The following is a 54,976-nucleotide window of genomic DNA, read 5'->3' as shown; positions in this document are numbered from 1 at the left end:
TGAGCGTCGCCGCGCACAGGAGGATCGGCAGCAGCCGGACGACCGTCGAGCCCTGCAGCGGCGGCAGCATCAGCGGCACGAACGCCACGCCCATGAGGATCAGGCCGCGGACCATCGCCTGACCCGCCGTCCAGCGCTTCTCGCACCAGGTGATCAGGCGGACCTGAAGGGCGAGGCCGAGGATCGCGGACATCACGAACAGCACGGTCATCCCCGCGTGCCCGGCGGAGACGTGCCGGATCTCGAGTGGCAGCCCGAACGTGATCTGGAACGTCAGCGCGTAGGAGGCGAACATCGTCCCCGCGAAGGCCAGGAACGGCCGGTTGCTCAGCGCCTCCCGCCAGTCGGCCCAGATCGGCCGGGACGAGCCGGTCTCCGGCCCGGAGACGGCGGGCAGGAAACGCCACTGCGCCGCCGCGAGCGCGAGCAGGATGACGACCGAGGCCAGGCTCACCGTGCGGAAGCCGAAGGCGATGAGCGGGATGCCGACGAGTGGGCCGACCAGCACACCCAGGCGACGGCAGACGCTGAAGACCGCGAACGCGTCGACGATCCGCTCGCTCTCCTCGTGCGCGAGGTAGGCGCGGTTGGCCGGGATGAACAGCGCGCTGGAGACTCCCGTCAGCACCGACGCGGCGATCACCCACGGGAGGCTGCCGAACGCCGCGTACATTCCGCAGCCGACGGCCTTCAGCAGGCAGCCCGCGATGATCATCGGCTTGTACCCGATGCGGTCGGCGAGCGTGCCGCCGATGACGAAGAGGCCCTCGCTGAAATGGCGCAGGCTCATCACGATGCCGACGATCCAGACCGCCACCCCGACCCCGTGCACCAGGTGGTCGGCGAGGTAGGGCACGAGCATGAGAAGGGCGATGCTCACGCCGATCTCGTTGATGAACAGGATCTGGGCGGGCCGGCCGAAGGACCGGAACTGCCGCAGGGTCGCGATCATGCGCCACCTCCACGGCGTGCCGGCGGGCCGTCCGGCGGCCGACCGGGGGCGCCCCCCGTCCGGTCGCCCGGACACGCCCCCGGCGGTAACCCCGGCGTCGCCGGCCGGACGGCCGGCGGTGGGGCCGGCACGCGCACGCGTGGACGACGACATCGCGTCGCCGCGGGCGCGTCCGGCCCCTCCCGGACTCCGTGGTCGAGTGTGATCCCCGACATCTCCGCTCCTATCGAATGGCACGACGGACCGGAGGCCAGCGATGTTCTGACCCCCGTGACCTGCGCTGATTACTTTCAGTAGCCCACTACTCTTAGTAGTGGGCTCTTTGCCATGCGTGAGGAGTAGCCGCGCGGGTGTACCGCACTACCCTTCAGGAGACATCAGCGTCCACAGCGGCCCCACCGGCATCAGCGGCGGCGGACCAGCAGCATCGCTGCGTCGTCGGTGATCCGCCCGCCGACGTGACGCAGCACGTCGGAGCGCATCTCCTCCAGCGCCTTCTCCGGGTCGGCGGCCTTCAGCAGCCCGCTGCGGTCGGCCAGGGGGTAGAAGCGGCCCTCGCTGTCGCGTGCCTCGATCACGCCGTCGGTGTAGAAGAGCAGCCGGTCGCCGGGCGCGAATCCGATGGTGTACGGCCGCGGCCGGATGTCGGCGAGCCCGGTCAGGCCCAGCGGCGGCGCGACGTCGTCCGGTTCGGCGAACGCGCCGACGCCGCCCTGGCGCAGGATGAGCGGCGACGGGTGACCGCAGTTGACGAGCGTCGCGGTGTCGCCCTCGTCGAACTCGGCCAGCACGGCGGTGACGAACTTCTCCCCCGACAGCTGCCGGCCCAGCGACGCCTCGATGCGCGCCACCACCCCGGTGAGCTCGGGCTCGTCGTAGGCGGCCTCGCGGAAGGCGCCGAGGACGGCCGCCGCGGTCTCCACCGCCTCCAGGCCCTTGCCCTGGACGTCGCCCACGATCACCCGGACCCCCGAGCGGGTCGAGGCGACCTCGTACAGGTCACCGCCGATGCGTGCCTCGGCGGTCGCGGAGGTGTAGCTGACCGCGACGTGCACCGGGCCGACCCGGCGCGGCACCGGGCGCAGCAGCACCTGCTGGGCCACCTCGGCGACCGAGCGGACCTCCGCGAGCAGCCGCTCGCGCTTCTGCCGTCCGGAGCTGGCGAACACGCTCGCGACCGTGATGCCGGCCACCATGGCGAGCATGAGGGTGTTCTGCCGCCGGCCGAGCGCGTGGCTGTGGGAGCTGAGCAGCACGTCGAGGACGAGCGCGGCCATGCCCACGAGCGCGGTGCGCCGCATGCCGCACCACAGCGCCGCGAACGCCGGCCCGAGCGCGAGCAGCGGCCGGAACCGTACGTCCGGGCCCGCGAGCAGGTCGCTCAGCCCGACGACGCCCATCGCCAGGAACGGCAACCAGCGAAGCCACGGCCCGGGTCCCCCGGATCCCCCCAGATCAGTGATGGCGCCACCCCCGTCATCCCCCTGCGGCAGGATAACGTCCGGCCGGCGCCGGACCGGGTTCTTTCCGCCACCCGGCGTGCGTGGCGGCGGACTCTCAGGGCGTCAGCGTGAGCGTCCGCCGGGCCTCGCGCCGGATCGTCTCCGGCGTGGCGCGCATCGGGACCGTCTCGCCCCGCGCCCAGAGTTTCGCCTGGTCCCAGTAGTGCGTGTCGAAGGCGTGCCCGGACTCGCCGGTCAGGTTGATCCATCGCGACCGGTCGAGGTCCGCGAGGTCGACGATCATCCGCATGGAGGGCACCCAGTCGACCCCGTAGCCGGTCTGGGCGTTCGAGCCGGTGGCGTCGACGAGCGAGTCGCCGCCGGCCAGGCGCAGCGGGCCGCGGTTGAACAGCCACTCGATCGGCCCGATCCCCGAGTCGCCGAACGTCTCGTTGGTCAGCTCCAGCCGGTGCAGGTCGCCCCACTTCCACTTGGCGGGGTCGCCGCCGAGGCGGTGGCGCAGCTCGGCGTCGGCGTCCTTCATGGCCGCGCGCAGGACGTCGTCGCGGGTCTCCCTCACCCCGGCCGTCCGCACGTCGTCCCACCAGGGGTCGTCGGGCCGGCCGAGCAGGTTCCGCAGCACCTCGAACCAGCGGTCGCCGCCGTCGGGACGGGCGCCCTCCGGCAGCTCGTCGTTGAAGGTGCGGATGAGCAGGTGCCGGTAGACCGCGTTGTAGTACGCCGCGGGCGCGGAATCGGCGCCCTGGGTGAAGTCCCAGCCGCGCAGCAGGTTCACCGCCGCGCCCGAGCCGACGCGGAGCAGGTGCGGCACGAGCGTCGGCGCGAACCCGTTGCGGTCGTCCATCTGGATCCGCGCCATCCCCGCGGCGTCCATCACCGGCGTCTGCCGGACGAGCTCCTGGATCCGCGCGGCGCGGTAGCCGTACGTCCAGTCCTTGGTCAGCAGGTCCGGGTAGCCGGGCCCGGTGGCGGCGTTGTTCGCGGTGACGATGTAGCCCTGTTCGGGGTCGTAGACCGCGGGCAGCCGGTCGAAGGGGAGGTAGCCCTTCCACTCCTGCTCCCCCGTCCAGCCCTCGGCGGGCCAGGTGCCGTCCCCCTTCGTACGGATCGGGATGCGCCCCGGCGCCTGGTAGCCGATGTTCCCGTCGACGTCGGCGTACACGAGGTTCTGCGCGGGCACGTCGAAGGACGCCGCGGCGGTGCGGAACTCGGACCAGTTCCGCGCGGTGTCGATCAGCCCGATGGCGTCGGCCGTACGGCCCGGGTCCAGCGCCGTCCAGCGGAGCGCGACGGCGAGCCCGTTCCCGGCCTGGCGCGCGTCGTCCATCGCGTCCGACAGCAGCGGGCCGTGCCGGGTCGCCCGTACGGTGATGGTGACCGGCCTGCCGCCCGCGACCTTGATCTGCTCGGTCCGCGTCTGGAGCGGCTCCCGGCGGCCCTTGTACTCGTACGTCCCGCCGCTCACGCGCTCCAGGTACAGATCGGTGACGTCCGGGCCGAGGTTCGTGAAGCCCCAGGCGACGCGCTGGTTGTGCCCGATGACGACGCCGGGGACGCCGGAGAAGGTGAAGCCGCTGACGTCGAACGGGCAGGCCTGGCCCACCTGCCGGCAGTGCAGGCCGGCCTGGTACCAGAGCGAGGGCATGGCGGGCGCGAGGTGCGGGTCGTTGGCGAGGAGCGGCTTTCCGGTGGCGGTCCGGCTGCCCGCGACCACCCAGGAGTTCGAGCCGAGACCGGGCGCGCCGTTGCCCATCAGCGTCGGCATGGCGTTGACGGCGGCGGAGACCTTCGCCAGCGCGGGCGGCAGCGTACGCGCGCGGGGCTCGTTCACCGGGCCGCCCCTTGCCTCCTTGCCGCCGGAGACGATGACCGGGTTCCGGTCGTACGGGTAGGCCGGGTAGAGCTGGTCGACGCGGTCCCTGGGCACCTTCGTGGCGGCCAGCGCGCGGCCGAGCTCGTCGTCCATGTTGCTGCGCAGGTCCCAGGCCATGGCCTTGAGCCAGGCGAGCGAGTCGACCGGCGTCCACGGCTCAGGGTGGTAGCCGGTGCGCTGGAGACCCAGCACGGAGTACTCCAGGCTCTGCGTCGCGGTGTTCGGATGCTGCCGCAGCCACGCGTTGACGCCCTGGGCGTACGCCTGGAGGTAGCGCCGCGTTTCGGGACGGAGGAGGGGCAGCTCCCGCTCGGCCACGCGGCGCCAGCCCATCGTCCGCACGACCTTGTCGGTGTCGAGCGTCGTCCGGCCGAACAGCTCCGAGAGCCGGCCGGCGGTGACGTGGCGGCGGAAGTCCATCTCCCAGAACCGGTCCTGCGCGTGCACGTAACCCTCGGCGCGCATCAGGTCGTCGGCGTCGTCGGCGTAAATCTGCGGGATGCCGTACCGGTCGCGGTAGACGGTGACGTCCTTGCTCAGCCCCGGGACGGCGATCCGGCCGCTCGTCCGCGGATAGGACCGCCGGACCGTCCACCGCGCGTACAGGGTGAGCACCAGGGCGAGGATCAGGAGCACGATCAGGACGCGGACCAGCCAGCGGGCCGGGCGGGGCAGCCGCCCGAGCGGCGCGAACCTCGTCATGGACGCCTCTTTCCGTACCAGGATGGATGGCAGGCTAGACCACCGCGCCTCCTTTTCGTCCGGGCCTGGTGGCATGTGGCCTGTGCGGGGCGGCGTCGCCCGGATCGTTGTCCCTGATCCCCGGCCTGCACACGGGGAACGTCGGCTGCACGGTCGAGCCGCACCCGCTGTCCGCCGTCACGTCGTTCGGCCGCGAAGGCTACGCCACCCTCTTCGCGGAATTGGGCGCGGTTTTCGAACTGCCGATTACCCGAATATGACCGGCGACGAAAATCGAGGAGAATTGGAGCTCACGTGGGAGCGGATCCACGGAATGCCCCGTTCACCGGCGCCCTCGGAGGTCCGGTTCAGGACGGAGCCCTCCACGCCCGGCGAAGGGCCGCACGGCGGTGCCGTGACGAGGCCTCGGCGACCTCGCCGGCGGAGTGACGTGGACGAGCACCCCCGCCCCGCCTGAATGTACGATTTCTGCAGTCCTAAATAGGGATTTACCAGGGGGATATTCTGGACCTTTCGGGAAGCCGCCAGAGAAGCGTCCGATCGCCTTTAGACTTTGTCGCGGGAGCTCCGGAAGCATGTGTGCCTTCGGGGAGATTCCATCGAAAGGGCGACCCCTTGTTCGTGGCGAGGGGCCGCCGAACCGCGACCGCGCGGATCCCACTGCGAGGGGCGTCCTGTCCCCCGAGGCCGTGACGCCCCTCGCACCCGGGTCGCACCGCCCACGGCCGCGGAACCGACCGCCGCGGCCGTACGTTGAGTGGCACATGACCGCCGTCCTCGCGCTCATGGCCGTGATCTCGATCCCCGGGCTGGTGCTGCTGCTCGTCGCCCTCGCCTCGATCGACCGGATGGGCCGGGCCGCGCACCGTCGGCTGCGGCTGCCCTGGCGCTCGCCGGAGTCCGGGCAGGCGCTCGCGGCGCCCGGGCTCGACGAGATGCAAGCGATCTTCTATGCCACCAAACGGCACGAGCTCGACGAACGGCGGACCTCACTCATGCTCCGTGACGAGGAAGGCGACGGCGCGCCGCCCCGCAGCGAGGTCGACCTCGACTCCGGCAAGGCGGTCATCCGAAACTCGCGGCAGGGGCCCGCCGAACCGCGACCGCGCTGATCCCACCGCTCGGGCGCCCCGCTCTCGACGCCGTGCACATTTTGAGAATCATTGCACCATGCCCGCAGAAGTTCCCGGCCTCAGTACCGTGCAGAGGACACGCATCCAGAGGGCGCAATGCGGCACGGGGAAGCCATTTGAGCAGCGTTGGACACATCGCGGGTGACTCGATATTCCGAGCCGCGTTCCGTTTTCTGCGTTCGCCGAAGGTCGGCGGCAAGGTGGCCGCTGACGGAGTCCACTACCTGAAAGTCGGCAAGGGATCGACCCGGCCGTTGAAGGTCACCCTCTCGGACGGCGCCAGGAAGATCTACAAAGTGAACCCCAGGTCGAGCGCCCGCGCTTCCGTTCCGGCCGACGGAATCACGAATCGCGAGGTCGCCGCTTATCGGTTGGACAGGCTCCTCGGATTCGACCTGGTCCCGAAGACCGAGTTCTGGGCGGGAAAAAACGGGCGCGGCTCACTACAGGACTGGGCAAAGGACGTTAAAGGTGGCCTTTCGGTCAATTCCTATGCAATGGCCGATCGAGAACGGATGGCGATCTTTGACTATGTGGCCGGTAACACCGACCGGCATTCCGGAAATTATCTGACCCGGAGGGACAACGGTCGGCCGTTGGCCATCGATCACGGATATTGCTTCCCCAGCTCCGACAAGAGCCCGATCATTTCCGACTTCGTGGCCGACCGGTTCGACCGGCCGATCAGTGATGAGGTCATCGCGCAGGTGAGATCCGTGAGCCCGCAACGGCTCGCGGATGAGCTACGCTCCTGCGGGCTCGACGAAGACGCGGTCGCCGGGGCGGCGGCGCGTCTGCGCGAGGTGCAGCAACGGGAACCGGGCAGGATCCAAGGGACGGCATGGCCCGGCATGATCCAGGATTCCTTCCGCGTCCCGGTCCGAAGGGTGAACCTTCCGCCGGAATGGCTGTGAAGCGACTGGAGGCTGTCTGATGTCGGATAACGCGCCGACTCGCGTCGCCCTGTACGTATCCGCGTCAGGCACCGACGAGCGCGTCGCGGAGTTCCGCTGGAGTCCCGGTTCAGCGGTGGAGCTCACCGTTTTCGACCCGGATTGGGGCACCCTCGCCGAGCAGTACTACCGCCGCGGCGTTCCGCTCGTCACCGAGATGCGCACGGTTCCCCGCAGCGAGGCGGAGGCGTTCATGCGCGCCCTGCTGGAGCCCAGATCGATGAGCTACTACGAGTTCGTTGACGAAAGCCGGCCGAACTCGAGCGGTCCCTGACGGCGATCCGCCGCCGGAGCCGCTCGGCGAGGGCCGCCTATACCGGGCTCTCGGCGAACAGTTCCAGGTGACGGCACCGTGGGCAGCGGTACACGTCGATCGCCCACTGCGGGCGGCCCATCACCTTCGCGCCGCCGAAGACGCCCCGTTGCAGCGCCCCCTCGACCCACCGCGCGAAGCCCTGGGAGCCTTCTCCCGCGTCCCGGATGAAACCCGGCTCCAGACCGCTCGTACCGCAGTGCGTGCATTTCCTGTCGCTCATGGCCGGAGCCTAGAGGACGGCCCGCCGATCAGGCGGTGACATTCCTCGGTCGCGCCCTCAGCTGGTCGGCGGAGAAGGCGGCCGGCGATTCTCGGCTGCGGGCGTCCATCCCCTGGTAGAACGAGGCGATCCGTTCGAGTCCTGGAGCCGAGGGCTCGACGAGTGCGCGGCGGCGGTCCCGCGGGTCCGGTCAGCGCCGGACGTATCCCGCCTTCTCCAGGCGGTCGATCATGTGCGTGACCACGCCGGTGGTGCGGCCGAGCCGGGAACCGAGCTCGCCACGGTGGAGGTTCCGGCGCGGCCGAGCACGTGCAGGCAGAACAGGCCGGTCGGCGCGATGGCGAGACGCTGGGCGATCAGGTCGTTCAGGCGCGCCAGGGCTCCGGCGAGGTCTGTCATGGCCGCGATGATCCGGTCGGCCGGTGCGTCGGTCTGGTCGTTCCCGGCAGCTCGCGCCCGGCCTGATCGGCGAGGCGGACGGCCGGGCACGGATCCTGCGCCCGCCGGACGATGAGGCGGAGACCCGGCGGCTCCACGCGGCCGCCTTCGCCTGTCCCACCCGCTCCATCCGCCCGGCGTCAGGGCGGCCGGACCCGGCCCTCGACCCCTTTCCGATGGCCTTGGACGAGCCAGGACGGCCGGCCGCGGTTCGAGTGGATCCTGCCGGGCCACGGTGACCGCCGCCGCCTCGCCGCCGATGAGATGTCCCGGCGGCTGCGAGCGCCGGCCGACCACAGCCGAGGGCTACGGCCGAGGCCGATCGACTTCACCGCCGTCCGCCGGTGAGGCCGGCGCCGCACCGTCAGCGGGCCGCTCCGGCGGTGCGTACGCCGGTGTTCGCACCGCTGAGGCGCAGGGCGAGCGCCGGGCACATCTCGACCGCCTGGCGAGTGTCGGCCAGCAACCGGCGGGGCACGTTCGCGCCGTCGATGACCGGGAAGCCGTGTTCGTCCAGGCGCACCAGGTCCGGCAGCAGGTGCCCGCACAGGCCGTGGGCCGCGCAGCGCGTCCAGTCGACGGTGAGCCGCAGGCCCGTGTCCTCGGCATGCGCGACCGCCGGCTCCTCCTCGATCGGCAGCAGCCCGCGTACGGGACGGCCGCAGGTGCCGTCCGCCAGGTGCTTCTCGACGTCGGCGGCGAACGCGGTCAGCGCCGAGGTGACGAACCGGGCGGAACCGTCCGGATGGTGGCAGGCTCCCCGGCCCTTCACGGTCTGCGTCCCCTGCCGTACGGCCGCCAGCGCCTCGCGGCCGCGCCGGCCGGACGCCAGGGCGTTCAGCGACCGGGCGATGGCCGGCACCCCGAGCCGGCAGGGCCCGCACTGGCGCGCCGACTCCTCCCCGAGGTACGCCGCGACGCGGGCGACCTCGCCGAGCGGGCAGACGCCCTTGGGAAGCGGCAGGATGATGCCGGCCCCGAGCGCGCCGCCCGCCTTGGCGATGCCCTCGCGCGACACGAGCGCGCGGTTCGCGGCGGGCGGGGTGATCCAGGTGCCGTGGTACCCGCCGACGAGGACGCCCTGACCGACCTTGGCGCCGCCGAGGTCGAGGATCTGCGCCAGCGGTACGCCGGCCGGTGTCTCGATGACGCGCGGCCGCCCGTCGGCGCCCCAGACGGTCAGCAGCACGGTGCCCGGTTCCGCGGCCGTGCCGACCGCGGAGTACAGGTCCGGGCCGAGCTGCGAGACCAGCGCCAGCTGGGCGAAGGTCTCGGCGTTGGACAGCAGGGTCGGCAGCCCGTCCACGCCGGAGTCGGCGGCCCGCACCTTGCGGCCGGGCGGCACGGCGGGATTGCCGTTGACCCCATTGACGAGCGCTCCGCCCTCGCCGGTGACGAACCGTTCGGGCAGGCGGACCATGCGCACGAAGCCGCCGAGGCCGCTCTCGGCGATCGCGGTGCGCATCGAGCGTGCGGGCCGGCCCTGGTCGGTGACGGCGACGACGACCTCACGGGCGCCGAGCGCCTTGGCGGCCAGGAGCGCGCCGTCCAGGATCAGGTGCGGCGTGCGGTCGAGCAGGAACTTGTCCTTGTGGCTCGCGGGCTCGCCCTCGGTGGCGTTGACCAGGACCACCGGCCGGCAGTCCCGGCGGCGCACGGACGAGACGACCGCGGCCACCTTGCGGGCGAACGGGAACGCCGCCCCGCCGCGTCCCCGCAGGTCGACCTTCTCGGCCAGATCGATCATCTCGCGCAGGCGACGGCGGCGGAACGCGCCGTGGACGGCCCGGTGCGTGGCCTGGTCGATGCGCTGGAGGCGGTCGAGCCCGGCGCCGAGCCGTACGGGGCTGAGGTGTCGGAACTCGGTCATCGCCGATCACCGGACCGGGCGCCGGTCTCCGCCCGCAGTGACGCCCAGAACTTCTCGTCGGGCACGTCGGCCTCCGAGCGGGTACGGGGCGTCGCCGCCTGGGGCCGCGCGTGCGCTCGCGCGCCGAGCATGCGGCGGTCACGTGCCATGCGCGGCAGCCGGCTCGCCGCCGCGGCCATCACGACCGCGAAGCAGATGACGTAGCTCCACGTCACCCAGGACTTGGGCGCGCGGCCGGCCGACAGTCCGTGGATCATCGCCAGCGGCCACATGACGTACGCGGTAGCGTGCACGGCCCGCCACAGCCAGGGCCGGGAGCGGGCCACGAAGCGGCCGCGGAGGACGCCGGTCACCAGCGCCAGGACCAGCAGGTCACCGGCGATGGTGCCCAGGCCGACGTACAGGCGGCCCGCTCCGCCGGCGAACGGGACGACGGCCTCCAGGACGCCGGCGTGCGCCTCCATGATCTTCAGCAGGATGTGCGTCACCAGGAATCCGACGGCCAGCACCGCCATCGCGCGGTGCGCCGCCTGGAAGAGGATCCGGAACCGGATCGGCACGCGGTGCTGCGCCGCACCCACGCCGGCGGTGACCGCGGCCGTCAGCGCGACCAGCGTGAAGACGCCGGAGAAGAACTCCAGGAAGTCCTGTGCCCACAGGACCGCCGAGGCGCCGGGCCTCGTGCGCGCCACGGCGAGGACGGCGACGAGGAGCAGCAGGGTCACGACCGCGGGCCGGACGCGCCGGCGTTCACCGGCGAGCGCGGCGTCAGGTCTGGGCATCGACACCCCCGGGTCCGGCGGCCGGGTCCGGCGAGCGGTCCGGGTCGGTCTTGGGCTTGGCCGGGGTGGGGCTGGGCGAGACGTCGATGCCGAAGTTGAGCAGCGGGTTGCCCGCGTCGACGCGTACGCCGTCGCGTTCGGCGAACGCCTCACCGGGAGCGTCGTGCACCGTCCATCCTCCGATCCGCCTTCCGTCCAGCGAGACCGGACCGCCGGCGTCCCGCAGCCCGAAGCGGACGAGCGGGCGGGACGCTCCACCGCCGCCGCAGGGCTGGTCGGTGCCGGTGTGCCCGAGGTAGTCGCCCTGCCGTACCGGCTCGCCGTCGGGTACCTCGGTGAGCCGGTCCAGCTGGTAGTACTCGGTGGTGGTGCCGTCGTCACCGATCACCAGCACCAGGCCGCGGTCCGGCGAGGAGGAGCACAGCCGGTAGATCCGTCCCGACGAGGCGGCGAGGACCCGGCCGTCGCCGCCGCCGAAGGACAGGCCGTGGTCCGTGGGCACCAGCGCCCACGACTGGCCGATGGTCCAGGGCAGCATCAGCCGCGTTCCCGCCGGAGCGCTCCGGGCCTTGCCGAATTTCTGCAGGGTGGTGCGCTCACCGGCGGACAGGATCGAGGTGGGCGCCTTGGCCACCATGGCGGCGAAGTCCGGGGTGCCGGCCAGGGCCGCCTGCCACGTCGTGCCGGTGGCGTGGGCGAGGAAGAGCGAAGCCTCGGGCATCGCGGTGCTGTCGTCCGGCGGCGGTATCGCCTCCGTACCGAGCACCCACATCCGCTTCTTGTCGAACCGGCTCTGGTGGACGACGGGTGAGGCGACCGTCCGCACGCCGTACTCGCTGCGCGCGGCGGCACCACGGCGGTCCAGCACCAGCTTCTTGACCTGGCGGTCGAGCAGTGTGGCCGGGCTGACCGGCTTGCGGCGCTGCTTCGAACGCGACGGTGGCGTGTGCCGCGCGCCACCGCGCGTGGGGCCGGGAGCGGCGACCGGGCGGTGGCGGGGGCCGACCGGAAGCACCTTCTCCTCGACGATGGCGGCCAGCACGAGGCCGACGGCGACGACAAGCGCCGTGCTGACCGCGCCGGCCCGGTTGACCAGCGAGAGCAATAAACGCGCGCTACGCGGTGAACCGGGCGACGCCACTTTTCGGTGACGGCTGGGCATCGAACCACCTCCTGGGGGACCTGAAGTGATCCAAAACCGATGCGAGGAGTGTAAGAGCTCGTCCGAATCAACGCACTCATCTCGGGAGAAAACCCGAAAATCCCTACATGTCGGGCAGAGGCGAGGCCGACCGGAGCCGTCTCGCTCAGGTGAGGATCGAGCGGCCGCCGAAACGGAGACGCGGCCGATCCTGAACCGCGTGGCGCCGCTCCCGGCGAGGCGTACGGTCAGGGCGTCTCGTCGGCGAACACCGACTCCGCCGATCCCTGGTGGCTCAGGACCGGGTCAGGGCGAGGTGAGCGCGTCGAGGGCGGCGTCGACGTCCGCCTCCGTGGTGTAGAGGTGGAAGGACACGCGCAGGCGGCCGTCTCTCACCGCCGCGCGGACGCCCGCGGCCTCCAGGCGCTCCTCCGCTCCGGGGACGTCCACGCTCAGGATCGCGCTGTCCGACGGGGGCAGGCCGAGGCCCGCGCGGAAACGGTTCGCGAGCGCCACGTTGTGCGCCCTGATCGGCTCGACGCCGATGTCGTTCAGCAGGTCCAACGACGGTGCGGCGCCGACGTAGGAGAACCACGCGGGCGAGATGTCGAAGCGCCGGGCCGAGGCGGCCAGCCGGAGCGGCGGGCCGTAGTAGGCGTGCTCCTCCCCCGCGTACCAGCCGGCGGCGACCGGGCGGAACCGGTCGCGTACCGCCTCGCCGACGTAGCAGAACGCGGCGCCGCGCGGGGCCATCAGCCACTTGTACGCCGCGCAGACGAGCACGTCGTAGCGCGTCGCGTCCACCGGCAGCCAGCCGACCGCCTGAGTGGCGTCCGCGACGACCAGCGCGCCCGCGGATCGAGCGGCGGCCAGGACGTCCTCCACCGGCGCGAGCTCACCCGTCGCCGACTGCACGACGCTGAAGGCCACCGCCGCCGTACGCCGGTCGATCGCGTCGGCCAGCCGGTCCGGCGGCACGGTCCGTACGTTGAGGTCCTGGACGAGCCAGGGGAACAGGTTGGAGGTGAACTCGATGTCGGGCACGACCACGTCCGCTCCGGGCGGCAGGGACGCGGCGACGGGCGCCAGCAGCTGCGAGACCGTGGCGCCGACCGCGACATCGTCGGCGGAGGCCCCGACCAGCCGCGCGAACGCCGCCCGAGAACGCCCCGTCGAGACGTCCCACTCGGCCCACGGCCGGGCGCCCCGCTGCCACTCGTCCAGCGCCCGGCGTACCGCCTCGACCGTCGGTCTCGGGGGCAGGCCGTAGCTCGCCGTGTTCAGCCAGCCCGGCTCGGGCTCCCACAGAAGCACCGCATCGTTGAGATCCACGGTTCCAGTGTGCCCGCGGGCTGCCCGCGCCGGTTCCGGCCGTTATCGTCGAGACATGGCGGAGGATGAGGGATCCGTTCGGGTCGACGTCTGGATCTGGTCGGTACGGCTCGTGAAGACGCGGTCGATGGCGACGGCGGCGTGCCGGGCCGGACATGTCCGCGTCAACGACCAGCGCGTCAAGCCGGCGTCCGCCGTACGGCCGGGCGACGAGGTACGGCTGCGCCACGACGGACGCGAGCGGATCGTGGTCGTGCGCCGCATCGTGAGCAAGCGCGTGGGCGCGGCCGTCGCGCAGGAGTGCCTCACCGACAACAGCCCGCCCCCGCCGCCGCGCGAGCTGCTGATGCCGGTCGCGCGCCGAGAGCGCGGCGCCGGCCGCCCCACCAAGCGCGAGCGCCGGGAGATGGACCGCCTCCGCGGCCACTGACCCACCACGCGAAGGCGGCACCCCGCTACCGCGAACCGCTGCGCCCCGGGGACACCGCCGCGCGGTGCTGATGCCCGTCGCACGGCGCGGGGTCCCCAAGGCGGGGCGCCAGAAAATCGGCCACGGCCACGGGCCCGCCGCGCGGGGCGGCACCCCGGTGACGCGGACCGGGGTCGCTCAGGTGCGCGCCTCGACCGGGGCGACGCGGGCCGCGAGGTTCTCGCGGAGGCGGGTCAGGCGGGCGATCTCCTCGTCCAGCGCGGCGATCCGCCGCTGGACGACTCCCGAGCCCCACTTGCACGCGGCCGGGTCCCCGTACGGCGGCAGGGTGTCGCCCTCGAAGATGTCGAGGCGGTCGGCGCAGCTGCGGACGTCGGCGACCGTCAGGCCGAGCGAGAGCAGCTGGCGGATGATCCGCACGCGGGCGACGTCGCGCGGTCCGTACTCCCGCTGTCCGGTCGCGGTGCGCCGCAGCGGCGGCAACAGCCCGTTCTGCTCGTAGAACCGCAGAGCTCGGGGCGTGGTGCCCGCCGCTGCCGCCGCGTCGCCGATGCGCATCAGTCCTCCAGTGTCACCACGACCGTGCCCAGGTGCCGTCCGCTCATCATGTCGTGCAACGCACGGGGAGCGTTCTCGATGCCCGGAACGCGGACGTACGGGAAGGCGATCTCACCGGAGCGCAGCCAGCCGGCGAACCGGTCCAGCCACTCGGCGTCCACGCCGGCCCGGCCCGGGTTGCTGTAGCCGATCATCGTGATCTGCTTGACGATGAGCTGGAAGGAGTCGAGCTCGACCGGGGACGTCGTGCCGCCGCCGCGGTCGGACATCTGTCCCGACAAGGCTCCGACCAGCACGAACCTGGCGTCCTGGCGGGCCGCCGCCACGGCGGCGCGCAGGTCCTCGCCGCCGACGTTGTCGAACAGGACGTCGACGCCGTCCGGCGCGGCCTTGGCGAGCTGTTCCTCCAGCGGCCCGGCGCCGCGGACCACGGCCGCGTCGTAGCCGAACTCGGCCACCATCCGCTCCGCCTTGGCCGGGGAGCCCGTGCTTCCGACGACCCGGCCCGCGCCGAGCAGGCGGGCGATCTGGCCGGCCATCGACCCCACCGATCCGGCGCCGCCGGAGACGAACACCACGTCGCCGGGCCGCATCTGCGCGCGGGTGAGGGCCTCGTAGGCGGTGCGGGCCTGGGAGAGGTGCGCGACCGGGTCCGGCAGGGCGGCGCCGAGGGGCTCGCACCCCTCAGCGTCCAGGACGGCGTACTCACGCCATCCGCGCCAGTGCGCGACCAGCTCGCCAGGGCGCGGGTCACCGCCGGCCGGGGCCGTGACGACCTCGCCGATCGCCGGGCCGAACAGCGGGTCACCGGGGCGCAGCCCGGCGAACGGCGCCCCTTCGACGCTGCCGCCGATCAGCGTGCGCAGCGCGGCGAACACGTGGAAGAAGCGGTTCTTCACCAGCACCTCGCCGGGTCCGGGCTCGGGCACCGGCGCCTCGGCGACGGTGAAGTCCTCCGGCCTCGGGATCCCGGACGGCACCGCGGCGAGGCGTACCTCACGTGACGTACGGGGGTGTTCGGGCATCGTTGACTCCTCAGGAGAACGCGTGACGACAAACAGCGCCGCGACGCTAACTCCTGACCCGCACGTCAGGGGCAAGCCGGCCGTCTCACCATGTGGACGACCGTCCGTCACGCTCCCCGGAACGGCACCACGGCCTCGCTCGTGTAGGCGAGGAAGGTGAACGACTCCTGGAAGTACAGCTCGACGCTCGTCGCGTCGTGCGACAGGTAGCCGATCGAGACGTCCTGGCCGATGCGGAGCTCGAAGTCGCCACCCCGCGAGGACAGCAGGAACGCGCCGTCGATGGCCGGAGCCCAGACGATCTCCCCGTCCAGCAGGCGGGCGATGTGCTGGTGGATCGGGTAACCGTGGTCGGAGGTCTCACTCACCGCGGTGTAGGCGTCGGCGCTGAGCGCGAGGGTGTACGGGCCGCCGACGCCCGCCAGGCGGAGGGTGCTCACGGCCTGGCTGACGGCGTCCGGATAGTCGCGGACGTCGTCCGGCAGGGCGATCGCCGGGTTGGACGAGCCGGCGCGCAGGCCGGTGATGCCGGCCTGCGCGTAGCCCTCGAAGACCGCGCGGTCCTCGGCGAAGGCGATCTGGCGGGCGGCGTCCTTCACCGGCTGCCAGTCGGCGTCCTTGGCCCCGCGCTCGACGTCGTCGACCTGGCGGCGGTCGACGGTGAACGGCACCCGCAGCTCGACGATGGGCTGCACCCGGCGCGTGCGGGCGATGACGCCCTCGGCGGGCGCGGCGACGTCGTCCAGGTGCCCGGTCGGCACCGCCGACAGCTCGACGCCTCCGGGCTCGGGCACGTCGACGATCCGGCGGGCGGCCACGTGGCGCTCGAACGTCCGCCGGGCCTCCTCCTCAAGGTCGGCCCAGGCGGCGGAGGAGATCGGGGCGAGTTCGCGGTGCAGGTTGTTCATCGCGTCGTTCTTCCTTTCAGGTCGCCGATCCCCAGCGAGCCGTCGGCCGGGGCGTCGGTGATCGTCGCGGGCCGGGTCTCGACCGGTCCGGCCGGCGCCGCGGGCGGGCCGGGCGGATCCTCGAGCAGGTCGGCGCTCGGGACGAAGAACAGGGTGCCGGTCACGGCTGTGGAGAAGTCGAGGATCCGGTCGTGGCTCGCCGTACCGTCGCCGAGGAACATGCGTTCGAGCATCCGCTCGGTGACCTCGGGCGTACGGGAGTAACCGATGAAGTACGTGCCGAACTCGCCGCGTCCCACAGAGCCGAAGGGCATGTTGTCGCGCAGGATCTGGCGTTCGGTGCCGTCGGGGTCGACGATCGTGGTGAGCGCCACGTGGGAGTCGGCCGGCTTGACGTCGTCGTCCAGTTCGATGTCGTCGAGCTTCGTACGGCCGATGGCCCGCTCCTGCGCCTCGACCGTCATGTCGTTCCACGCCTGGAGGTCGTGCAGGTACTTCTGCACGATGACGTAGCCGCCGCCGGCGAAGTCCGCGTCCTCGTCGCCGATGAGCACCGCGTCCGCCGCGGCCGGCCCGACCGGGTTCTCGGTGCCGTCGACGAAGCCGAGCAGGTCGCGAACGTCCAGGTACTTGAAGCCGTGCACCTCGTCGCGTACGGTCACCACACCGCGCAGCCGCTTCATGATCTGCGCCGCCAGGGCGAAGCACAGGTCGTGCCGCTGGGCCCGGATGTGGAACAGCAGGTCGCCGGGGGTGGAGACGGCGTGGTGCACCGGGCCGGTCAGCTCCTGGAACGGGTGCAGTTCGGCGGGGCGCGGCCCGCCGAACAGGCGGTCCCACGCCTCCGAGCCGATGCCCGTGACACAGCTCAGCCGGTCCTCGGGCGCGGGGAACCCGATCGAGCGCTGGAGACCGGCCAGGTCGGGCAGCAGCTCGCGTACGACGGGCTCCCCGCCCGGGTCGATCGTCACGACCAGGAATATCGCGGCCCTGGTCAGCGGGCTGAGCACCGCCTGCGGCTCGGCGCGGCCGTTCGGCTCCCCCATTGGCGTCTCTTCCCTGCTCTCGTCCGGTTCGCGCCACGATACCGAGCCGCAGGGGTCCGGCCGGCAACCACCCGCCACGGACCGTGACAGGCCCTACTTCTCGGCGGCCTTCAGGGCGGTCTCCAGGACCCGGACCGTGTTCTCCCACTCGAAGTCGTCGTGACGGTCCGCCATGGCGCGCAGGCCCCCGGCGACGTTGTGGTAGAAGTCCGCGAACGCGACGACGCCGTCGAGGGCGCGACCGGTCCCGGTCTCGTAGCCGGAATGTCCCTCGGCGCCCTTGTAGAACTTCGTGCCGAGGTCGTCGCCGCCCCAGAAGTTGCCGATGGCGTCCAGCCTGCGCATCGCGTCCGCGAGCTTCGTGCCGATGGCGCCGCCTTCCTGGTCCAGGACGCCGGCGACGGAGCGGACATGAGCGGGGTAGAACTCCATGGGCGGCAGGGCGAGTTGCATGCCGATCCGCAGTCCGCCCGGGTCGTCGCCGATGAGGTCGCGGTTGGCCGCGTAGATGTCGCGCCACTTGGCGCTGTCCTCGTACAGGTCTTCGGCGATGCCCGACAGCGTGCTGTGGGGCGTGTCCCACGGCGTGACGGTGACGTGGGTCGGCGGGTCCGGGGGCAGGGTGGGAGGAGTCACGGTAGGGCTTCCTTCGAGGTCCGGGGGCCGGTCAGCCGGCCGGCTTGTGCGCCATGGTCGTGTAGAGCAGGGTCCGCAGCGTCGTGTCCTTGACGGTGGGCTCCAGGTCGTCGCCGCGCTTGCCGTTGAGGAAGCCGTAGGTGGGCCCGTAGCCGATGGTCCCGCCCGCCAGGCGGGACACGAAGTACTGCACGTCCTTGTTCTTGGTGATCATGCTCGCGGGCTTGACCGCGACGTCGAACACGCCGTAGAAGGCGACGGAGGCGGCGAACTCCTTCATGACCTCATCGATGTTGTCGCCCCACGAGCCGACGTCGTCGCCCCGCAGCGCCTTGACGCCGTCCATCACGGCGACGTCGCCGACGGCGAAGAACGCGCTGCCGATGGAGTACTCCGTCAGCTTGGCGAGCAGTGTGCGGGCGATCGCGCTCTCCAGGAGCCGGGCCAGGATCCCGGCCTGCGCCCGCCGCATGAGGAACTGCGTGATCTCGTACGCGGCGCCCGCCTGCCAGGGGAACGTGGTGATGAACAGCGCGCTCGCGAAGTTGGCCCACGCCAGAGTGACGAAGGTGTGCTGGGCCTTCTCGACGAGCGAAGCGTAACCCTCGCAGGCCTCGCTCATGCGCCGGCACAGGTCGGCGAGCCGCGTCGCCTCGCCCTTGGCCGGAGGGTCGGGCGCGGCGTACTTGTGCCAGAACTTGCCGAAGGCGTCGACGCCCGCGCCGGCGTTGTTCTTCGTGACCGCGTTCGCGGCGTCGTCGCCGTCGCGTCCCCACTCCTCGATGTCACCGGCGAGCTCGGCCCAGATCTGGCCCGCCTGGCGCGCCCGGGCGGGGTCGCCCTCGGGGTACGGGGTGGCCAGCATGGAGAAGACCAGGAGCGCGATGTTGCCGCCGATGAAGAGGTTTCCGCGCACTCCGCTCAGACCCGCCATGGGCTCTCCTCGCCGCCGAACGGCAGGTCGTCGGTGAACTCGGGGAACGCCTCGCGCATCTTGGCCGCCGTCTCGTGGTGCAGCAGGTCGAGGGCGTCGTTCGTCATCCCGACGATGCGTTCGGCGAGCTCCTCCACGTCGAGGCGCTTCACCCGGGGATCGAGGGTGAGCGCGTGCAGCCGCCCCTGGCCGACGACCGTCACCTCGATCAGTCCGTCGTTGCTCTTGGCCTCGATCGCGAGGGCCGATAGCTCCTCGCGTATCTTGCCGGCCCGCTCCTCGATCTGCCGGAGTTCGGCTTGCAGCTTTTCTCTGTCGGCATCCACAGGCCCCCCGTGATGTCAATCAAACCTATCGACATAGTAGGGCCAATGCTTTTCGCCGCGATCACCTGGTGTTCAACTTTGACGCAGCGCGCGCAGCGACTCACGCAAGGAACCGAGCGTAGCGAAAACCGCGGTCGGCTCATACCCACAGTGAGCCATGCAGTTGGCGCACCGCGGGTCGTTGCCCCGGCCGTAACGGCTCCAGTCGGTGTCCTCGACCAGCTCCCGGTACGTTTGCGCGTACCCGTCCGCCATCAGGTAACACGGACGCTGCCAGCCGTACAGCGAGTAGGACGGGATCGCCCACGCCGTGCAGGGAAAGTCGACCTTGCCCTCGAGGAAGTCCAGGAACAGGGGCGTGTGGTTGAACCGCCACCGGCGGCGGTTCCCCCGGGCGAACACCTCCTGGAACAGCCGGCGCGTCTGTCGGACACCGAGGAAGTGGTCCTGGTCCGGCGCCTTCTCGTACGCGTAGCCCGGGGAGACCATGATCTCGTCCACCCGCAGGTCGTCGTTGAGGTAGTCGAGCACCTCGATCACCGACTCCGGGCTGTCAGTGTTGAAGAAGGTCGTGTTCGTGGTGACCCGGAAACCGCGCCGCTGGCACTCGCGGATCGCCTCGACCGCGTCGTCGAAGACGCCCTCCTTGCACACGGACGCGTCGTGGCGCTCGCGCAGACCGTCGATGTGCACCGTCCAGGCGAAGTACGGCGACGGCTCGAACTCATCGATCTTCTTCGGGATGAGCAGCGCGTTCGTGCAGAGGAAGACGTACTTCTTGCGGGCGACGAGCTCGCGGACCAGCTCGCCGATCTGCGGGTGCATGAGCGGTTCGCCGCCGGCGATGGAGACCATCGGCGCGCCGCACTCCTCGATCGCGGCCACGGCCTGCTCGACCGGCATGCGCCGGCGCAGCACGTCGGCGGGATGCTGGATCTTCCCGCAGCCGGCGCACTTGAGGTTGCAGGCGAACAGCGGCTCCAGCTCCACGAGCAACGGGTATCTGGCCCGCCGCCGGAGCTTCTGGCCGAGGATGTACCCGGCGACGCGGACCGCCTGGCGCAGCGGCATGGCCATCACCGGCCGCCCTTCTCCGAGGAGGCCGCCGACGCGAACTCCGCGGCCTTCGCCCAGTTGACCAGCGCCGGCCCGATGCGGCGCAACGTACGGCGGGCGGCGAGGCCGCCCGGGACGGCGGCCGGGCTGAGCAGCGGACGGCCCGGCGTGTCGACGATCGCCCGCACGACCGTCACCGGCCGGCCGTCCGCTGCGGCCACGAGCGGCCCCGCCTCCATGTCGACCGCCCGCGCCCCGGTACGAGCCAGCCTCCGCCGTTCGCGCTCGCGCACCAGGTGGCCGGTGGTGATCAGCGGCCCGGTCTGCGCGCGGACCCCCAGCCGCGCCAGCTCGTACGCGAGCGTCTCGGCGGCGGCGCACGGCAGCCGGCGGTCCTCGAACCAGACCTCGGTCGCCACGAGCACGTCACCCGGGCGCAGCGTCGCGTCCAGCGCACCGCCGAAGCCCGTGACCGCCATGGCGTCACAGCCGTGCAGGTATGGGGCGCGGCGGGTCCCGAGACCGGTGCGGATCACCAGGGCCTCCGGCGGCCGGACGGGCAGGCCGTGACGTACCGCGCGGGCCTCGATGGCCAGCGGCGCACAGACCAGGAGGCGCATCAGGACTCGACCGCCCGCAGGTAGCGGCCGAGCGCGCTGATCGGGAAGACCAGCCGGTACAGGTGGTAGTTGATGTAGAAGTCGCCGGGGAAACCGGTGCCGGTGAAGTACGGCTCGTCCCAGGTGCCGTCGTCGTTCTGGTGGTCGACGAGCCAGGCCACACCCCGTTCGAGGGCCGGGCTCCGCTCCCCCGCGGCGATCAGGGCGAGCAGCGCCCAGGCGGTCTGTGAGGCGGTGGAGGCACCGCGGCCGACCCACGCGGGGTCGTCGTAGGAGCGCAGGTCCTCGCCCCAGCCGCCGTCCTCGTTCTGGTGGGCCTCCAGCCACGCGACGGCACGCCGCACGCACGCCGCGCCCGGCCGGATGCCGGCCGCGACGAGGGCGGGAACCACCGATCCGGTGCCGTAGACGTGGTTCGCGCCCCAGCGGCCGTACCAGGATCCGTCCGGTTCCTGTGCCTTCAGCAGCCACGTGACCGCGCGGCGCGTGACCGCCTCCCCGCCGCGGCCCTCGGCCACCAGGGCCTCGACGACGTGGGCGGTCACGTCGGCCGACGGCGGGTCGATGACGGCGCCGAAGTCGCAGAACGGCAGCTTGGTGCAGAGCGTGCGGGTGTTGTCGGCGTCGAACGCGCCGAAGCCTCCGTCGCGGGTCGCCATGCCCGACATCCACCGCACGCCGCGCTCGATCGCCGGACGCGCGTCCGGGTGCGCGACGCGCCGCAGCGCGAGGATCACCTCGGCGGTGTCGTCGGTGTCGGGGTAGCCGTCGTTGTCGAACTCGAACGCCCAGCCGCCCGGTGGCAGCGACGGCCGGCGTACGGACCAGTCTCCGGGTCCGCGGACCTCCTCGCCGAGCAGCCACCCGGCGGCCTGGACGAGGGCCGGGTGATCGCCGGGCGTACCGGCGTCCAGCAGGGCGCTCATGGCCAGCGCGGTGTCCCAGACCGGTGACTGGCAGGCCTCCAGACGACGGCCCTGCTCGTCCTCGATGGCGAACCGGGCCAGCCCCCGCAGCCCGTCGCGCATCACCGGGTGGTCCACGTCATAGCCCGCCAGGTTCAGGGCGATCAGGGAGTACACCCACGGCGGCTGGATCCCGCCCCAGGAGCCGTCGGCCTCCTGGCGTGTCACGATCCACTCGACCGCGCGCCGGAGCGCGGCACGGCGCAGTCCCGGCAGCGGCCGCCGTTCGTAGCGGTGCAGGGCGCGGTCCAACGCGGTGAAGAACGTCTCCCACCCCGGCGCGGGGCGCCGGGCGGCGGGACGGCCGGTACGCAGTTCGGCCAGGTCGAACGGCAGCGGCCGCACCGGCCGGTGCGCGCTGACGACCGTGAGCGGCACGATGGTCTGCCGGGCCCAGCACGCCCAGTCGTAGACGTTGAGCGGGAACCACGGCGGCAGGAACATCAGCTCCGGCGGCAGGACGGGCAGGTCGTCCCAGGACCACTGGCCGAACATCGCCAGCCAGATCCGGGTGAACACCCGGCTCGCCTCGATCCCGCCCTCCCGGCGGACGAACTCACGCGCGGCCCGCATGTGCGGGCCGTCGGGCGCGTCGCCGGCCAGCCGCAGCGCGGCGTACGCCTCGACGGTGGTGGAAAGGTCGCCGGGGCCGCCGTGGAAGTTGGCCCATGTGCCGTCCTCGCGCTGCTGTGAGCGGATCCACCGGGCCGCCTCCGCGGTCTCGCGCGGTGTGCGGACGCCGAGGAACTCCCGCAGGAGCAGGTCCTCGGCGTCCATCGTGACGTTCGTCTGCAGTTCGCCCTTCCACCAGCCCCGCGGGGACCGCAGGTCGAGGAGGTGGCCGGTCGCCGCGTCGAGGGCGGCCCGCGTACGGGCGGCGGGGTGCGAGGTCTGGAGAGTGGTCATCTAGTGGTCCCGAGAGGTGATGAAGCGGGCGATGTCGGAGAACTCGGCGCGTACGTCGGCGGGCATCGGCGTGCCCCCGAGGATGCGTTCGGAGGCGTCGAGGTGGTGCTGGGCCTGTTTCTCGGCCCATGCGCGGCCGCCGGCCTGGTCGATGAGCTGCGCGGCCTCGTGCAGGTCCGCCTCGGACAGCGGCCCGGAACAGGCGAGGAGTTCGGCCAGCCGGCGGCCGGCGACGGTGTCGCTGGTCAGCGCGGCCACGGCCGGAAGGGTCTTCTTGCGGGCCCGCAGGTCCGACAGGGCGGGCTTGCCGGTGGTCCGCGGGTCGCCCCAGATGCCGAGCAGGTCATCGGACAGCTGGAAGGCCATGCCGAGCTCGGCTCCGTACGCCGCCAGCGCCGTCACCAGCGGCTGGGGCGCCTCGACGGACAGGGCGCCGATCGCGCAGGCGCAGGACAGCAGCGCCCCGGTCTTGTCGGCCGCCATCTGGCGGCACTCCTCCACCCCGACGTCCTGCCGGTGCTCGAAGTCCAGGTCCGCGGCCTGACCGGCGATGAGCCGCTGCGTGGCGGCGCTCAGGCAGCGGGCCGCGCCGACGGCGCCGCGGGTGCCCTGTCCGAGCAGGAGGTCCATGGCCAGGACGAGCAGGGCGTCACCGGCGAGGATCGCGGCCGACCGGCCGAAGACGACCCAGGCCGTCGGCCGGTGCCGCCGCGTGCGGTCGTCGTCCATGATGTCGTCGTGGAGCAGGGAGAAGGCGTGCACCAGCTCCACGGCGGCCGCGGCCGTCGCGCCGCGCCGCGCGTCCGCCCCGGCGGCCCGCGCGGACAGCACGGCCAGGGTGAGCCGCAGGCTCTTGCCGCCCGTGCGCACCGGGCGGCCCTCCGCGTCGTTCCAGCCGAGGTGGTAGCCGGCCACCCGCGCGGTGAGCCGGTCGAGCCGGTCGACGGCCTCGCGCAGCACCGGCTCGGCCACCTGCCGCGCGGTCTGCACGGAATCCGACATGTCGCCCGTCATGACGGGCCGTTCCGGTCAAGGTGCCGCCGGACGAGGGCGGCGGCGGTCAGGCCGCTGCGCACGGCACCCTCCATCGTGTCGGGCCAGCCGGTGTCGGTCCACGCGCCGGCGAGGTAGAGCCCCGGCCACCGGGTGGCGGGGGGCGGGCGGAGCGCGCCGCTTCCCGGCCCCTGCCGGAAGGTGGCGTGGCGCTCGCGGGTGACGAAGAAGTCGGTGACGCGCGCGGCGCGGGCGGCCGGGAAGACCCGTTCGAGCGCCGGCAGGAAGGCCGCGCGGACCTCCGCCGCGGGCCGGTCGATCCAGTCGCGTGCCGCCGACACCGAGACGGTGAGGTACTGGCCGCGGTCCGGGCCGCCGGCGGCGGTCCGGTCGAAGACCCACTGCACCGGCGAGTCGACGACGGCGGCGAACGGCAGATCGGTGACCCGCCGGTCGTAGACCACGTGGACGTTGACGATCGGACTGGCGCCCAGGCCGCTCCACCGGTCGCGGTCCGGCGCCGCCTCGCGCGGGACGAGTTCGGCGGCCTGCCGGTGCGGCGTGGCGACCACCACGGCCGAGGCCTCCTCCCGTACGCCGTCCAGCAGCACCGTCGGGCCCGGCTCGATGGCCTTGACCTTCGCGGACAGGCGCACCTCGCCGCCGCGGGCCTCGATGGCGGCGCGGGCCGGCACGCCGTGCAGCTCGCCCAGCGGGACGGCGGGCACGCCGATGTCGGCGGCGTCCGCGCGCCCGAACAGGGCCGTCCGGAACACCATCGCCGCCGGACCCACGGCCGCCTGGTCCATGCCGATGTTGAGCGCGGCGACCGCGAACAGCTCCCACAGCAGGCGCCGCGCGGGCCCGTCCTGCCCGTGGGCGGCCAGCCAGGTGTCCAGGTCGATCGCGTCGAGCGCGGGGTCGGCCGGGTCGGCCCGGCCGAGCGCCACGGCGGCCCGTACGGCACGCAGCCGGGCGGCCGGCGGCAGCATCGGGTAGCGGGCCAGAGCCGGCAGCAGGTGGAACGGGCCGGGGAGCCGTCCGCGCCGCAGCCGGGCGGAGCGCCCGTGCGGGCCGAGCACCGGCACCTCGAACCGATCCTGGATCCGCACGTACCCGGCCGAGCCGATCCGCTCCAGCAGGGTCCGGTACGCGGTGCAGCAGCGCAGGAAGACGTGCTGGCCGTTGTCGACGGTGAGCCCGTCCCGCTCGAACGAGTACGTCGCGCCGCCCAGCCGCGGGCGCGCCTCGTACAGCGTCACGGGCCGGCCCGTCTCGGCCACGGCGAGGGCGGCGGCGATGCCCGCCAGCCCGCCGCCGACGACGGCGACGCGCCCCGTCATGAAACCCCCTTCGTCGGCAAGAGTGACCGGGCGGTCATGAGTCTTCCTCCGTCGGAGGGAGCGACCACAGGCCCGCGCCTTCGATTCCCTCGCTTCGCTCGGTCACGGGCCCTCCTCCGTCGGAGGACGTGACCACAGGGCCGCGCCTTCGATTCCCTCGCTTCGCTCGGTCACGGGCCCTCCTCCGTCGGAGGACGTGACCACAGGGCCGCGCCTTTCGACTCCCTCGCTCCGCTCGGTCACGGGCCCTCCTCCGTCGGAGGACGTGACCACAGGGCCGCGCCTTTTGACTCCCTCGCTTCGCTCGGTCATAGTTGCGCCCCGGTGAGCGAGCGGGCGGCGACCATGGTCTTGTCCCAGCGCGACAGCGACAGGCGGGTGCTGAGCGCCCCGGCGGGGTCGGTGGCGATGCGCGCCAGCAGGCGCCGGTAGATCCCGGCCATCGCCGCCGTACAGGCGGCGCTGCGGCGATCGAGCATCGGCACCAGCCGGTCTCCGTGCTCGTACCAGGTGCGCGCGCGTTCGGCCTGGAAGCGGATGAGCGCGGCGAGCCGGTCCGGCGGGTCGGTGAACTCGCCGGCCGCGTCCATGTCGAGCGTGCACCCGAACCGCTCCAGGTCCTCCGCGGGCAGGTAGATCCGGCCCGCGAGCCGGTCTTCACGGATGTCGCGCAGGATGTTGGTGATCTGCAGCGCTACGCCGAGCGCGTCCGCCAGCGGCTCGGCCGTGTCGGGGTCGGAGGTGCCGAAGACGCCGAGCGACAGCCGCCCGACGGACCCGGCGACGCACCGGCAGTAGGCCAGCAGGCTGCCGAACCGCTCGTACGACACGCCCTCGACGTCCGCCGCGCAGCCGTCGATCAGCTCGTCGAAGACGCGCACCGGGATCGGGAACCGCCGCGCGGCGTCGCGCAGGGCGACCAGCACGGGGTCGCCCGGGTCCGGCTCGGCCCGGTGCAGCGCGGTGCGGGCCTCGGACAGACGCGTCAGCCGCTGGGCGGCGGGCCCGCTGCCGTCCCCGATGTCGTCGATGCGGCGGGCGAAGGCGTACACCGCGCTGAGCGCGCGGCGCTTGGCGGGCGGCAGCAGGCGGATGCCGTAGGCGAAGTTGCGCGCCCGTTCACGGACGACCTGCTCGCAGTGCCGGTAGGCCTCGGCCGTGCTCACCGTGCCGCCTCTCGTCCCAGTGCCGTGCGGCCCACGGCCGCCACCGGCCATTCGGCCAGCAGCCTGCGGGTGGCGGGGCGTACGGCCCGGCCCACCACGTCGTGGTCGGCCCGTTCGAGCGCCGCGACGGCGGCGCGCCCGCCGGCGACGTACCCCGCCACCGCGAACCGCGCGAACCCGGTCAGCGAGGCCGCGAGCGGTCCGCCGGAGTCCAGCAGGGCCTTCGCCCGGCCGGTCTGCAGCGCCAGGACCCGGCGCAGCGGCACGGACGTCGGCGCCCGGACCAGGTCCTCCTCGGTGGCGCCGAAGCGGCGCAGGTCCTCGGCCGGCAGGTAGACCCGGCCCCGCGCGTGATCCTCGGCGACGTCCTGGCAGTGCTCGATGATCTGCAGCGCCGTGCAGACGTGGTCCGACAGGGCGAACCGCGACGGGTCGGCCCGGCCGAAGACGTGCAGGACAATGTGCCCGACCGGGTTGGCGGACAGCTCGCAGTAGCCGAGCAGCTCGTCGTAGGTGGTGTACCGCGACACCGACTGGTCCCGGCGGTTGGCCTCCACGAGCCGGCGGAACGGTTCCGGCGGGATCGCGCAGGCCTCGACCGTGCCGGCGAGCGCGCGGACGAAGGGCAGACGCGGCGCCGACCCCGCGTAGAGGCGCGTGAGGTCGGCGTCGATCGCGTCGAGGTACGAAAGCCGCCACGCGGGTGCGGACTCATCCCCGGCGTCGTCCACCGAACGAGCGAACAAATAAACGTTCATAAGGTGGCCGCGATAACGGCGTGGCAGCAGGCGTGAGGCGACGGGAAAGTTCTCGTGCCGGGCCTTGCGCACGACATCTCGCCTGGTGGGCACGCTGGACAGCATGAAGGAATGATCTCCGGCATGCCGTCGAATAAACTCAGACGCAGACCAGCACCCTGCACATTACCCAATTTAGACAACGCATTATCGGATGCGAATGGCACGCTTATGGTAAATGCGAAACCAAGTCCGGGCCAACGATTCGCGCGCCGGTCTCGCGGTGGCGTCCGGCGACCGCCCGGCGGCCGGTCAGACCACTTCGTGGTCCCGCAGCGCCCCCACGCGAAGACCGGCCGCGCGGCAGCGGCCCACGAGCTCCGGCAGGGCGCCGAGCGCCGACCGCCACGCTCCGGGAGCGGCGGTGTGGTCGGAGTCGTGCAGCAGGACGGTGGCCCCGCCTCGCAGGTCCGGCTCCAGCGTCGCCAGCACCGACCGGGGGGAGGCGTCGGCCGTCCAGTCCCGGCCCCACGCGCTCCACAGCACCGGCCGCAGGCCGCACCGGCCGGCCTGTGCGAGGGCCTCGGCGCTGAGCACGCCGTAGGGCGGGCGGTACCACGACGGGCGTGCCCCGGTGACCTCGGTGACCAGCGCGGCGGTCGCGCGGATCTCGGCCGCGGTCCGGCCGGGCCGGGTGGTGAGGGCGTACCGGTGCCGCCAGCCGTGGACGGCGACCTCATGGCCCTCCGCGACGAGGCGGCGGCCGAGGCCGGGATGGCGTTCGAGCAGTTCGCCCAGCACGAAGAAGGTCGCCGAGCAGCCGAGCCGTCGCAGCTCGTCCAGGAAACACGGCGTCGAGCGCGGATCGGGCCCGTCGTCGAAGGTCAGGGCGACGTGGTCGGCGGCGCCGGTCCCGGCCAGCCCGGGAAAGGCGCGGCGGACGGCCGGCAGCCAGGTCGCGGCCGGCGCGACGTGGACCGCGGCGACCGCGGCCGCCGCGATCGCGATCGGCGCGTGCCCCACGGTCTCCAGTCTGCGGAAAGGGCCCGCCGGTGTCGACCCGACCCGTGCTGATCCTGAGTGCGGGGATGGGCGCGGGGCACGACCGGGTCGCGGGCGAGCTCGCGCGCCGCCTGACCACGATGGGGATCGACGCCGAGGTGACCGACGTCCTCGACCTGCTGCCGCTGCGGTCAGGACACGGGATGCGCCGCGGGTACGGCTGGACCGTGCGTCACGCGCCGTGGCTGTACGCCGGGATCTACCGGGTCTTCTTCGCCTCGCCGCGCGCACCCGCGATCTCGCCGCTCACCGCCCTGGTCGCGGCGCGGCTGGAGGACCTGGTCCGCCGGCGGGCGCCGTCCGCGCTGATCTCGACGTTCCACGTGGCCGCGCAGGCCGCCGGGCACCTGCGCGCGCACGGCCGGCTCCCGGTGCCGAGCCTGGTGATGGTGACCGACTTCGCGGTCCACGGGCTCTGGCTGCATCCGGGCAACGACGGCCACCTGTGCCTGACGCCCGCCGCCGTCCGCGAGGTACGGGCGGCGACCGGACGCCCGGCGTGGTGTCACGCGCCCGTCGTACGGCCGGAGTTCCGGCGCCTCCGCGCCGCGCCGGCGCTCGCGCCCGGTGGCCGGCCGCGCGTGCTCGTCACCGCCGGGTCGTGGGGCGTGGGCCGGGTCGAGGAGACGACGCGGGTGCTGTCGGACTCGGGCCGCTATCTGCCGGTCGTCCTGTGCGGGGCGAACCGGCGGCTGCGCCGGAGCCTGGACCGTACCGGCGGCTGTGTCGCGCTCGGCTGGCGTGAGGACGTGCCCGAGCTGATGGCCGCCTCGTACGCGGTCATCGACAACGCGTCCGGGCTGACCTGCGAGGAGGCGGTCGCCGCCGGGGTCCCGGTGATCTGCTACCGGCCGATCCCCGGGCACGGTCTGGCGGGCGCGCGGGCGATGGCGCGCGCCGGGGTGGGCGTCCACGCGCGGGACGGCGCGGAGCTGCTCGCCTCGCTGGACCGGCTGCGGTCGCCCCTCGAACGCGGCCGGCGGCTCAAGCGGGCGGGCGCCCTGTTCGAGCGGCGGCCGGTGGAGGACCTGCTCAGGTGCCTGCTGCCATGACCTTCTGCCGGCGGAGCGGCGGCGACTGGGACAGCAGCGTGCTGCCGTACACGATCAGCCCGACGGCGAACAGCTCCAGCACCGACCAGGCGCCCAGTCGGATGGTCTCGCCGAACAGGCCCACGCCGTACCCGATGCTCGCGACCGGGTCGGCGACGGTCAGCGCCGGTTGCACGGCGACGAGCGGCCCGCTCTGGAAGGCGTTCTGCAGCAGGAAGAGGCTGACCAGCCCGGCCAGGACCATGGCGTACACCGTCCAGGTCGTGAACAGAGTGGACGGCCGTTCCACCTCGCGCACGGCCTGCTTCATCAGCGCGGCGGTGAAGGAGAAGCCCAGGCCGGCCGCGACCCCGAGGATCGCGGCGCGGCCCGCGCCGGTCGCCAGCCGCGCCACCGTCAGCAGAAGGGCGACCAGCCCGAGCGTGACGAGGGTGGCGACCGCCCACAGCATCCGGCTGGGGACCTGGTGGCCCTCCGACGGCATGGCCCCCAGCAGGAGCATCACCAGCCCCCCGGTGAGCACGCCGACGGCCAGCCACGACCGCCGGTCCAGCCGGACGCGGAACACGCAGCCGATGAACATCATCGTGATCGGAAGCTCCACCACGAGGATCGGCTGGACCAGGGCGAGCCCGCCGAACAGGAGAGCGCCGGCCTGGAACGCGAACCCGCCGATGAGCGCGGCGATGCCGCCGAGCCACGCGGGCCGGTGGATGAGGTAGGCGATGAGGCCGAGCCGGAACGCCTGGCCCGCCGGGGCCGTACGCGCCGCACGCCGCTGGAGCACGGACGCGAGTGCGTTGCTCGCGGCGGCCAGCACGGCCAGCGCGACCGCGATCATCGCTGCCTCTCCGTCTCGACCGTCTCCCGCTTGCCCAGGTACGGCGACCGGCCGAGGACGACGATGCCGCCGACCATCATCAGCAGACCGGCGACCATCGCGGCAAGGGCCTCCGGGGTGGTCCGGACGCGCTCGTAGAAGATCAAGATGCCCAGGATGATGCCGATCAGCGGTTCGGCCGCGGTCGCGGCGGGCAGCGAGATCCGCAGCGGGGCGGCGTCGAAGGCGCTCTGGGCGAGCAGCAGCCCGGCGACCGCGACGAGGATCATCCCGTAGGGCAGCCAGCTCCGCACCAGTCCGCCCACGCCGTGCCCGAGCACGAGCAGGGAGCCGCGGGTCAGCACGTCCTGGATGCCCCACAGCATTCCGGCGGACGCGGCGAGCAGCATGGCCTTCGTACGCAGCGACCGTGGCCGCGCCGTCAGCACGAGCAACACCACGAGGACGACGACGACTGCGGCGACGAGCCAGCGCGTCGACTCCGGGCCCGGGGGCTGCCCGGCATGGGGGCGGCCGAAGGCGAGGAACAGCCCGGACCCGGCCGTCACGAGGAGACCGCCCTGCCAGACCCTGCGGTTCAACGGCTCGCGGTACAGAACGTGGGCGAAGACCAGCGCGAACAGCAGGTTGGTGGCCAGGATCGGCTCGACCGAGGACACGTCGGACTCGTCCAGGGCGGTCGCGCCCAGCACCTGGCCGCAGACCATCGCCGCGATGCCCAGCAGCCACAGGCGGTTGCGCGCCAGATGGCTGAGCAGCTTCAGGTGCAGCATCTCGCCGAGCGGCTCCCGGTAGGCGGCGTGCTGCTGGGCGACGAAGCCGATTCCGATGAGGACGGCCGCCGCCAGCGCGAAAAAGATCTTCATTGGGCCGGGCCGCCGGTCAGCCGGTCCGTGAGCATCGCCGCACGGGTGGGCAGGATCGGCTCATGAGGCTCGACGACCGCCTGGTACTGATCACGGGCGCCTCCTCCGGCATCGGCGCGGCGACCGCACGGGCGATGGCGGACGCCCAGGCGCGGCTGCTGCTGACCGGGCGGAACCGCGCGGCCCTGGACGCGGTGGCGGCCGAGACCGGCGGGCGGGCGATCGCCGCCGACCTGCCGGCCGGCGCCACGGCGCTCGCGTCCGAGGCGGGGCCGGTCGACGTGCTCGTGGCCAACGCCGGGGCGGGCTGGGCCGGAGCGTTCGCCACCATGCCGGAACGGACCATCGACGACCTGCTGGCCGTCGACCTCGCCGCACCGATGCGGCTGACGCGGCTCCTGCTGCCGGGAATGGTCGCCCGGGGCCGCGGCCACCTCGTGTTCGTGGCCTCCATCGCGGGCGTCGTCGGTGTGCCGGGCGAGGCGGTGTACTCCGCCGCGAAGGCCGGCCTGATCGCCTTCGCCGAGGCGCTGCGCGCCGAGACGGCCGTCGGCGTGTCCGTGGTGCTTCCCGGCGTCGTGGACACGCCCTTCTTCGACCGGCGCGGCGCGCCGTACGAGCGGTCCCGGCCCGTCCCGGTGCCGGCCGCGCGGGTGGCACGGGCCATCGTCGGCGCGGTCGAGCGCGAGCGGGCCGAGGTGTACGTGCCGGGCTGGCTGGAGGCGCCCGCCCGGCTCAGGGGCGCGGCGCCCGGCGTCTTCCGGCGGCTCGCCGCCCTCCTCGGTGGCGTCTGACGGGTCCCGTCCGCGGATCCGGGCAGCGGACGCGCCTCAGTGTGAGATCGGGCCGGCGGGCGGCTCATCTGGTCTCCCGTTCCCCCGCTCCCTCGTGTGGGCCGCGCCGTCGGCGCGCGGAGCGGGGACCACGCCGGCGGCCGAACCGGAGGCCGCCGACGATGTCGATCAGGAGGATCAGCGCCCCGATGGCGAGGAGTTGGGAGAGCCCCCTGACCGTGACGCCGACGGTCCCCAGGACGATCGCCGGGAATCAGAGGACACCCATCGCGAACGCTCCCTCGTTGGGCGGACTCGCAAGCCATCCCACATGGTATCCCCCCTGGTCAGGCCGCCTTTGCGCCACCACCGACGGCGTGCAGGTGGCGGAGCGCCGTGACGTAGGACTCGATGGGCCCCTCCTCGGTGTACGGGAGGCCGACGAGGCGGCAGTGCTCGCGGACGAGCGGCTGCGCGCGCCTCAGGTGAGGGCGCGGCATGCTCGGGAACAGGTGGTGCTCGATCTGGTAGTTCAGGCCGCCGAGGAACCAGTCGGTCACCGCGCCCCCGCGGACGTTCCGCGAGGTGAGGACCTGCTTGCGCAGGTGGTCCCAGCGCTCCCCCGGTCCCGGCATCGGCATGCCCTTGTGGTTCGGGGCGAACGCGCAGCCGAGGTGGAGGCCGAGCAGCGCCTGGTGCGCGAGGACGAACGCGATCGCCGCGCCCGGCGACAGCACGGTGAACAGCAGCCCGAGGTAACCACCGAAGTGCGCGCACAGCAGCAGCGCCTCGACCCACGCCTGCCCGCGCCGGTCGCCGCGACGGCAGCGGCCCACGATGTACCGGACGCTGCTCACCTTGAGGTTGATGCCCTCCAGAAGCAGCAGGGGAACGAACAGCCGGCCCTGGTTGCGGGTGAACCAGCGGGTGAACGCGCCTCGGCGGCCGGCCGCCTGGTCCGTGGACCAGACGAGGACGCCCGGGCTGACGTCCGGGTCCTTGTCCTGGTGGTTGGGGTTGGCGTGGTGCCGGTTGTGCTTGTCGGTCCACCAGCCGTAGCTCAGCCCGAGCCCCAGGTTCCCGACGAGGAGGCCCAGCAGCCGGTTGGCCCGCCGCGTGGCCGCGATCTGCCCGTGCCCGGCGTCGTGCCCGATGAAGTACAGGCGTGTCGTGAACAAGGCCGCCGGCAGCACCAGCACGGCCTGCCACCACGAGACGCCGGTCAGCGCGACCGCGACCCAGACCGCGCCATAGGCGAGCAGGTCCAGCCCGATCAGCCACGCGTAGCGGCCTCGGCGGCGGTCCAGCAGCCCGTGGGCGCGGATCTGCTGGACCAGTGGCGCGAACCCGCTCCGGGCCACGGTGACGTCGGATGTCAGGGTCATCGATATCTCCTCGGTACGGCGCCGGGGCGCACCCGCCCCTCCGGGGTTCGGAGGCCGTGATCGGTTGACTGAAACCGTAGGAACGGCGGGCTCGGCGTCCCAGCCGGTCAGCACCCGTACCGGGGTGCGTGTACCACCGCTCCCATGGTGGTGCTGGCCCCACCCTCCTTCGAGGCGCCGAGAGGTTAGGGCCGCCGCGCAGGGGGGTAGGGGTTCGAACCTCAGTTCGAAGGAGTGATGACGATGAGCCACGGACCCGTGGAGAAGGATCCCGGCGACTGGGCCACCGGCGACGAGCCGATGACCGGTCCACAGGAGTCGTACCTGCGAACTCTCGCCCGCGAGGCGGGAGAGGAGGTGCCCGGAGGGCTGTCCAAGGCCGAGGCGTCGGAGCTGATCGACCGCCTCCAGGACCGCAGCGAACGTTTGCGCCAGGCCTGAGCGACCGCCGAGAGGAGACCTCCCCGGTCAGCGTCCCCAGGCGCGCAGGAGCGACGCGACGTGGGCTTCGAGCAGCGGCTCCGGCAGCGGCGCGGGCGTCGTGAGGATCCGCGTGACGACCGGGCCGGCGAGCTGAGCGGCGCTCAGGGCGGTCTCCGGCATGTCCGGCGCGCTCCGGCGGACGCGGTCGAGGACGCCGCGGGCGCTCTCGGTCAGCAGGTCGGCGCCGTGGACCAGCTCGCGTACGGCGGGATCGTGCTGCGCCTCGCCGACCAGCGCCCGGTAGGCGAGCCCCGGAGGCGAGGTGGTGAGGAACTCGGTCAGGGCGGTCAGGTAGGCGAGCAGGTCGCCGGCCGGGTCCGCGTGCGGCGGGACGACGAGTTCCTCACGGGCGTCGGTGAGGCACGCCTCCAGGAGGATCTCGGCCTTGGTGGACCACCACCGGTACACCGTCTGCCGCCCCACGCCGGCCCGCTCGGCGATGCCCTTCATCGTCATCGCCGCGTAGCCGACGTCGACCAGGAGGTCGTCGACGGCGTGGAGCACCGCCCGGCGGGCGCGCTCGCTCCGGGGCCGCCCCATCCGGGCGCCGGGCGCGGCCGGGTCGGTGTTGAGGACCACACCGCGAGTGTAGCGAGACACCATGTCTCGCTATGATACGTTGACTTACGAGTCACCGTGAGCCGTAAGTGGGAAACGCCGACCCGGCGCCGCGGCAACCCATCCCCCCGACCATCGGCGTGAGGTATCCCCATGTGCGCCGCCTGCGGCATCCCCACCCACATGCCCGAAGCCGGGACCGGCCGACCGGCCGTCATCCCACCCGAGCCGGACCTCGCGACCGGCTCCCCGGCGGGCGGCCGCGCCGTGCCGAGATTCGCGGCCCTGCGAAACCGCGACTGCCGCCCGTACCTGTTCGGCGCCGGCCTGGCGATGATGGCCGACAACATCGAGCACGTCATCACGTACTGGGTGCTGTGGCAGAAGTTCCACTCCCCCGCGCTGACCGGCTTCGAGGTCATCAGCCACTGGGTGCCCTTCCTGCTGCTGTCGGTCCTGTTCGGCTCCTGGGCCGACCGGTACGACTGCCGCCGTCTCATCCAGGGCGCGCAGGCGCTGTTCATGTTCGTCTCCATCGCCTGGGGCGTGCTCTTCCTCACCGGATCGCTGCGCGTGTGGGAGGCCTGCCTGCTGCTCGTGCTGCACGGGTGCGCGGGCTCGCTGTGGGCGCCCGCCGAACAGCTGATGCTGCACGACTTCGCCGGCCGCGACGAACTGCCCAGCGCGGTACGGCTCAACGCGACCTTCCGCAGCCTCGGCGTCCTGTTCGGCCCGGTCGTCGGCTCGGCGCTGCTGCTCGGGCTCGGCCCCACCGCCGGCATCTTCGCCAACGTGGCGTTCTACCTGCCGCTGGCCCTGTTCCTGTTCCGCACCCGGTTCACCGGTCACACCCGAGACCAGGGTGCGGCCCGGCCGCGGGTCGGCGTCCTCGGCTCGCTGCGCGTCCTGCGCGACGTTCGCTCCGACCACACCATGGTCAGCATGATCATCCTGGCCGGGCTCGGGTCGTTCTTCGTCGGCGCCTCGCTGCAGTCGGTGATGCCGATCTTCGCCCACGACCTCGGGGCCGGCAGCGCGGGGGCGGCGTACGGGATCCTGCTGTTCGCCAACGGCGCGGGCGGCGTCATCGGCGGCATCCTGCTCGAGGTCACCGGCCGCATCCGGCCGACCGCCAAGGCCGCCGTCATCAGCACCACGATCTACGGCGTGACCAGCCTGTTCTTCGCCACCACCACCAGCTATCCGCTCGCCGTGCTGCTGCTGGTGGCCGGCGGGGTGGCCAACCTGGCGTCGATGTCGATCGGGCAGACCGTCGTACAGCTGCGCGCGTCCGCCGCCGACCGCGGCCGGGTCATCGGCCTGTACGGCATGTCCGCGAACGGGCTGCGGGCCGGAAGCGGCTTCACCGTCGGCCTCGCCGCCGCCGCCATCGGCGTGCACTGGTCGCTCGGCCTCAGTTCCGCCGCGCTGTGCGCGGGCACCCTGGCCGCCGGCGCGTACGCGCTGCGCGCGCGTACGAGCGGCTGAGCGGCCTCAGCAGGCGTTCTTCAGCGAGACCGACGCGCCGGACGACGTCTTCCCGGCGGCCGGTGTCCGGCGCGCTCCGGGCGTCGTGCTCGCCGGCGGGGCGGGTGGCTGAGCGCTCTTGGCGATGGCCTGGGCCGCCGCGCGGCGCATCACCGAGACGATCGCCGCGTCCGCCGGCCGGTCGGTGTGGAACCCCGGGATCTTCGACGGGTCGTAGGAGAGGCTGCTGATGTCGGCGCCGCGCTTGACCGTGCCGGCCAGTTTGACCAGGGCGGGCAGGAGCGCGGCCGGGATGTTGGTGGAGATGGTGCTCTTGGCCGCGTTCGCCAGCTTCTCGAAGTGGGTGACCACCTTCTGCGGGTCGGCCTGGTTCGCGATGTCCCGCATCAGGCACTTCTGCCGGTCCATGCGGTGGAAGTCGTCGTCCGCGTGGCGGGTACGGCCGTACCAGAGGGCGTGCTCGCCGTCCAGGTGGTGCCAGCCGGGCGTCAGGTAGCCCGACGGCGGGATCCCACGGTCCGGGTCGCCGCCGATCGGGAGCGGTTTCCCGTCGGCCGACGCCTGCACGTGCACCTTGACTCCGCCCATCGCGTCCACGATGTCCCTGAAGCCCTCGAGGTTGACCAGCACGTAGTAGTCGAGTTTCAGGCCGGTGAGATAGCCGATGACCTCCTCGAGCAGGTGCGGGCCACGCTGGCCCTTCTTGTAGCCGGGCTCGAGTTCGGGATGCCTCTTCTCGCCCTGGATGTACAGCTCGTTGAGCAGGCAGGCGCCGGCCGGGCAGGTGCCGTTCGGCGGGTAGTCGCCCGTGTAGCCGTTCGGCCAGACCGAGCGCAGCCGCGGCGGCACCTGGAACCGGTAGAGCGCGCGCGGAAGGCTGAGGAGCACCGTGTTGCCGGTCTTGGTGTCGACGCTCGCGACCGTCATGCTGTCCGTGCGGATGCCGGTGCGGTCCTTACCCCCGTCCCCGCCCAGCAGCAGGATGTTGACGCGCGGCCGGTTCTTCCACGGGTCGGCGGCGTTGACGGCCCCGCCGGACTTGTCGTCGCCGGGGAAGATGCTCGACAGCGTGTCGCGCAGCACGTACGTCGCGTTCGCCGCGTACACCAGTGGGGTGCAGACCACCAGCGCCAGGGTCACGACGAGGGCGCCGGCGGTGACCCGCATCGCGCCCGGCAGCCCCCGCGGGCACACGACCTGGAAGGACCGGATCACGATCAACGCCCAGACGACGGCCAGCAGCAGGATGCCGGCGGCGATCGCGTTCAGCCAGGCGCCCTGGACCACCATCTGCTTGAGCCGCTCCTGAAAGGCCAGCGCCGCCGTTGCCGCGCCGAACACCAGCAACCCGAGCAGGGCCATGAGCGAGAACCCCGCGGCGCGGCGTCCCGCCGCGACGTGGGCGACGCCCCAGACCACCGCCGAGGCGAGGGTCAGTCCGAGGGCGCGCCAGAGCCCGGCGATGGGAACGGGCGGGCGGCCGCCACGTCGTGCCATGACATCTCCTCTGCTCGTCGCGTCTCATGCGAGATCAGCGCACGGGGCTCGCTGAGGCGGGCAGCGAGGCTTGGCACCGGGCGTCATTGTGCAGCAGAGTCGGTCACGCTGGCGGAAATTTACCTAAATCTGGTACAAGCCGACGAAAGCCTCACGGTGGTCGCCCGACACCGCCGGGTCACCGCATCAGCCCGCGGATCACCGCCGCGCGGTCGGTGAGGCCGCGCCGGCGGGCGATGGCGAGCCGCAGGTCGAGCGGTGGCACACGCACCCGGCGGCCCCGCCACGCGACCGTCTCCAGGGAGGCCGCGGCCCACCGCCCGAACTCGTTCGGCACCGCCTTCGCCGCGGGCGACGTCGCCGGTCGCGGAGAGCCGCCGGACGTAGGAACCGTCACCGGCCGGCCGCCGGCCCATCGGCACGAGCCGCTCACCGCAGACCGGGTCGCGTGTCGTGACGACGAACTCCGCGACGCCCTCCAGCACGCGCAGGGGCGTGGCCAGATCGTCCCCCACGCTCACGTCTCCCCCTCGCCCCCGTCACGGCACGACCCGTTGTCGGCGGCGACGAGCTCGGCGAACTCGGTGGCGAGAGGGCTGAGGACGTTCCACTGGCGGACGGCCCAGCCGACGGTGAGCGGGGTCAGGGCGGGGATGGGAACGGCGCGGATCGGGCTGTCGGGCGGGGTGACGAGCCTCGGCAGGGCGGGCAGGATCGCATGGCCGATGCCGAGCTCGGCGAGCAGCACCGCGGTGTCCCAGTCGGCCACCCCGGCCGGTGTGGGCGGGCCCGCCCCCAGCCGGATGAAGTCCTCCTCCAGGCGGCGCCGGGAGGCCGAGTTCTCCGGGTGGGCGATGTAGCGGATGGCCGCCAGGTCGGCGGGCTCGAGCGAGTCCCGCGCGGCCAGCGGATCGTCGGCGTGGACCACCAGCACCCAGGGCAGGTCGACGACCGGCCGCTGCCGGATCTGGGGCAACGGCCGATCGAGGGTGACCCACGCCAGGTCGGCGCCCCCGCCGTGCAGCAGCTCGACGCATCGCCGCGTCGACTGGGCCGAACGGAACTCCAGGCCGACGTGCGGATACCGGTGGCGGAAGGCGGAGATCGCGCCGGCCATGAAGTGGCGTACGGTGACGCCGCCGGTGGTGACGCTGACCGTGCCGCCGTGCCCGTCGCGGAGCTCGCCGAGCCGCCGGAGCGCGACGTCGAGGGCGCCGATACCGCCGAGCGCCGCCTCGTACAGGATCCGTCCCGCCGGAGTCGCCGCCACGCCGCGGGGCCGTCGTTCGATCAGCGCCACGCCGGTCTCCCGTTCGAGGCGTTTGACGTGCTGGCTCACCGCCGACTGGGTGCAGGAATGGGCGCGGGCGACGGCGCTGAGATTTCCGGCCTCGTACACGGCGATGAACACCCGCAGGTCGTCGAGAGTCACCGACCCAAGCTATCGCTGGGGTGATCCCCAGGAAAGCCAGGAATTGACTCGGGCCACACCCGGCTTCGAGGATGGCGGCAACGGCCGGGCCCCAGGGCCCGCGGCCGTGGCGGCAACCCGCTCGTGGCGCCGGTCCGGCGCCGTCCGGCGACCCCGGGGCGTACGGTCACCGGCACCGGTGGCGTCGCGGGCGGGCGCCGACCGACTTGTCAGTGAGGACACGCGACATGACCCTGCACGAGCTGGAGAGGCTGAGCCGGGAGCTCGGCGGCGCGAGCAGCCCGCTGGACGGCCGGCTGGGCATCGAGTACCTGGAGGCCACGACCGGCCGGGTGGTCGCCCGGATGCCGGTGGAGGGCAACACGCAGGTGTACGGCGTGCTGCACGGCGGCGCGTCGTGCGCCCTCGCCGAGGCCGTCGGTTCCTGCGCCGCCGCGATCCACGCGGGTCCGGGCCGGACGGCCGTCGGCATCGAGATCAACGCGACCCACCACCGGCCCGCCGGCTCCGGCCACGTCACGGCCGTGGCCACGGTGTCGCACGCCGGGCGGACGCTGGTCACCTGCGACGTCGTCATCACCGACGAGCAGGACCGCAGGGTCTGCACGGCGCGGGTCACCTCGATGCTGTGCGACCGCCCGCGCGATCCGGAGCCGGACATCGCCGACGAGGAGCCGCGGATCGCCCCCGTGGTCGAGAGGCTGGCCTCGCGCGGCGCGGCCGAGATCGCGCATCCGGGCGGCACTCTGCTGGCCCATCTGGAGCGGGTGCACGCGCTGCTCGCGGAGTGGGGCGCACGGCCGGCGCTACGCCTCGCCGGGCTCTGTCACGCCTACTACGGCACCGACGGCTTCGCCACCGCGCTCGGCGACCCGGACCACCGGGACGAGCTGACCGCCCTCATCGGCGAGGAGGCGGAAGGCCTCGTCCACTTCTACGCCGGCTGCGACCGCCGTTTCTCCCACCCCGGCCTCGCCGATCCCGCGGGGCCGTTCCGTGACCGCTTCACCGGAGCCGTGCTGCAACCGCCGCTCGCCCTGCGGCGGGACTTCGCCGAGCTCACCGCCGCGAACGAGCTGGACGTCATGCGGGCGAACCCCGACCTTCACGCCCGGTACGGGCCGGAGCTTCTCGACCTGTTCACCTCGTGGCGTGCCCTCCTGAGCGTCCCCGCCTGGCAGGCCGTCCGGGCGACGCTGCGCTGACCCGGCGGCGCCGGTCAGCCCGCCGTCGCTCGGGAACCCGTCACCGGGAAGCCGTCGTGAAGGGTCGCCGGAGTACGCGCGGCCGGGCGGACCTGGGCCGGAACCGGCGTGGCGGCGACCGCGTGGAGAACGTGCGGCGCGAGCGCCGCCGCCTGCGCCCGGATCTCCGGGATCGCCGTGGTCTCGTACCGCAGGCCGCGCAGCGGCGGACCGAGAGCGAAGATCTTCTCCTGCGGCCGGCCCGCGCCGTCGAGGAGCGCGCCGGTCTCGTCGGCGTCCAGGCCGAGTCGCAGCGGGTCGGGTCGCGCCAGCCCCGCGGTGATGAGGCCGCACAGGAGCGGGTCGCCGCTGACGTCGGCGGCCGGGCCGGTGCCGTTCACGAACCAGCCGACGCGCAGTTCGCGTTCGCCGCCGCCCTCATCGAGCCGGACCGTCACCTCGTCCGGGCCGGGCGTGGCGGACAGCAGCCGTCCGCGCAGCAGCCGGAGACGGCCGGCGGCGCGGAACGCGTCGATCCGGTCGGCCGTGGCGGGAGGAATGCGGTGCCGGTGGACCTCCCAGTAGCGGGCCACCAGCGTCAGGAAACGGCGCCGGTCCTCGACGCTGAGGCGTGCCCACAGCGACGGGACCTGGGGCCGCAGGGCGTCGACCACGCCGTGCCAGTCGCCGCCTGCCGCCGTGACGGCGGCGCGGACCGCGGCGAGGAGACCGGACAGCCGTAGCTCGCCCTCGGGTACGGGCGCCTCCACCGGAGGCGCCGGCGTACATCGGTGCCGCCGGGGCAGCAGACCGTGCCGCGAGACCGCGTACACCACGGCGTCCGGATGCGCGCCCAGCACGCTGATCGCCACGTCGACCATGGTCAGTCCGGTGCCGAGGATGAGGACCGGGGCGCCGTCGTGGATCGGGGCGAGCGCGCCGGGCGCCCACGGATCGGCGATGTGACGGCGGCCGTACGCGGTGACCCGTCCCGCGGCGGGCGGGCGGTTGCCCGTGGCGAGCACGACGGCGTCGGCGTCGATCCGGCCGCCGTTCGCCAGGTGCGCGCGCACCGGCCCGTACGGCTCCGGCCGGTTCAGCGCGGTGACCGTGCCCGTGAGCCGCGCCAGCCGTCCGCCCGGGAGGGTGCGGCCGGCCACGTCGTCGAGCAGTTCCCGCAGGTAGCGTCCGTACTCGCCCCGTGGGATGAAGGTCGATCCGGCCGCCTCCAGCCCGGCCCGCCCGGTCCAGCGCCGCAGGTGGTCGGGGTCGTCGGCCAGGGCGCTCATCGCGGCCGCGCCGGCGTTCAGGAGGTGCCGGGGATCGGTCGTCGCGTACGCCTGTCCCATGCCGTGCCGCCCGTCGCGGTCGATCAGCGCGACCCGGAGCGGCACCCCGGAGCCGGTCGCGCGGCGCAGCAGGTGCACGGCGGTCAGGGTGCCGCTCGCACCTCCGCCGACGATGGCGACCACGGGCACGCGGTGCCGCACGGCACCCGCCCTGGCTGGAGAAAGAGTCACCGTAGCAGCTTAGTTGGTATTTCCGACAAGGAATATAGGTAAACGGCTCTCACCCGGAAACATGCCGTTGACTTTGGACGGCATGCCTCTGTATACAAAGGGATACAACGGTGTGCGAGGAGACGAGATGATCGACGGAAAGCTCTGGCGGGAGACCTGCGCGACGGACGAGCGCCTGGCCCTCGCGTCCGGCGCGGAGGTGTCCTTCACGGCCTGCGGTGTCGACTTCGTCTTCGGAGCGGGGTCCGGCGCGCCGGCCTTCGAGCTGCGGGCGCCCGACGCCGCCTGGCAACGCTTCTTCCAGCGCGTCCCGCCGCCCTGGTACCAGAGCTTCTTCGGCATGCTCATGCGGGTTCCCGGCACGGAGATCCACGGCGACGAACTCGCCTTCGCCCAGCACGCGCACCTCGTACGCCGGGTGCTCGAGATCGGCCGGACCCTCGCGTCCGGTGAGCCGGAGCCGGTGGCCGGCCCGCTGCCCGAGGCGCACGCCACGACCGGCGGCTACACGACCGTGCGGCTGGACGGCGTGCCGCACCGCGTCTTCTACGAGGAGTCGGGGACGGGGCCGGACATGATCTTCCTGCACACCGCCGGCGCCGACTCCCGCCAGTTCACGTACCTGATGAACGACGACCGGCTGCGCGCGAACCGCCACATGGTCGCCTTCGACCTGCCGTGGCACGGCCGTTCGGCGCCGCCGCCCGGCGCGGCGCCGGGGACGTACGCGCTGACCACGGACCGCTACGCCGAGACGGTGGTGGCGCTGGCGGACGCGCTGGGCCTGCACCGCCCGGTGGTGGTCGGCGCCTCGATGGCCGGGGAGATCTGCCTGGAGCTGGCGCTCCGTCACCCGGACCGGTTCGGCGGGGTCGTCGCCTGCGAGGCCAGCGACAAGGTGCCCGGCCGCCAGGTCTCCTGGGCCCGCGACCCGCGCGTCGACCAGACGCTGTTCGTGCCGGAGTGGGTCGACGGGCTGATGGCCCCGCAGAGCCCGGCCGAGTACCGCGCCGAGGTCTGGTGGGGCTACAGCCAGGGCGGACACGGCACATTCGCCGGTGACATCCTCTTCTACAGTGGGGACTGGGACGCCACCGACCGCGTGGCCGGCATCGACACCGGCCGCTGCCCCGTGGTGATGCTGACCGGGGAGTACGACTACTCGTGCACCGCGGAGATGTCCCGTCGCACCGCGGAGAAGATCCCCGGCGCCGCGTTCGCGGTGATGCCCCGGCTCGGCCACTTCCCGCACGCCGAGAACCCTCCGCTGTTCGTCCCGCACCTGCTGGACGCCCTTTCCCTGATCGACGACCGTACGGAGCGGCTCGCATGAACCAGTTGATGCTCATCGGCGGGCAACGGGTGCCCGCGTCGGCCGGGCGGACCCTGCCCGCCACCGACCCGTTCCGGGGCACGGAGATCGCCCGCATCCCCGACGCCTCACCGGCGGACGTCGCCGACGCCGTGGCCGCCGCGCGGGCGGCCTTCGACGGCGGATGGTCCACCACACCCGGCGTGCGCCGCGCGGAGCTGCTGCACCGCCTGGCCGACCTGCTGGTCGAGCGTGCCGGTGACTTCGCCCGGCTGGAGACCAGCGACAACGGCAAGCTGCTGCGCGAGACGAGCAACCAGGCGCGGTTCGCCGCCCGCAACTACCGGTTCTTCGCCGGCTACGCCGACAAGCTGTACGGCCGCACGATCCCGCTCGACTCTCCGGACACGCTGGACTACACGACGGCCGAGCCGATCGGCGTCGCCGCGCTGATCACCGCGTGGAACTCCCCGATGCAGCTGCTGGCCAACAAGCTCGCCCCGGCGCTGGCGGCGGGCAACTGCGTGGTGATCAAGCCGTCCGAGCACGCGTCGCTGACCACCCTGGCGATGGCGGACCTGGTCGAGGAGGCCGGCTTCCCGCCGGGCGTGGTGAACATCGTGACGGGCGGGGCCGACGCCGGGCAGGCCCTGTCCGGGCACCCCGGCCTCGACCGGATCAGCTTCACCGGCAGCGTGCCGACCGGGCAGGCCATCGCCACGGCGGCCGCGAAGAACCTCGTGCCGGTGACGCTGGAGCTCGGCGGAAAGTCGCCCAACATCGTCTTCGCCGACGCCGATCTCGACCGCGCAGTGATCGGCGCGGTGGCCGGGATCTTCGCGGCGGGCGGGCAGACCTGCATCGCGGGCAGCCGGCTGCTCGTGCAGGACTCCGTCTACGACAAGGTGGTCGCGGCGGTGGCCGAGCGGGCCCGCGCGATCCGCCTCGGCGACCCGATGCTCGAGCCCACCCAGCTCGGCCCGGTCGCGAACCGCCCGCAGTTCGACCGGATCCGGCGGGCGATCACGAACGGCGCCGACGGCGGCGCCGTGGCCCTGACCGGGCTGGAACCCCTGGCCGACCCGGAGCTGGGCGCCGGGCTGTTCGTCCGGCCGACCGTGTTCGCCGAGGTGGACAACGCCTCGCCGCTGGCACGTGAGGAGATCTTCGGTCCCGTGCTGAGCGCGATCCGCTTCAGCGACGAGGACGAGGCCGTCGCCATCGCCAACGACAGCGAGTTCGGCCTCGCCTCCGGCGTGTGGACCAATGACCTGACCCGCGCCCACCGGGTCGCCAGGCGGATCGTCGCCGGCACCGTCTGGGTCAACACCTACCGGTCCAGCGCCGCGCAGGCTCCGTTCGGCGGCACGAAGAAGTCCGGCTACGGCCGGGAACGCGGCGCCGAGGCGCTGAGCGAGTACCTGACCACCAAGAACGTGATGATCGACCTTTCCGGGACCAGCGGAGACCCCTTCTCCATTCGCACCTGAGGCACCACGCCGGAGACGACCATGACCGAAGCCGTCATCCCCACCGCGCCCCCACGCGAACGCCTGTCCGCCGAGAGCAGGCGGAGCACCGTGGGCGCCTTCCTCGGCTACTTCGTCGACTTCTACGACATCTACCTGCCCACGATCGCGCTCGCGCCCGCGCTGGCCTACTTCCAGCCCAAGGACCTCGGCACGGTCGCGAGCACGACGATCTACTACGTCACCTTCGTCGTGACCCTGATCGGCCGGCCCGTCGGCGCGGCGTTCTTCGGTCACCTGGCCGACTCGATCGGCCGGAAGCGCACCACCGTCGTCGCCATCGGCGGCTTCGGCGTCGTCACGCTGCTGATCGGCCTTCTGCCCGGGTACGGGTCGTGGGGCTGGTTCGCGATCGTCGCGCTGATCCTGCTGCGGTTCGTCGACGGGGTGTTCCTCGGCGGTGAGTACACCGCCGCGGTGCCCCTGGCGATGGAGCGCGCGCCCCAGAGCCGCCGCGCCGAGGTGTCGGCGCGGATCATGCTGGGCTACCCGTTCGCGTTCATCGCGATCAGCGCGCTGACCACGCTCATGCTGTTCGTCGCGCCGACCGCGTCCGGGGCGTACCTGAGCTGGGGCTGGCGGGTGCCGTTCTTCGTCGGCGCGCTGCTGTCGGTGGCGGTGCTGCTGTACTTCCGCCGCGTCGAGGACGACGAGCCCGCCGCGGCCGGATCACCGGAGTCGCCGCTGCGCGCGCTGTTCGCGCGAGGGCCGAACCGCCGCAGCCTCGGGCAGATCTTCCTGCTGATGACGGGCATGTGGCTGTCGCTGCAGACGGCGGTGTCGATGATGCCCGGCCTGCTGACGAAGGTGCTGAAGCTGCCGAGCACCGCGGTCACCGTCGGCACGATGACGATGTTCGCCGTACTGGCGGTCGTCTACCTCGGCGTGGGCCGGCTCGCCGAGCGGATCGGGCGGCGGGCGGTGCTGGTCCTGTTCGCCGCCCTCACCGCGACCGTGGTGCCCGTCGTGTACTGGGTGATGATCGCGAACTCCGACCCGGGCGGGGGCAGCGTCGGCACGCTCGTGCTCGCCGGAGTGGTGGTCGTGATCGCGAACGCGCCGTGGTGCATCCTCAGCGCCTACCTGCCGGAACGCTTCCCGCCCGGGGTCCGCGCGTCGGGCTTCGGCGTGGGTTACACCTTCGCCGTGCTGATCCCCTCCTGCTACAGCTTCTTCCTCCTCTGGCTGGACGCCCTGCTGCCCTACAAGTACACGCAGATCCCTCTCGTGGTGCTCGGCGGGCTGCTCGCGCTGGCCGGGGCGCTGATGGGCCCGGAGACCAAGCACGCCGACCTGACGAGAGGAGCCCGATGACCATCTCGCTGTGCGGGCTGGGCAACATGGGCGGTGCGATCGCCGGCCGCCTCGCCGCCCACGACACGCTGCTGGCCTACGACGTCGACGCCGAGCGCGTCGCGCGGGCGGCGGAGACACCGAACGTCACGCCCGCCGAACTCGCCGGACTGTCCTCCTCGGACATCGTCGTGCTGTCGTTGCCGACACCGAAGATCTCACTGGAGGTCATCGGCACGCTCGCGCCGAAGATGCGCCCCGGCAGCGTGATCGTCGAGACCAGCACGGTCAACCCCGCCGATGTCCACGAGCAGGTACGCCGGTGCGACGAGCACGGTGTCGGCCTGGTCGACGCGGCGATCCTGTCCGGAGTCGCCCAGATGGCGAACGGCAGGGCCACGCTGCTGGTCGGCGGGCGCGAGCCGGACGTGCGCAAGGCGGAGCCGGTCCTGCGGGCGATGTCGGAGCGGATCATGCGCTTCGGCGAACCCGGCAGCGGCATGGCCGCCAAGGTGATCAACAACGCGGTGGCGCACGCGGTCATGGTCGTGCTGGTCGAGGCCGGGGCGCTGGCGGCGGCGACCGGGGTGTCCGGCGGCGAGCTGGTCGAGCTGCTCACCGGACCGGACGCCGGGCTGACCCGCCCGCTGACCCACCGGTTCGCCGAGCGGATCCTGCGCGGGGACTACGAGGGCGGGATGCCCACCGAGGCCGCCCGCAAGGACTCGACCCTCGCGCTGGCGATGGCGCAGCAGACCGGCGTGCCGCTGTTCGCCGTGCAGAGCGCGCACACGGTCTACGAGCTGGGCGTCGCCCAGGGACTCGGCCGGCTGGACTACGCCGCGATCGCGACGCTGTGGGAGCAGTGGACCGGCCGCCCGATGAACGAGACGACACAGGAAACAGGGGATGACTCGTGAGTGAGCGAAGCGAGCGAACCAAAGAAACACGCGTGCCTGGTCACTCCTCCGGCGAAGGAGGACTCCCAACCGATTACGACGTGATCGTGGTCGGGGGCGGCAACGCCGGATTCAGCGCGGCGCACGCGGCCTCCGAACGGGGGGCGCGGGTCCTGCTGCTGGAGAAGGCGCCGGCCGAGGAGGCCGGCGGGAACTCCTTCTACACGGCGGGGGCCTTCCGCGTCGCGTTCGACGACATCGCGGACCTGGCCGACCTGCTCGACCCGGCGACGACCGGCCGGATGGCCGAGACGGTCGTCCCGGCCTATCCCGCCGGCGCCTTCGAGCACGACATGGAGCGGGTCACCGAGGGCCGCTGCGATCCCGTGCTGACCAAGCTGCTCGTGACCCGGTCCGCGGAGACGCTGCGGTGGCTCGCGGGCAAGGGGCTGCGGTGGCGGCTGATGTACGAACGCCAGTCCTATGTCTCCCACGGCAAGTGGGTCTTCTTCGGCGGCCTCTACATCGGCTCCGTGGACGGTGGCAAGGGCCTGATCGCCCAGCACACGGAGGCCGCGCTCCGGGAGGGCGTGCAGATCAGGTACGGCGCGCGCGTGGACCGGCTCGACCTGGGCGCCGGCCGCGGTGTGGCCTACCGCGACGCCGACGGCGCCGAGCACACGGTGACCGCGGACGCGATCGTGCTGGCCGCCGGCGGGTTCGAGGCGGACCCGGAGATGCGGGCGCGGCACATGGGCGAGGAGTGGCGGCACGCCTACGTCCGCGGCTGCCCGACGAACACCGGTGACCTCCTGCGGCTGGCGCTGGAGGCCGGCGCCGCGCCGTACGGCGACTGGGCCTCCTGCCACAGCACGGCCTGGGACGCCGGCGCGGACCCGGCCGGCGGCGACCGGGTGCTGACCAACCAGCTGACGCGGCAGAGCTACCCGATCGGCATCGTCGTCAACCGGGACGGCCGCCGGTTCCTGGACGAGGGCGCCGACTACCGCAACTACACCTACGCCAAGTACGGCCGGGAGATCCTCAAGCAGCCGGGCGGCCGCGCGTTCCAGCTCTTCGACGCCAAGACCCGGCCGCTGCTGCGCAGTGAGGAGTACGACTCGACGCCGATCACCGGAGCGCAGGCCGGCAGCCTGGACGAACTGGCCGCCGAGCTCGGCATCGACCCGGCGGGCCTGGCGCGGACCGTCCGCGAGTTCAACGCGTCCATCGTCGACGTCCCGTTCGACCCGGCGGTGAAGGACGGCCGCGCCGCGCGCGTCGAGCCGCCCAAGTCGAACTGGGCGCAGGCGCTGGACACCCCGCCGTACCACGGTTACTCCGTGGGCTGCGGCATCACCTTCACGTTCGGCGGGCTGCACATCGACGAGTCGGCGAACGTGCTCGACGGCGCCGGCCGCCCGATCGAGGGCCTGTACGCCGCGGGAGAGATGGTCGGCGGGCTGTTCTCCGGCAACTACCCCGGCGGCAGCGGCCTCACCTCGGGCGCGGTGTTCGGCCGGCTGGCCGGCCTCCACGCGGCGGGGGCCCGATGACCTGGCAGGTGTACGCCGTCCGGTTCGCCCACCGGGACGCGTCGGTCCGCGGCGAGCACTTCTACGGGCACGATCCGTGCGCCCTGGACAGGTTCCCGATCTCGTACTACGTGTGGCTGGCGGTGTCCGGCGACGAGGCGGTGCTGTTCGACGCCGGGTTCACGCCGGAGACCGCGGCCCGCCGGGGGAACCGCGAGTACCTGCGGTCCCCGATGGACACCATCCGGTCGCTGGGCGTCGACCCGGACACGATCCCCCACGTCGTGCTCAGCCACCTGCACTACGACCACACCGGGCACCTCCGCGACTTCCCGGGGGCACGGATCGTGCTGCAGGAACGCGAGCTGGCGTTCTGGACGTCCCGGCACGCGTCCCGGGGCGAGCACGCTCACCTGGCCGAACCCGGGGACGTCGCCTACCTCGTGGAGCAGAATCTCACCGGCCGCGTGCGGCTGGTCGACGGCGTGCACGAGGTGGCGCCGGGGGTGACCGCGCACCGTCTCGGCGGGCACACCCCCGGCCTGCAGGTCCTGCGCGTGGCCACCGAGGCGGGGCACGTCGTGCTGGCCGCGGACGGCTCGCACTTCTACGAGAACATCGGGCGCGACCGGCCGTACGCCGTGGTCAACCACCTGCCGTCGATGTACGAGGCGTTCGACGCGATGCGGGCGCTGGCCGGCGCGGAGGAGCTCATCGTCCCGGGCCACGACCCGCGGGTGCTCGACCGGTTCCCCGCCGTGACGGGCCTCGAGGGGATCGCCGCCCGGATAGCCTGACTGCATACGGGTGTATGCGAGAGGTGAGGGTCAGTGCAGGCGGATGTCTACGAACGGTTGCGGGCGGAGATCGTGGCCGGGGTGTTCGACGCGGGCGCTCCGCTGCCCGAGGTCGCGCTCGCCGATCGCTACGGCACCTCCCGCACTCCCGTGCGGGAGGCGCTGCGGCGTCTCGAACAGGACGGCCTGGTGGAGCGGGGCGACCGCGGCATGCGCGTGCGCGGACGCAGCCCGGAGGAGATCCTGGAGATCTATGAGGCCCGGATCGCGCTGGAGGCCACGGCGGCCGGCGCCGCGGCCGAGCGCCGCACCGAACTGGACCTGATCCGCGTCCGCGCCGCACAGGACGCCATGGCCGCGACCTCGACCGACGACCCGGTGGCGATGGCGATGGCGAACCGCGCCGTGCACGAGGCCATCTGGGCGGCCGGACACAACGGGACGATCGTCGACCTGCTGACCCGGCTCAACAACCACCTCACCCGCTACCCCGCCACGACCCTCTCCAGCACCGGCCGGTGGGAGGAGGCCCTGCGGGAGCACGAGGAGATCATCACCGCCGTCGGCGCGGGCGACCGGGAGAAGGCCGCGGAACTGGCCGGCCGGCACATGACCAAGGCCCGCGACATCCGCCTCCGGATCTACCGCGAGGAGATCATCGGCTGAGAGCCGGTCGCGGGACGGCGAGCCGTCGGGCCGTCGGTCGCCGAAGGGCGGACACACTCGGCGTTGCGGTGGGAAGGGGATAATCACGGCCGGGTGCGGCTGTCGGGTTCAGCGCCGTCGCCTCGGCGATGTTGCTGGAGTCCGCATCACGGTCGTCGGACCAACGGCGCCATTCCGGGGGGCCCGGAAGGCGCGACTTGCCAGTCGGCCGGCCATACGTGATTGCTGTTGGGGTGGCTGGCCCAGTATGTCTCTGGTGCAGTCATTTTCTGCTCGGTGGCAATGCCGTCGTGCGGCAGAGCGAGGTGGCGGGCCAGGAGACGTTGAGCAGCGATTCGCACCTGGAGTTCTTGTTTGACGTCGCTGTCATCGTGGCCGTTTCCCTCCATCATGTCACCAGGCTCTTCGCCGAAGAAGACTGTCGGCCACCGATAGGTGCCAACGGAGCTGGATCGAAGGGCATTCGAAGATAGGCACAGACGACATCAATGACAGTTTGCCGGTGTTCCTGGTGGTCTTGAGCGAGACGTTCGAGGGAGTACAGGCCACCGAGACGAACCGGGGCGTTGACGTGTCCGAGCTGCTCAACGGCTCTGGCGTACGGCTCGGTGACGCGACGCTGGGTCGCGTCATAGGCGGTATCCCGAGCGACTTCCTCGGCATGGGCCTGGGTGACATGGGCGAGGTCTTCGGCGTGCGCCTGAGTCCGTTCGCTCAGCCACTGACGGCGCATCGCGAGCAGTAACGCGGCGGCACCGCCCGTCCCGGCCCCGACGGTCAGGCCATCCTTGATCGCTTCAAGCCGTAACGAAGCATCACGCCTGGCGATCGACAATAGCCAAAGCGTCGTGACCGTTGCGGAAAGGGCAACGGCTGCGGCACTGATGACCGCGACCCACCAGGGCATCGTCCGCAGAGGAGCCCGCTCGCTCCGATCGGCCTGACCGCTCACAAATACGTTCCTTTCCCCCATCGGTTGACCATCACCGTAACTCGCCTTGTCTCAGCGCCAGCCGAGATCTTCCGAACTTCGACCACGGCTCCGAAGCGGTAGCCGCGTTCACACCGCCGGCGGCTCGCCGATCCTCGTCCGGGGCGCCGCCGCACGTGATCTCCGAGATCCTCGGCCACGCCGGAATCACGATCGCCAAGCGCGATTTCTCGATCGATGACTGGATCATTACCGAGAAGGGCAAATGATCGGACATGCGGCTCCACACCGACGTGCTCGTGCTGGGTGGCGGCCCGGCCGGGGCCTGGGCGGCGATCGCGGCGGCGGGCGCGGGCGCCGACGTGGTCCTCGCCGACAAGGGCTACTGCGGCACCAGCGGCGCGACCGCCTCCGGCGGCAACAACCTGTGGTACCTGCCGGAGGACCCGGACGTCCGCGACGCCGCGATGGCCGAGCGGGAGGCGGCCGGGGGCGGTCTCACCGACCGCACCTGGATGACCCGTGTGCAGGAGGAGACGTACCGCCAGGTCAACCGGCTCGCCGGCTGGGGGTACCGGTTTCCGTCGGACGAGCACGGGCGAGAGCGGCGCAACACGCTGCAGGGGCCGGAGTACATGCGCCGCATGCGCGGCCGGGTGCGGCGGTCCGGTGTCCGCGTCCTCGACCACCATCCGGCGCTGGAGCTGCTGACCGACTCCGCCGGGGTCGTGTCGGGCGCGGCCGGGCTGCGCCGTCAGGAGGGCTGGGAGCGCTACGAGGTACGGGCCGGGGCGGTCGTGCTGGCCACCGGCGGGTGCGCGTTCCTGTCCGGCGCCTTCGGGCTCAACGTCGACACCGGCGACGGGCACCTCATGGCGGCCGAGCTCGGGGCGGAGCTGTCGGGGATGGAGTTCTCCGCGGTGTACGGCCTCTCCCCCGCGTACGGGAACCACACCAAGGGCCTGATGATGCACTACGCCAGCTACTACGAGCCGGACGGCACGCCGATCGCGTTCGACGCGCCCGGCGACGCCCGCGTCCGGCTCGCGCGGCTGGCGGCCGAGGGCCGGCCGGTGTACGCCCGGCTCGACCGGGCTCCCCCGGCGCTCCGCCGGCTGATGCGCGACTCACAGCCGAACTACTTCCTGCCTCTGGACAAGGCCGGCATCGACCCGTTCACCACGCGTTATCCGGTGCGGTTCGTCTATGAGGGCACCGTCCGCGGCACGGGCGGGCTGCGGATCGTCGACGCCGGATGCGCGACGACCGTCCCCGGCCTGTACGCGGCCGGTGACGTGGCCACCCGCGAGCTGATCACCGGGGCGGCGAGCGGCGGCGGCAGCTTCAACGGCGCCTGGGCGATCTCCTCGGGCACCTGGGCGGGGGCGGCCGCGGCACGGTTCGCCGCCGCCCGCGGGACGCCCCGCGGGGAACCGCGGGCGAACGGGCGGGCGGGGCTGCGGCCCGCAGGCGACACCGGGCTCTCGGGGGCCGACGTCGTACGGGCGGTGCAGGAGGAGGTGCTGCCGCTGGAGCGCAACCTCTTCCGCGACGCCGAGGGGCTCGCGGCCTCGCTCGCCTCCCTGGACCCGCTGTGGGAGCGTGCGAAGACCGGCCTCGCCGGAACGGACGGCCGTACGACACTGCGGGCGCGCGAGGCCGCGTCGCTGGTGGCACACGCCAGGTGGATGTACCGGGCCGCCCTGGTCCGCGAGGAGTCGCGCGGCGTGCACCTGCGGGACGACCGGCCGGAACGCGATCCGGCGCTGCGGCGCCGGATCCTCACCGGCGGGCTGGACGAGGTCTGGACCGCCCTCGACCCGGTCGCTCCGGTCGGTCCGCCCGCCGTGGCCGGGACGGGGAGGACCGCGTGATCGAGGTCGTGAGCCACGAGCGGTGCGTCGCCTGCGACGTCTGCGTCAAGGTCTGCCCGATGGACGTCTTCGAGCGGGGGCCGGACGGCGTCCCGGTCATCGCCCGGCAGTCCGACTGCCAGACGTGCTTCATATGCGAGGCCTACTGCCCGGTCGACGCCCTGTTCGTCGCGCCGCTGTCCGCCCCCGCGCCGGCGGGCTCGGCCTACACCGACGAGGCCTGGCTGAGCCGCTCGGGCCGCCTGGGAGCGTACCGCCGGGCGATCGGCTGGGGCCGCGGCCGCACCCCCGGCTCGACCGCCGACCGCAGCTTCGTCTTCACCGCCGGCATGTCCGGCCAGCCCGGCCGCCGTCCCCCGCCCGAACCCGGCGACCGCGCGGGCTGAGTCGTTCAGGCGCGGCGCTGGGTGTTCTCCAGGTAGCGCAGGACCGCGGTGACACGGCGGTCGGCGCGATCGGTCGGGGCCAGGTCGAGTTTGGCGAAGATGCTCCGGATGTGCTTGTGCACCGCGCCCTCGGTCACGAACAGGCGTTCGGCGATCGCCGTGTTGCCCAGGCCCTCGGCCATCAGGGCGAGTACGTCGCGTTCGCGGGCGGTCAGGCGGTCCAGTGCGGTGTCCGGGCGGGTGCGGGTGAGCAGCTGGGCGACGACCTCCGGGTCGATGGCCGTGCCCCCGTCCGCCACCCGGTGCAGCGCGTCGAGGAACTGCTCCACCCGGCCGACCCGTTCCTTCAGCAGGTACCCGAGACGGGCCGCGCCGCCCGCGAGCAGGTCGGTGGCGAACGCCTGTTCCACGTACGCCGACAGCACCAGCACGGCGAGGCCGGGCAGGCGGTGCCGCGCCTCGACGGCCGCCTTGATGCCCTCGTCGGTGTGGGTCGGCGGCATCCGTACGTCGACGATGGCGACGTCGGGCCCGTGCGTGTCGACGGCCGTCAGGAAGGACTCCGGGTCCTCCGTCGTGGCCACCACGTCGAGCGACTCGGCGCGCAGCAGCAGCGCCAGCCCCTCGCGCAGCAGCGGGTCGTCTTCGGCGATCACAATCCGCATGGCAGTTCCACCTGGAGAATCGTCGGGCCGCCGGGCGGGCTGGTCAGGGCGAGGCGACCGTCGTGGGCCTCGACCCGGCGGCGTATACCGGTGATGCCGGAGCCCTCGTGCTCGTCCGCGCCGCCGACGCCGTCGTCCTCGATCCGCAGGGACAGCTCCTGCCCCTGCCGGCGTACGGTCACCGTGGCGTGCCGGGCCCGGCTGTGCTTGGCGATGTTGGTGAGTGCCTCGGCCGCCACGAAGTACGTGGTCGCCTCGACGGAGGCGGCGCACCGGCCGGGCACGTCGACGTCGACCCTGCAGTCGACGCCGCAGTCCGACGCGAGCCCGGCCAGCGCGCCGGCGAGCCCCCGGTCGGCGAGTACGGGCGGCAGGATGCCGCGGACGACCGTGCGCAGTTCGGCGAGCGCCTGTTCGGCGGCCTGCTGCGCGCGTTCGAGCATCTCGTCGGCGCTCGAGGGGTCCCGGGCGAGGGCACGGCGGGTCGCGCCGAGCAGTACGGTGACGGCGACGAGCCGGTTCTGCGTGCCGTCGTGCAGCGAGCGTTCGATCCGCCGCAGCTCCGTGGCGTGGGCGTCGAGCGCGGCCGCGCGGGTCGCGGACAGCTGGGCGACGCGCAGCGACAGGTCGACCTCACCCGAGGGCGCAAGGAGCCGCGTCCCCGGCCGCGCCTGCAGCCGTGCCATTCCGGGCCCGAGGATCACGAAGAGGACGCACAGCGCCACGCCGAGGAGCGCGACCACCAGCGCGCCGGACTCGTCGTTCACGGTCCAGGACACCACGGTCGGTGTATTGGGCTCGTCGGCCGGCAGCCACCGCCACCACAGCGGGAACGTGACGTCCTGCACGGTGTACACCACGAGCACCACCGCCGTGACGCTGAGCAACAGCCCGAGCGTGCCGTGGACGAACAGCCAGCGCACCTCCCGCCGGCCGTCCGGGTCGGCGAGAGCGGCGCGGATATGGGTGGGCGGAGGCGTCGCCGGACCGATGATCGCCGGCCCCCACCGGGAGAGCCGGGCGCGCTCCCGCTCGGCGATGGAGCGTACGACCCGCGGCGCGCTGGGCGCCAGCAGCCGGCGCAGGCCGGCGAGGCACCCCAGTGCGACGACCGCCAGCCACAGCAGTGCGGCGAACGCCAGCAGGGCGGTGCCGAAACCGCCGACGAGATGTTCGAGCGCGTCGATGAGCGCACGGACGCGCGTCTTCACGTGCCGCCGGCCGGTCCGTGCCGGGGCGACCGTTTCTGGCGGGTTCGCCGGCATCGGTACCTCCTTCGGCGAGTGACCTTAGGACACCGGGCCGATCCCTGTCAGTTCCCCGGGAAAGGAGTACAGCCTGCTGTACCGCGATCGACTCGTTGGCTGGATCGTCTCGGCGGATCGCCGCTCCTAGCGTTGTGGCCCGTCACCCCCCAGCGAGCGAGGAGCACGCCGTGACCGATCCGTACCGCATCACCGAGGCACATGAGACGCCGCCCGACTCCCCGAACGAGCGGGGCGGGATCGTACGGCCGGTGCTGTGGCTGCTGCTGGTGGTCAGCGCGGCCGGCAACATGGTGACCTCGACCACCGGCGTCAACGTGTTCGTGGGCGTGGCGTTCGGGGTGGCCACGCTGGCCTGCGGCGCCGCCCTGATCATCCAGCACTACCGGCGGCGGTCCGAATGAGGACCGTGGCCGAGCGCGGGCCCGCGCCCACGGCGCGTCAGGCGCCCGCCGTGGCGCTGCGGGACGTCACCAAGGTCTACCCGGGCGGCGTCCGCGCCCTCGACGGCGTGTCCGTCACCGTGGAGCGCGGCGCGTTCGTCGCGATCATGGGCCCGTCCGGATCGGGCAAGAGCACGCTGATGCATTGTGCCGCCGGCCTGGACACGCCGACCGGTGGGAGCGTCTCCGTCGACGGCGTCGCCATCGACGGGCTGAACGAGACCCGGCGCACCGAGCTGCGCCGCGAACGCGTCGGGTTCGTGTTCCAGTCGTACAACCTGGTGCCCTCGCTCAGCGTCGCGGACAACATCACGCTGCCGCTGCGGCTGGCGGGCCGGGCGCCCGACCACGACTGGGTGCGTCTGCTGGTCGAACGGGTCGGGCTGGGCGGCCGGCTCGGACACCGGCCGGCCGAG

Annotated in this window: 57 protein-coding genes (2 of these 57 only partly in view); 21 read left to right on the top strand and 36 right to left on the bottom strand. The window is 72.8% G+C overall.

The window, feature by feature from the left end:
* The 3 genes from ACQEV1_RS23940 to ACQEV1_RS23930 form a co-directional block, all read right to left on the bottom strand.
* Window positions 1-952, bottom strand: the 5' portion of a protein-coding gene (locus tag ACQEV1_RS23940; RefSeq protein WP_433396231.1) for an MFS transporter. It extends 302 nt beyond the left edge of the window; 952 of the gene's 1,254 nt are visible here — the first part of the coding sequence; it begins with the start codon at window positions 950-952; its stop codon lies beyond the left edge, outside the window.
* 404 nt (window positions 953-1,356) lie between these two features.
* Window positions 1,357-2,367: a PP2C family protein-serine/threonine phosphatase gene (locus tag ACQEV1_RS23935; RefSeq protein ID WP_285619060.1), complete on the bottom strand. Its 1,011-nt coding sequence runs from the start codon at window positions 2,365-2,367 to the stop codon at window positions 1,357-1,359.
* 142 nt (window positions 2,368-2,509) lie between these two features.
* Window positions 2,510-4,990, bottom strand: a complete 2,481-nt coding sequence (locus ACQEV1_RS23930) for a penicillin acylase family protein (protein ID WP_433396228.1) — start codon at window positions 4,988-4,990, stop codon at window positions 2,510-2,512.
* Window positions 4,991-5,097: 107 nt separating this feature from the next.
* Here ACQEV1_RS23930 and ACQEV1_RS23925 point away from each other — a divergent pair, with 107 nt between their 5' ends.
* The 4 genes from ACQEV1_RS23925 to ACQEV1_RS23910 all read left to right on the top strand — a co-directional run bounded on the left by ACQEV1_RS23925 (window position 5,098) and on the right by ACQEV1_RS23910 (window position 7,350).
* Window positions 5,098-5,250 (top strand): hypothetical protein, encoded by a 153-nt coding sequence (locus tag ACQEV1_RS23925; RefSeq protein ID WP_433396227.1) that lies wholly within the window; start codon window positions 5,098-5,100, stop codon window positions 5,248-5,250.
* 504 nt (window positions 5,251-5,754) lie between these two features.
* Window positions 5,755-6,102 (top strand): DUF6191 domain-containing protein, encoded by a 348-nt coding sequence (locus tag ACQEV1_RS23920; RefSeq protein WP_285619064.1) that lies wholly within the window; start codon window positions 5,755-5,757, stop codon window positions 6,100-6,102.
* A gap of 137 nt (window positions 6,103-6,239) precedes the next feature.
* Window positions 6,240-7,037 carry a hypothetical protein gene (locus tag ACQEV1_RS23915; protein WP_433396225.1) on the top strand — a complete coding sequence of 266 codons (798 nt, stop codon included), beginning with the start codon at window positions 6,240-6,242 and terminating at the stop codon, window positions 7,035-7,037.
* A gap of 19 nt (window positions 7,038-7,056) precedes the next feature.
* Window positions 7,057-7,350 carry a hypothetical protein gene (locus ACQEV1_RS23910; protein WP_433396223.1) on the top strand — a complete coding sequence of 98 codons (294 nt, stop codon included), beginning with the start codon at window positions 7,057-7,059 and terminating at the stop codon, window positions 7,348-7,350.
* A 37-nt stretch (window positions 7,351-7,387) separates the two neighbouring features.
* Here the strand turns inward: ACQEV1_RS23910 and ACQEV1_RS23905 are convergent, their stop codons facing one another.
* The 7 genes from ACQEV1_RS23905 to ACQEV1_RS23875 form a co-directional block, all read right to left on the bottom strand.
* Complete coding sequence (locus ACQEV1_RS23905) at window positions 7,388-7,612, bottom strand: hypothetical protein (protein ID WP_433396221.1); 225 nt, start codon at window positions 7,610-7,612, stop codon at window positions 7,388-7,390.
* A gap of 190 nt (window positions 7,613-7,802) precedes the next feature.
* Window positions 7,803-7,856 carry a hypothetical protein gene (locus ACQEV1_RS23900; protein WP_433405959.1) on the bottom strand — a complete coding sequence of 18 codons (54 nt, stop codon included), beginning with the start codon at window positions 7,854-7,856 and terminating at the stop codon, window positions 7,803-7,805.
* Entirely contained in the window at window positions 7,841-8,011 is a 171-nt protein-coding gene (locus ACQEV1_RS23895; protein ID WP_433406188.1) for a hypothetical protein, read from the bottom strand. Before ACQEV1_RS23895 ends, ACQEV1_RS23900 begins: the two co-directional genes overlap by 16 nt.
* Window positions 8,012-8,414: 403 nt before the next feature.
* A complete protein-coding gene (locus ACQEV1_RS23890; RefSeq protein WP_285619073.1) occupies window positions 8,415-9,920 on the bottom strand; it encodes an NADH-quinone oxidoreductase subunit NuoF family protein in 1,506 nt (501 codons plus the stop codon).
* Entirely contained in the window at window positions 9,917-10,702 is a 786-nt protein-coding gene (locus ACQEV1_RS23885; RefSeq protein ID WP_433396219.1) for a hypothetical protein, read from the bottom strand. The genes ACQEV1_RS23890 and ACQEV1_RS23885 overlap by 4 nt, the downstream gene beginning before the upstream one ends.
* On the bottom strand, window positions 10,689-11,807 hold the full coding sequence (locus ACQEV1_RS23880) for a peptidoglycan DD-metalloendopeptidase family protein (RefSeq protein ID WP_285619077.1): 1,119 nt from the start codon (window positions 11,805-11,807) through the stop codon (window positions 10,689-10,691). The genes ACQEV1_RS23885 and ACQEV1_RS23880 overlap by 14 nt, the downstream gene beginning before the upstream one ends.
* Before the next feature lie 342 nt (window positions 11,808-12,149).
* The gene (locus ACQEV1_RS23875; RefSeq protein WP_433396218.1) at window positions 12,150-13,175 is read right to left on the bottom strand and encodes an aminotransferase class V-fold PLP-dependent enzyme; all 1,026 of its coding nucleotides are present in this window, start codon (window positions 13,173-13,175) and stop codon (window positions 12,150-12,152) included.
* Window positions 13,176-13,230: 55 nt separating this feature from the next.
* Between ACQEV1_RS23875 and ACQEV1_RS23870 the strand changes: the two genes are divergently transcribed.
* The gene (locus tag ACQEV1_RS23870; RefSeq protein WP_285619079.1) at window positions 13,231-13,605 is read left to right on the top strand and encodes an RNA-binding S4 domain-containing protein; all 375 of its coding nucleotides are present in this window, start codon (window positions 13,231-13,233) and stop codon (window positions 13,603-13,605) included.
* 177 nt (window positions 13,606-13,782) lie between these two features.
* Here the strand turns inward: ACQEV1_RS23870 and ACQEV1_RS23865 are convergent, their stop codons facing one another.
* The 15 genes from ACQEV1_RS23865 to ACQEV1_RS23795 form a co-directional block, all read right to left on the bottom strand.
* A complete protein-coding gene (locus ACQEV1_RS23865; protein WP_433396216.1) occupies window positions 13,783-14,163 on the bottom strand; it encodes a MerR family transcriptional regulator in 381 nt (126 codons plus the stop codon).
* Window positions 14,163-15,188: an MDR family NADP-dependent oxidoreductase gene (locus tag ACQEV1_RS23860; RefSeq protein ID WP_433396214.1), complete on the bottom strand. Its 1,026-nt coding sequence runs from the start codon at window positions 15,186-15,188 to the stop codon at window positions 14,163-14,165. Before ACQEV1_RS23860 ends, ACQEV1_RS23865 begins: the two co-directional genes overlap by 1 nt.
* A gap of 107 nt (window positions 15,189-15,295) precedes the next feature.
* A complete protein-coding gene (locus ACQEV1_RS23855; protein WP_285581250.1) occupies window positions 15,296-16,096 on the bottom strand; it encodes a family 1 encapsulin nanocompartment shell protein in 801 nt (266 codons plus the stop codon).
* Window positions 16,093-17,142 (bottom strand): Dyp-type peroxidase, encoded by a 1,050-nt coding sequence (locus ACQEV1_RS23850; RefSeq protein ID WP_433396211.1) that lies wholly within the window; start codon window positions 17,140-17,142, stop codon window positions 16,093-16,095. The genes ACQEV1_RS23855 and ACQEV1_RS23850 overlap by 4 nt, the downstream gene beginning before the upstream one ends.
* Window positions 17,143-17,235: 93 nt before the next feature.
* Complete coding sequence (locus tag ACQEV1_RS23845; protein ID WP_433396209.1) at window positions 17,236-17,778, bottom strand: LysM peptidoglycan-binding domain-containing protein; 543 nt, start codon at window positions 17,776-17,778, stop codon at window positions 17,236-17,238.
* A gap of 31 nt (window positions 17,779-17,809) precedes the next feature.
* A complete protein-coding gene (locus ACQEV1_RS23840; RefSeq protein WP_285619087.1) occupies window positions 17,810-18,712 on the bottom strand; it encodes a hypothetical protein in 903 nt (300 codons plus the stop codon).
* Window positions 18,700-19,038, bottom strand: a complete 339-nt coding sequence (locus ACQEV1_RS23835; RefSeq protein ID WP_285619088.1) for a YbaB/EbfC family nucleoid-associated protein — start codon at window positions 19,036-19,038, stop codon at window positions 18,700-18,702. The genes ACQEV1_RS23840 and ACQEV1_RS23835 overlap by 13 nt, the downstream gene beginning before the upstream one ends.
* 72 nt (window positions 19,039-19,110) lie before the next feature.
* The gene (gene hpnH / locus ACQEV1_RS23830; RefSeq protein WP_433396206.1) at window positions 19,111-20,109 is read right to left on the bottom strand and encodes an adenosyl-hopene transferase HpnH; all 999 of its coding nucleotides are present in this window, start codon (window positions 20,107-20,109) and stop codon (window positions 19,111-19,113) included.
* A gap of 5 nt (window positions 20,110-20,114) precedes the next feature.
* Window positions 20,115-20,714: a hypothetical protein gene (locus ACQEV1_RS23825; protein WP_285619091.1), complete on the bottom strand. Its 600-nt coding sequence runs from the start codon at window positions 20,712-20,714 to the stop codon at window positions 20,115-20,117.
* Window positions 20,714-22,585: a squalene--hopene cyclase gene (gene shc / locus ACQEV1_RS23820; RefSeq protein ID WP_433396204.1), complete on the bottom strand. Its 1,872-nt coding sequence runs from the start codon at window positions 22,583-22,585 to the stop codon at window positions 20,714-20,716. The genes ACQEV1_RS23825 and shc overlap by 1 nt, the downstream gene beginning before the upstream one ends.
* Window positions 22,586-23,587, bottom strand: a complete 1,002-nt coding sequence (locus ACQEV1_RS23815; protein WP_285619093.1) for a polyprenyl synthetase family protein — start codon at window positions 23,585-23,587, stop codon at window positions 22,586-22,588.
* Between the two features lie 8 nt (window positions 23,588-23,595).
* A complete protein-coding gene (gene hpnE, locus ACQEV1_RS23810; RefSeq protein WP_285581234.1) occupies window positions 23,596-24,921 on the bottom strand; it encodes a hydroxysqualene dehydroxylase HpnE in 1,326 nt (441 codons plus the stop codon).
* Between the two features lie 308 nt (window positions 24,922-25,229).
* A complete protein-coding gene (gene hpnD, locus ACQEV1_RS23805; protein ID WP_433396201.1) occupies window positions 25,230-26,087 on the bottom strand; it encodes a presqualene diphosphate synthase HpnD in 858 nt (285 codons plus the stop codon).
* Complete coding sequence (gene hpnC, locus ACQEV1_RS23800; protein ID WP_433396199.1) at window positions 26,084-26,950, bottom strand: squalene synthase HpnC; 867 nt, start codon at window positions 26,948-26,950, stop codon at window positions 26,084-26,086. Before hpnC ends, hpnD begins: the two co-directional genes overlap by 4 nt.
* 186 nt (window positions 26,951-27,136) lie before the next feature.
* On the bottom strand, window positions 27,137-27,847 hold the full coding sequence (locus ACQEV1_RS23795) for a polysaccharide deacetylase family protein (protein ID WP_285619096.1): 711 nt from the start codon (window positions 27,845-27,847) through the stop codon (window positions 27,137-27,139).
* A 29-nt stretch (window positions 27,848-27,876) separates the two neighbouring features.
* On the opposite strand from ACQEV1_RS23795, the gene ACQEV1_RS23790 reads away from it, so the two are divergent.
* Window positions 27,877-28,938, top strand: a complete 1,062-nt coding sequence (locus ACQEV1_RS23790) for an MGDG synthase family glycosyltransferase (protein WP_433396197.1) — start codon at window positions 27,877-27,879, stop codon at window positions 28,936-28,938.
* On the opposite strand, the gene ACQEV1_RS23785 is transcribed toward ACQEV1_RS23790, so the two are convergent.
* Window positions 28,919-29,779 (bottom strand): DMT family transporter, encoded by an 861-nt coding sequence (locus tag ACQEV1_RS23785; protein WP_285581225.1) that lies wholly within the window; start codon window positions 29,777-29,779, stop codon window positions 28,919-28,921. The two genes, ACQEV1_RS23790 and ACQEV1_RS23785, sit on opposite strands and share 20 nt — an antisense overlap.
* A complete protein-coding gene (locus ACQEV1_RS23780) occupies window positions 29,776-30,645 on the bottom strand; it encodes a DMT family transporter (RefSeq protein WP_285619098.1) in 870 nt (289 codons plus the stop codon). The genes ACQEV1_RS23785 and ACQEV1_RS23780 overlap by 4 nt, the downstream gene beginning before the upstream one ends.
* A 62-nt stretch (window positions 30,646-30,707) precedes the next feature.
* On the opposite strand from ACQEV1_RS23780, the gene ACQEV1_RS23775 reads away from it, so the two are divergent.
* A complete protein-coding gene (locus ACQEV1_RS23775; protein ID WP_285581222.1) occupies window positions 30,708-31,439 on the top strand; it encodes an SDR family NAD(P)-dependent oxidoreductase in 732 nt (243 codons plus the stop codon).
* Between the two features lie 326 nt (window positions 31,440-31,765).
* Here the strand turns inward: ACQEV1_RS23775 and ACQEV1_RS23770 are convergent, their stop codons facing one another.
* Window positions 31,766-32,803: a fatty acid desaturase family protein gene (locus ACQEV1_RS23770; RefSeq protein ID WP_433396194.1), complete on the bottom strand. Its 1,038-nt coding sequence runs from the start codon at window positions 32,801-32,803 to the stop codon at window positions 31,766-31,768.
* A gap of 243 nt (window positions 32,804-33,046) precedes the next feature.
* Here ACQEV1_RS23770 and ACQEV1_RS23765 point away from each other — a divergent pair, with 243 nt between their 5' ends.
* A complete protein-coding gene (locus ACQEV1_RS23765; RefSeq protein WP_433396192.1) occupies window positions 33,047-33,244 on the top strand; it encodes a DUF3072 domain-containing protein in 198 nt (65 codons plus the stop codon).
* Between the two features lie 27 nt (window positions 33,245-33,271).
* Here ACQEV1_RS23765 and ACQEV1_RS23760 read toward each other — a convergent pair whose 3' ends face one another.
* The gene (locus ACQEV1_RS23760; RefSeq protein WP_285619102.1) at window positions 33,272-33,889 is read right to left on the bottom strand and encodes a TetR/AcrR family transcriptional regulator; all 618 of its coding nucleotides are present in this window, start codon (window positions 33,887-33,889) and stop codon (window positions 33,272-33,274) included.
* A 108-nt stretch (window positions 33,890-33,997) separates the two neighbouring features.
* Between ACQEV1_RS23760 and ACQEV1_RS23755 the strand changes: the two genes are divergently transcribed.
* Window positions 33,998-35,332 carry an MFS transporter gene (locus ACQEV1_RS23755; RefSeq protein ID WP_433396189.1) on the top strand — a complete coding sequence of 445 codons (1,335 nt, stop codon included), beginning with the start codon at window positions 33,998-34,000 and terminating at the stop codon, window positions 35,330-35,332.
* A gap of 6 nt (window positions 35,333-35,338) precedes the next feature.
* Here ACQEV1_RS23755 and ACQEV1_RS23750 read toward each other — a convergent pair whose 3' ends face one another.
* The 3 genes from ACQEV1_RS23750 to ACQEV1_RS23740 form a co-directional block, all read right to left on the bottom strand.
* Window positions 35,339-36,829: an LCP family protein gene (locus ACQEV1_RS23750; RefSeq protein ID WP_433396188.1), complete on the bottom strand. Its 1,491-nt coding sequence runs from the start codon at window positions 36,827-36,829 to the stop codon at window positions 35,339-35,341.
* A 178-nt stretch (window positions 36,830-37,007) separates the two neighbouring features.
* Window positions 37,008-37,166: a hypothetical protein gene (locus ACQEV1_RS23745; protein ID WP_433396187.1), complete on the bottom strand. Its 159-nt coding sequence runs from the start codon at window positions 37,164-37,166 to the stop codon at window positions 37,008-37,010.
* A 180-nt stretch (window positions 37,167-37,346) separates the two neighbouring features.
* Window positions 37,347-38,261 carry a LysR family transcriptional regulator gene (locus ACQEV1_RS23740; RefSeq protein WP_433396186.1) on the bottom strand — a complete coding sequence of 305 codons (915 nt, stop codon included), beginning with the start codon at window positions 38,259-38,261 and terminating at the stop codon, window positions 37,347-37,349.
* Window positions 38,262-38,488: 227 nt separating this feature from the next.
* On the opposite strand from ACQEV1_RS23740, the gene ACQEV1_RS23735 reads away from it, so the two are divergent.
* The gene (locus ACQEV1_RS23735) at window positions 38,489-39,466 is read left to right on the top strand and encodes a PaaI family thioesterase (RefSeq protein ID WP_433396184.1); all 978 of its coding nucleotides are present in this window, start codon (window positions 38,489-38,491) and stop codon (window positions 39,464-39,466) included.
* 14 nt (window positions 39,467-39,480) lie between these two features.
* Here the strand turns inward: ACQEV1_RS23735 and ACQEV1_RS23730 are convergent, their stop codons facing one another.
* Complete coding sequence (locus tag ACQEV1_RS23730) at window positions 39,481-40,965, bottom strand: FAD/NAD(P)-binding protein (protein ID WP_433396182.1); 1,485 nt, start codon at window positions 40,963-40,965, stop codon at window positions 39,481-39,483.
* Window positions 40,966-41,092: 127 nt separating this feature from the next.
* Here ACQEV1_RS23730 and ACQEV1_RS23725 point away from each other — a divergent pair, with 127 nt between their 5' ends.
* The 7 genes from ACQEV1_RS23725 to ACQEV1_RS23695 all read left to right on the top strand — a co-directional run bounded on the left by ACQEV1_RS23725 (window position 41,093) and on the right by ACQEV1_RS23695 (window position 48,996).
* Entirely contained in the window at window positions 41,093-42,298 is a 1,206-nt protein-coding gene (locus ACQEV1_RS23725; protein WP_433396180.1) for an alpha/beta fold hydrolase, read from the top strand.
* Window positions 42,295-43,767, top strand: a complete 1,473-nt coding sequence (locus ACQEV1_RS23720) for an aldehyde dehydrogenase (protein ID WP_285619117.1) — start codon at window positions 42,295-42,297, stop codon at window positions 43,765-43,767. The genes ACQEV1_RS23725 and ACQEV1_RS23720 overlap by 4 nt, the downstream gene beginning before the upstream one ends.
* A 21-nt stretch (window positions 43,768-43,788) precedes the next feature.
* On the top strand, window positions 43,789-45,120 hold the full coding sequence (locus ACQEV1_RS23715; protein ID WP_285619119.1) for an MFS transporter: 1,332 nt from the start codon (window positions 43,789-43,791) through the stop codon (window positions 45,118-45,120).
* Window positions 45,117-46,019, top strand: a complete 903-nt coding sequence (locus ACQEV1_RS23710; RefSeq protein WP_285619121.1) for an NAD(P)-dependent oxidoreductase — start codon at window positions 45,117-45,119, stop codon at window positions 46,017-46,019. Before ACQEV1_RS23715 ends, ACQEV1_RS23710 begins: the two co-directional genes overlap by 4 nt.
* An 80-nt stretch (window positions 46,020-46,099) precedes the next feature.
* A complete protein-coding gene (tcuA, locus tag ACQEV1_RS23705) occupies window positions 46,100-47,554 on the top strand; it encodes an FAD-dependent tricarballylate dehydrogenase TcuA (RefSeq protein WP_433396179.1) in 1,455 nt (484 codons plus the stop codon).
* Window positions 47,551-48,330, top strand: a complete 780-nt coding sequence (locus ACQEV1_RS23700; protein ID WP_285619125.1) for an N-acyl homoserine lactonase family protein — start codon at window positions 47,551-47,553, stop codon at window positions 48,328-48,330. Before tcuA ends, ACQEV1_RS23700 begins: the two co-directional genes overlap by 4 nt.
* Before the next feature lie 33 nt (window positions 48,331-48,363).
* Window positions 48,364-48,996, top strand: coding sequence for a GntR family transcriptional regulator (locus ACQEV1_RS23695; protein ID WP_285619127.1), 633 nt, complete (start codon window positions 48,364-48,366; stop codon window positions 48,994-48,996).
* Window positions 48,997-49,384: 388 nt separating this feature from the next.
* On the opposite strand, the gene ACQEV1_RS23690 is transcribed toward ACQEV1_RS23695, so the two are convergent.
* Complete coding sequence (locus ACQEV1_RS23690; RefSeq protein ID WP_433396176.1) at window positions 49,385-49,903, bottom strand: hypothetical protein; 519 nt, start codon at window positions 49,901-49,903, stop codon at window positions 49,385-49,387.
* A 299-nt stretch (window positions 49,904-50,202) separates the two neighbouring features.
* Here ACQEV1_RS23690 and ACQEV1_RS23685 point away from each other — a divergent pair, with 299 nt between their 5' ends.
* Together ACQEV1_RS23685 and ACQEV1_RS23680 are read left to right on the top strand one after the other, a co-directional pair.
* Entirely contained in the window at window positions 50,203-51,801 is a 1,599-nt protein-coding gene (locus ACQEV1_RS23685) for an FAD-binding protein (RefSeq protein WP_433396174.1), read from the top strand.
* Window positions 51,798-52,187 (top strand): 4Fe-4S dicluster domain-containing protein, encoded by a 390-nt coding sequence (locus ACQEV1_RS23680; protein WP_285619133.1) that lies wholly within the window; start codon window positions 51,798-51,800, stop codon window positions 52,185-52,187. Before ACQEV1_RS23685 ends, ACQEV1_RS23680 begins: the two co-directional genes overlap by 4 nt.
* Before the next feature lie 5 nt (window positions 52,188-52,192).
* Here the strand turns inward: ACQEV1_RS23680 and ACQEV1_RS23675 are convergent, their stop codons facing one another.
* Complete coding sequence (locus ACQEV1_RS23675) at window positions 52,193-52,852, bottom strand: response regulator (RefSeq protein ID WP_285619134.1); 660 nt, start codon at window positions 52,850-52,852, stop codon at window positions 52,193-52,195.
* Window positions 52,840-54,117 (bottom strand): sensor histidine kinase, encoded by a 1,278-nt coding sequence (locus tag ACQEV1_RS23670; protein WP_433396172.1) that lies wholly within the window; start codon window positions 54,115-54,117, stop codon window positions 52,840-52,842. The genes ACQEV1_RS23675 and ACQEV1_RS23670 overlap by 13 nt, the downstream gene beginning before the upstream one ends.
* A 170-nt stretch (window positions 54,118-54,287) precedes the next feature.
* Between ACQEV1_RS23670 and ACQEV1_RS23665 the strand changes: the two genes are divergently transcribed.
* A complete protein-coding gene (locus tag ACQEV1_RS23665) occupies window positions 54,288-54,521 on the top strand; it encodes a hypothetical protein (RefSeq protein ID WP_433396170.1) in 234 nt (77 codons plus the stop codon).
* Window positions 54,518-54,976 carry the 5' portion of an ABC transporter ATP-binding protein gene (locus tag ACQEV1_RS23660; protein WP_433396168.1) on the top strand. It continues 303 nt past the right edge of the window, so the window shows 459 of its 762 coding nt (coding positions 1-459); the start codon lies at window positions 54,518-54,520; the stop codon falls past the right edge of the window. Before ACQEV1_RS23665 ends, ACQEV1_RS23660 begins: the two co-directional genes overlap by 4 nt.

It is taken from the genome of Actinoallomurus sp. CA-142502, from assembly GCF_050936355.1.
Classification (GTDB): Bacteria; Actinomycetota; Actinomycetes; order Streptosporangiales; family Streptosporangiaceae; genus Actinoallomurus; species Actinoallomurus iriomotensis.
This window is presented reverse-complemented; position numbering and strand designations above follow the sequence as displayed.

Excerpts from the sequence above, each read along its gene's own strand:
- ACQEV1_RS23930 (WP_433396228.1), bottom strand. The coding sequence starts at position 4,990 with ATGACGAGGTTCGCGCCGCTCGGGCGGCTGCCCCGCCCGGCCCGCTGG.
- ACQEV1_RS23920 (WP_285619064.1), top strand. The coding sequence starts at position 5,755 with ATGACCGCCGTCCTCGCGCTCATGGCCGTGATCTCGATCCCCGGGCTG.
- ACQEV1_RS23910 (WP_433396223.1), top strand. The coding sequence starts at position 7,057 with ATGTCGGATAACGCGCCGACTCGCGTCGCCCTGTACGTATCCGCGTCA.
- ACQEV1_RS23905 (WP_433396221.1), bottom strand. The coding sequence starts at position 7,612 with ATGAGCGACAGGAAATGCACGCACTGCGGTACGAGCGGTCTGGAGCCG.
- ACQEV1_RS23895 (WP_433406188.1), bottom strand. The coding sequence starts at position 8,011 with ATGACAGACCTCGCCGGAGCCCTGGCGCGCCTGAACGACCTGATCGCC.
- ACQEV1_RS23890 (WP_285619073.1), bottom strand. The coding sequence starts at position 9,920 with ATGACCGAGTTCCGACACCTCAGCCCCGTACGGCTCGGCGCCGGGCTC.
- ACQEV1_RS23885 (WP_433396219.1), bottom strand. The coding sequence starts at position 10,702 with ATGCCCAGACCTGACGCCGCGCTCGCCGGTGAACGCCGGCGCGTCCGG.
- ACQEV1_RS23870 (WP_285619079.1), top strand. The coding sequence starts at position 13,231 with ATGGCGGAGGATGAGGGATCCGTTCGGGTCGACGTCTGGATCTGGTCG.
- ACQEV1_RS23865 (WP_433396216.1), bottom strand. The coding sequence starts at position 14,163 with ATGCGCATCGGCGACGCGGCGGCAGCGGCGGGCACCACGCCCCGAGCT.
- ACQEV1_RS23860 (WP_433396214.1), bottom strand. The coding sequence starts at position 15,188 with ATGCCCGAACACCCCCGTACGTCACGTGAGGTACGCCTCGCCGCGGTG.
- ACQEV1_RS23855 (WP_285581250.1), bottom strand. The coding sequence starts at position 16,096 with ATGAACAACCTGCACCGCGAACTCGCCCCGATCTCCTCCGCCGCCTGG.
- ACQEV1_RS23850 (WP_433396211.1), bottom strand. The coding sequence starts at position 17,142 with ATGGGGGAGCCGAACGGCCGCGCCGAGCCGCAGGCGGTGCTCAGCCCG.
- ACQEV1_RS23840 (WP_285619087.1), bottom strand. The coding sequence starts at position 18,712 with ATGGCGGGTCTGAGCGGAGTGCGCGGAAACCTCTTCATCGGCGGCAAC.
- hpnH (WP_433396206.1), bottom strand. The coding sequence starts at position 20,109 with ATGCCGCTGCGCCAGGCGGTCCGCGTCGCCGGGTACATCCTCGGCCAG.
- ACQEV1_RS23825 (WP_285619091.1), bottom strand. The coding sequence starts at position 20,714 with ATGCGCCTCCTGGTCTGTGCGCCGCTGGCCATCGAGGCCCGCGCGGTA.
- shc (WP_433396204.1), bottom strand. The coding sequence starts at position 22,585 with ATGACCACTCTCCAGACCTCGCACCCCGCCGCCCGTACGCGGGCCGCC.
- ACQEV1_RS23815 (WP_285619093.1), bottom strand. The coding sequence starts at position 23,587 with ATGTCGGATTCCGTGCAGACCGCGCGGCAGGTGGCCGAGCCGGTGCTG.
- hpnE (WP_285581234.1), bottom strand. The coding sequence starts at position 24,921 with ATGACGGGGCGCGTCGCCGTCGTCGGCGGCGGGCTGGCGGGCATCGCC.
- hpnC (WP_433396199.1), bottom strand. The coding sequence starts at position 26,950 with ATGCTGTCCAGCGTGCCCACCAGGCGAGATGTCGTGCGCAAGGCCCGG.
- ACQEV1_RS23785 (WP_285581225.1), bottom strand. The coding sequence starts at position 29,779 with ATGATCGCGGTCGCGCTGGCCGTGCTGGCCGCCGCGAGCAACGCACTC.
- ACQEV1_RS23780 (WP_285619098.1), bottom strand. The coding sequence starts at position 30,645 with ATGAAGATCTTTTTCGCGCTGGCGGCGGCCGTCCTCATCGGAATCGGC.
- ACQEV1_RS23775 (WP_285581222.1), top strand. The coding sequence starts at position 30,708 with ATGAGGCTCGACGACCGCCTGGTACTGATCACGGGCGCCTCCTCCGGC.
- ACQEV1_RS23770 (WP_433396194.1), bottom strand. The coding sequence starts at position 32,803 with ATGACCCTGACATCCGACGTCACCGTGGCCCGGAGCGGGTTCGCGCCA.
- ACQEV1_RS23765 (WP_433396192.1), top strand. The coding sequence starts at position 33,047 with ATGAGCCACGGACCCGTGGAGAAGGATCCCGGCGACTGGGCCACCGGC.
- ACQEV1_RS23760 (WP_285619102.1), bottom strand. The coding sequence starts at position 33,889 with ATGGTGTCTCGCTACACTCGCGGTGTGGTCCTCAACACCGACCCGGCC.
- ACQEV1_RS23755 (WP_433396189.1), top strand. The coding sequence starts at position 33,998 with ATGTGCGCCGCCTGCGGCATCCCCACCCACATGCCCGAAGCCGGGACC.
- ACQEV1_RS23750 (WP_433396188.1), bottom strand. The coding sequence starts at position 36,829 with ATGGCACGACGTGGCGGCCGCCCGCCCGTTCCCATCGCCGGGCTCTGG.
- ACQEV1_RS23735 (WP_433396184.1), top strand. The coding sequence starts at position 38,489 with ATGACCCTGCACGAGCTGGAGAGGCTGAGCCGGGAGCTCGGCGGCGCG.
- ACQEV1_RS23725 (WP_433396180.1), top strand. The coding sequence starts at position 41,093 with ATGATCGACGGAAAGCTCTGGCGGGAGACCTGCGCGACGGACGAGCGC.
- ACQEV1_RS23720 (WP_285619117.1), top strand. The coding sequence starts at position 42,295 with ATGAACCAGTTGATGCTCATCGGCGGGCAACGGGTGCCCGCGTCGGCC.
- ACQEV1_RS23715 (WP_285619119.1), top strand. The coding sequence starts at position 43,789 with ATGACCGAAGCCGTCATCCCCACCGCGCCCCCACGCGAACGCCTGTCC.
- ACQEV1_RS23710 (WP_285619121.1), top strand. The coding sequence starts at position 45,117 with ATGACCATCTCGCTGTGCGGGCTGGGCAACATGGGCGGTGCGATCGCC.
- ACQEV1_RS23700 (WP_285619125.1), top strand. The coding sequence starts at position 47,551 with ATGACCTGGCAGGTGTACGCCGTCCGGTTCGCCCACCGGGACGCGTCG.
- ACQEV1_RS23690 (WP_433396176.1), bottom strand. The coding sequence starts at position 49,903 with ATGCCCTGGTGGGTCGCGGTCATCAGTGCCGCAGCCGTTGCCCTTTCC.
- ACQEV1_RS23685 (WP_433396174.1), top strand. The coding sequence starts at position 50,203 with ATGCGGCTCCACACCGACGTGCTCGTGCTGGGTGGCGGCCCGGCCGGG.
- ACQEV1_RS23675 (WP_285619134.1), bottom strand. The coding sequence starts at position 52,852 with ATGCGGATTGTGATCGCCGAAGACGACCCGCTGCTGCGCGAGGGGCTG.
- ACQEV1_RS23670 (WP_433396172.1), bottom strand. The coding sequence starts at position 54,117 with ATGCCGGCGAACCCGCCAGAAACGGTCGCCCCGGCACGGACCGGCCGG.